The following is a 56,848-nucleotide window of genomic DNA, read 5'->3' on the forward strand; positions in this document are numbered from 1 at the left end:
TTCCAAAGATTTTCCAGCTGCTGCTCACTCTGACTCATAACACCGTCTAATACCCAGCCTTGCTCAACACAGTGCTCAAAGGTAGCTAATGCTTGTTCAGCTACTTCTTCACTCACCGCCTCAAACTCAAGCAGCGCGTAAAATGGGCATTCGGTAGCAAAAGGTGCAGGCACATCGCCACGGGCCAATACTTTATCTAAGGCTTTATCCGAGAAAAACTCAAAAGCCGTCAGATCCAACTTGCTTTGGAACGCGTGTAACACCGGCATGATCGAATCAAAGTCTGGGGCACCTAACACCATTGCGGTTAAGTTTTTTGGCGCGCGATCAAGGCGCATAGTGGCCTCGACTACAAAACCCAAGGTCCCTTCTGCACCAATAAAGAGCTGGCGTAGATCGTAGCCAGTCGCATTTTTAATTAAGTCTTTATTGAGCTCTAAAATCTCACCGCTACCGGTAACTACTTTTAAGCCTGCCACCCAATTGCGGGTCATCCCGTAACGAATAACTTTGATGCCGCCCGCATTGGTCCCAATATTGCCGCCAATCTGGCTAGAGCCCGCGGAGGCAAAGTCAACCGGATAGTACAAGCCTTGCTCCTCGGCAAATTCTTGCAGCTGCTGCGTGACAACACCAGCTTGGCATACGGCGGTACGGTCAAACTCATTAAACGACAAGATTTTATTCATATTGTCGAACGAAACCACCACCTCACCATTGGCCGCAACCGCAGCCGCTGATAACCCAGTGCGCCCACCTGAAGGGACTAAGCTAATCTGGTACTCATTCGCCCACCGTACAATGGCTTGTACTTGTTCAATGGTACGCGGAAAAACAATCGCGCTCGGCGCTGGCGCAAAGTGTTTAGTCCAGTCTTTACCATAGGCTTCAAGGGAGCTAACGTCTGTCAGCACTTTACCGTCATCAACAATTTGCTTAAGCTCTTCAATTAGGGCTGGGTCAATCATTTTGCTGTTCTCACTTTATTCATGGCTAGCCTGAACACACTTCATGTTAACAGTAGGCTGTTTTCTTTGCGGCTTATGCTAGCATATACCGCATCCCGCTAGTCGCGCTTTTCGCCGATTCCCGGGCCGGCCTTTTTGCCGATCCGGTCAGTTCTCACTGTCCGCTATCGAATTTCACTTGGGACAAGGTTTACGCAGATGAGCAAAACATCGCTTGATAAAAGCAAAATCCGCATTCTTTTATTAGAAGGCGTGCACCAGAATGCCATTGATACCTTTAATGCAGCTGGTTACGAAAACATTGAGTACATTACTGGTGCACTACCAGAAGATGAACTTAAAGAAAAAATTGCCGATGCTCACTTTTTGGGTATTCGCTCTCGCACTCAACTGACTGAAGAAGTCTTTGCTTGCGCGAAAAAATTAGTAGCCGTTGGTTGCTTCTGTATCGGTACCAACCAAGTTGACTTAAACGCAGCACGTGAGCGTGGTATTGCGGTGTTTAACGCCCCTTACTCGAACACTCGTTCGGTGGCTGAGTTAGTGTTAGCTGAAGCCATTATGCTGCTACGCGGCGTGCCTGAGAAAAGCGCAGTGTGTCACCGTGGCGGCTGGATGAAAAGTGCAGCGGGTTCTTATGAAATCCGTGGTAAAAAATTAGGGATTATTGGTTACGGCTCAATTGGTACTCAGCTCTCAGTATTAGCTGAAGCCTTAGGCATGCAAGTGTACTACTACGATGTAGTGGCTAAGCTGCCGCTAGGTAATGCCAAGCAGGTGAACGACCTCTACGAGCTACTGGCCATGAGCGATATCGTCTCCCTACACGTACCAGAACTGCCATCTACGCAGTGGATGATTGGTGAGAAAGAAATCCGCGCTATGAAAAAAGGCGGTATTTTACTCAACGCGGCGCGCGGTACAGTAGTGGTGATTGAAGCCTTAGCTGCAGCGATTAAAGATAAGCATCTAGCTGGTGCGGCAATTGACGTATTCCCAGTTGAGCCACGTGCTAACGGTGAAGAGTTTGAAAGCCCACTGCGCGGTTTTGACAACGTGATTTTAACTCCGCACGTTGGCGGCTCAACCCAAGAAGCGCAAGCTAACATCGGCCTTGAAGTTGCAGAAAAGCTGGTTAAGTATAGCGATAACGGTACTTCTGTTTCTTCAGTTAACTTCCCAGAAATGGCGCTACCTTCTCACCCAGGTAAGCACCGCATTCTGCACATTCACAAAAACATCCCTGGCATGATGAGTGCAATCAACAAAGTATTTGCTGATAACAACATCAATGTCTCCGGCCAGTTCCTACAAACCAACGACTCTGTAGGTTATGTAGTGATTGATGTAGACGCTGCAGACTCGGCAACCGTTTATGAGAAGCTCAACGAAATCGACGGCACTATGCGTTGCCGCGTACTCTTCTCTTAAGTGTGACTGGCTAGCAACTACGGTTACTAGCCAAGCCAAACAAAAAGCGCCCGTTTGATTACTCAGCGGGCGCTTTTTTATTGACTGAACAATCCAGATTAGAACGGAATATCGTCGTCAAAGTTGTCGTAGTCGGGTGCAGGTTGAGCTACTGGCGCTGGTTGCGGGGCTGGAGCTTGCTGCTGTTGCATTGGCTGGGACTGCTGAGGTGCAGGTTGTCCACCGTACTGTTGCTGCCCCATAGGTTGCTGCGGTGCTTGATTGCCATAGTTTTGCTGGCCACCGTAGTTTTGTCCCTGATTGGCTTGCCCTTGATAATTTGCACTTTGGTCGTAACCGCCACCCATTTCATTACTGCCGCGACTATCGAGCATCTGCATTTGCCCGTTAATATCGACTACGATTTCAGTGGTGTAGCGCTTAATTCCATCTTTTTCCCACTCACGGGTCTGCAGTTTACCTTCCACATACAGCTTAGAGCCTTTACGTACGTACTGACCAACCACTTCAGCCAGTCGACCAAAAAACACGATACGGTGCCATTCGGTTTTTTCTTGCTGTTGACCCGTTTGTTTATCGCGCCAGCTTTCACTGGTGGCTAAAGTAATGTTAGCGACCGCATTACCATTTGGCATATAACGCACATCTGGATCGCCGCCCACGTTACCCACTAAAATAACTTTGTTTACTCCACGAGACATATTTGCGCTCCACTTTTACTCTGAGAAAGCCACAGGTACGAGGCTTTCTAACTGTGTTCGATTAATAACTTTGGCATCAAACTTAATATAAACCGCCGCTTCTTCTGCCACTATAACAGCTTCACTGACCCCTTCTTGTGCTGTAATGCGCGCCAGCCACTCTGTTTGGGTAACGGCGTCTGGCTGAATTGCCATGCGGGTGCTGGTGACATAGGGCGGCTCTTGCATAAACCAAGCGCTAATCCACCAAATGGCTAGCAGTACCGCACAACCGGCAAACACCGCAGTTCCTTCTCCCACACTAAATAACCAACCGCCTAAAATTCCACCCAAAGCTGCGCCTAAAAACTGCGTAGTTGAGTACACGCCCATAGCGGTGCCCTTATTGCTGGCGGGCGCGATCTTACTAATTAAAGAAGGCATCGAGGCCTCAAGCAAATTAAACGCGGTAAAAAACACAATAATGCCGCCAATTAATAAGGCTAGGTTATGGGCAACGGTTAAAAAGTACAGTTCAGCTAACAGCAAAAATAAAATCGCCCCTTGTAGGGTGCGCTTCATTTTTCGTTGTTTTTCACTGTAAATGATGAAAGGAATCATACCGAAAAAGCCAACACTCATGGCAATTAAATACACCCACCAGTGCTGCTCTTTGGGAAGCGCCCCAACCGACTGCAGACTTAACGGCAAGGCAATAAAACTAGCCATTAATACGGCATGCAGGACAAAAATCCCAAGATTCATGCGTAACAATTCAGGATTAGTCACTACTTGTTTGAACTGACTGAGCGTCACACCTGACTCGCGACTAACGAGCTGACGCTTGGGTCGAGGCACTAAAAACCTGATTAAAACTATCCCTAGTACAGCCATCAGCGCAGTAAACCAGAATAAACCCGCTAGCCCCATCCAACGGGTAATGATCGGGCCAATCACCATCGCCACCGCAAAGGAAAAGCCAATGCTCACGCCGATCACGCCCATTACTTTAGTACGATGTTGCTCACGGGTTAAATCCGATAACAAGGCCATCACCGCGGCAGAAATAGCCCCAGCGCCCTGTAACACTCTGCCTGCAATTACCCCATAGATGCTATCTGACACTGCCGCTAAAATGCTGCCCAAGGCAAATAACACCAATCCAAAGTAAATCACTGGAAAACGCCCAAAGCGATCTGAAGCAATTCCGAAAGGCACTTGCAAAAAGGCTTGGGTGAGCCCATATGCTCCTATAGCTACTCCAATTAACACTGGTGTAGCGCTGGTTAAGTCTGTGCCATAGGTTGCCAGAACTGGCAACACCATAAACATACCCAGCATTCGAAAGGCATACACCAGAGACAAGCTTCCTGCTGCACGCCATTCCTGCTGATTCATTTTATCGTCGTTATTATTACGCATGCTGCCCCCTAAAAAATCACGGCTGATTCTAACAGGGCTGCGCCTTTGTCGCAGCCTTGACAAAAACCGTATAATGAATGCTTTTTAGCCCGCCGCGCGAGGCACTATTGTGAATGAGATTTTGATCCGTGGGGCTCGCACCCACAACCTGAAAAATGTTGATCTAACCCTTCCCCGCGACAAATTAATTGTCATCACGGGCTTATCGGGTTCGGGAAAATCCTCGTTAGCTTTCGACACCCTGTATGCAGAAGGCCAGCGACGCTACGTTGAATCCTTATCGGCCTATGCCCGACAATTTTTATCGATGATGGAAAAACCCGATGTCGACACCATTGAAGGATTATCGCCGGCCATTTCAATTGAGCAAAAATCCACCTCACATAACCCGCGCTCCACCGTCGGCACCATTACCGAAATTTACGACTACCTGCGTTTGCTCTATGCCCGTGCTGGTGTTCCCCATTGCCCCACCCACGGCGCACCGTTAGAAGCGCAAACTGTTAGCCAGATGGTCGACCAGGTAATGGCACTGCCTGAGGGCAGTAAATTAATGCTGTTAGCGCCGCTGATTCGTGAGCGTAAAGGCGAGCACTTAGCTGTACTAGACACTTTACGTGCCCAAGGCTTCGTCCGTGCCCGCATTGATAATGTACTGTACGAGTTAGATGATGTTCCAGCACTGGATAAGCAGAAAAAACACAGCATTGAAGTGGTGATTGATCGCTTTAAAGTGCGCGCTGATATGCAGCAACGCTTAGCCGAGTCCTTTGAGACAGCGATTAATCTAACCGATGGCTTAGCCTTAATTGCTTCAATGGACGATGATCAAGCCACCGATATGGTATTCTCTGCTCGCTTTGCTTGTCCGCACTGTGGCTACTCGATTAGCGAACTAGAGCCCAAGCTGTTTTCGTTTAATAACCCAGCCGGTGCCTGCCCAAGTTGTGATGGCTTAGGGGTCAAGCAATTTTTTGATATTAAGCGCTTAGTTAACCCTGAACTCACCTTAGGTGAGGGGGCGATTCGCGGTTGGGATCGCCGCAACGCCTATTACTTTCAGATGCTACGCTCGTTAGCCAATCACTATCACTTTGATTTAGATACTCCCTTTGGCCAATTAAATGATACGGTGCAGCAACTGATTTTGCATGGCACCGGCGAAGAGTCGATCAACTTTCTCTATCTCAATGACCGTGGCGATACCGTTAAACGCTCACACCCTTTTGAAGGGATTGTGCCCAATCTTGAGCGGCGCTATCACGAAACCGAATCCAACAGTGTTCGCGAAGACTTAGCCAAATACCTCAGTACCCAAGCCTGCCCTTCATGTAAAGGTTCACGCCTACAAGAAGCCGCGCGCAATGTGTGGGTCAGTGAAAAAACCTTACCTGAAATTACTCGGATGCCGGTGGGCGACGCCTGTGAGTATTTTGGTCAACTTACGCTGCCGGGGCGGCGCGGTGAAATCGCTGATAAAATTCTTAAAGAAATCTGCGCCCGCTTGCAGTTCTTAGTCAATGTGGGACTGGATTATCTGACCCTAGATCGCAGTGCCGACACCCTTTCTGGCGGTGAAGCGCAGCGGATTCGCTTAGCCAGCCAAATTGGCGCAGGTTTGGTTGGTGTTATGTACGTACTAGACGAGCCTTCCATTGGTTTGCATCAACGTGATAACGAACGCCTACTAGAAACCTTGATTCATTTGCGCAACTTGGGCAATACCGTGATTGTGGTCGAACACGACGAAGATGCCATTCGTTTGGCCGATTACGTGGTAGATATTGGCCCAGGCGCAGGCGTACATGGCGGCAATATTGTAGCTGAAGGTACGCCCCAGCAAGTGATGGATAACCCCCAATCACTGACTGGCCAATACTTATCTGGCAAAAAACAAATCACTTACCCAGAACAACGCACCCCCGTTGATTCCAAAAAACTGCTCAAACTATCCGGAGCCAGCGGTAACAACTTACAAAACGTTGATTTAGAAATCCCGGTCGGATTACTCACCTGTATCACAGGTGTCTCTGGCTCAGGTAAATCAACCTTGATTAATAATACTCTGTATCCAATTACCGCAACCGCCCTGAACGGCGCAACCACCTTAGAAGTAGCACCCTATGCTGAATTTACGGGCTTAGAGTTGCTGGATAAAGTGGTGGATATTGACCAAAGCCCGATTGGCCGCACGCCACGCTCTAACCCTGCCACCTACACCGGAATTTTTACACCTGTGCGCGAACTGTTCGCCGGAGTGCCTGAGTCCCGAGCGCGCGGTTATACGCCAGGGCGCTTCTCGTTTAACGTCAAAGGGGGACGCTGTGAAGCCTGTCAGGGCGATGGGGTGATTAAGGTTGAAATGCACTTCTTACCCGATATTTATGTGCCCTGTGATGTGTGTAAAGGTAAACGCTATAACCGCGAAACCTTAGATATTCGCTACAAAGGCAAAACTATCAACGAAGTGCTAAACATGACCATTGAAGAAGCCAGAGAATTTTTCGATGCCGTACCAGCTCTTGCTCGTAAGTTACAAACCCTGATCGATGTAGGCTTGTCCTATATTCGCTTAGGCCAAAGTGCTACTACACTGTCAGGCGGTGAAGCGCAGCGGGTGAAATTATCCCGTGAGCTCTCTAAGCGTGATACGGGAAAAACTCTATATATCCTTGATGAACCTACCACTGGCCTGCACTTTGCAGATATTCAGCAACTACTGGATGTACTGCATCGCCTGCGTGACCGTGGCAATACCGTGGTGGTGATTGAGCACAATCTAGATGTGATTAAAACCGCCGACTGGTTGGTGGATTTAGGCCCTGAAGGTGGCTTTAGAGGGGGACAAATTATTGCCACCGGCACCCCTGAAACGGTTGCGGCCAATCCTGCTTCGCATACCGGGCGCTTCTTAAAACCCCTGTTGTAATCCAGCCCGTATTGCCGAAAACAAAAATGCCGATGGAAATAATCCATCGGCATTTTTAATACCTAATCCGCCGATTATTTTGGCTGATGGACGCTTAGATCAATGCCCATGGCTTTGGCCACACCCTGACCATAAGCAGGATCTGCCTGCATACAGTGGCAAATATGTTTCATTTTAATTGCCTCTGGTACACCCTGCATATTGCGTGCCGTGTTTTCAAACAACACTTGTTGTTGCTCTTGGCTCATTAGGCGGAACAAATTACCTGGCTGAGTAAAGTAATCTGGCTCAGTTTCCCAGTAATCAAAACGATGGGCCATATCGCCAATGGCTAACGGAGGCTCAGAAAAGTCTGGCTGCTGTTGCCACTCGCCATAACTATTTGGCTCATAATGCAAACGACCGCCTTGGTTACCATCCACGCGCATTGCGCCGTCACGGTGGAAACTATGGTACGGGCAACGTGGCGTGTTAACCGGAATTTGCGCATGGTTCACGCCTAACCGATAACGCTGGGCATCGCCATAAGAGAACAAACGTCCTTGCAGCATACGGTCGGGTGAAAAACCAATACCGGGCACAATGTGCGCCGGGTTAAAGGCTGCTTGCTCAACATCAGCAAAATAGTTTTCAGGATTACGATTTAGCTCAAAATAGCCCACTTCAATCAGCGGATAATCGCCTTTTGGCCAAACCTTAGTCAGATCAAACGGATGATACGGTACTTTTTCTGCATCAGCTTCGGGCATAATCTGCACAAACATCGTCCAACGCGGATAATCACCACGCTCAATCGCTTCATATAGATCGCGCTGTGAGCTTTCTCGATCTTGCCCCACTAACTCGGCAGCTTCTTGATCAGTAAGGTTTTTAATCCCTTGCTGGGTACGTAAGTGGAATTTCACCCAGTAGCGCTCATTATCGGCGTTAATAAAGCTAAAGGTATGGGAGCCAAAACCATGCATATGACGATACGAAGCAGGAATACCGCGATCACTCATCACAATGGTCACTTGGTGCAAGGCCTCAGGTAAACCAGTCCAAAAATCCCAGTTATTGGTGGGGCTACGCATATTGGTGCGTGGATCACGTTTTACCGCGTGGTTTAAGTCGGGAAACTTCAGCGGATCACGGAAGAAGAATACAGGGGTGTTGTTGCCGACTAAATCCCAGTTACCTTGCTCGGTATAAAAACGCATGGCAAACCCGCGAATGTCGCGCTCAGCATCTGCTGCTCCTCGCTCTCCTGCCACGGTTGAGAAACGCACAAACATTTCTGTTTGTTTACCAATCTCAGAAAATAATGCGGCTTTAGTGTATTGGCTAATGTCGTGGGTTACGGTGAACTGGCCAAATGCACCAGAACCTTTCGCATGCATGCGGCGCTCTGGGATCACTTCGCGATCAAAGTGTGCCAACTTTTCTAAAAACCATACATCCTGCAGCAACATGGGCCCACGTGGACCTGCCGTTAAACTGTCCTGGTTGTTGGCAACCGGTGCACCAGAAATACTGGTGAGTTGAGGTTTCTTAGTGGTGGTCATATTACTGCTCTCCTAATGATTTAAGAACGCCTTTAGACTAGTGCCACAACCTACATAGCTCCAATCAATTAAAATCAACAACCTTATAGCTTAAACTAATCAGCGACCTTTACTGCCTTTGCTGCGCTCGACTGTAAATCAACCTTTAGCTCCTCGGCATACCCCAAAGGCACCTGTCGGACACAACGCGCTAAGGGTTAGCTTAACTTCGTGCTCTTGCAGCTGTGGGGCACAAAACCCTTCTTCAAATAGCTGCTTAGGAATATTGCAATTTTGCTGACAAACTTTCACCTCAGAATGAGCATCTTTAGCCTGAATAATACAAGCCTGTGGCCAAGCTAAAGCGGGCAAAATTGCTAAAACAGTGGCTATCGCCATCCAGACACGCCTCATGCAAAAATTCCCTAAGCAAACAGTTAAAGTCTAAATAGTAGCACTTGCCACCTCGGCAAAACACAGCCACCATGCTACTCATTTTACCGCTTAACTGTGCATCCTATGTTAAAACATATTCCCACGCATTTAATTACTGGCGCACTGGGCGTTGGTAAAACCACAACGCTGATTCATTTACTCAAACAACGGCCTAAGCACGAACGCTGGGCAGTGCTAATTAATGAGTTTGGGCAAATTGGTTTAGATCAAGCATTATTAAGTTCTGACGATAGCGAGATTACGCTCAGCGAAGTCGCGGGTGGCTGTGTGTGCTGCGTAAATGGAGCACCTTTTCAAGTGGCATTAACTCGCCTGTTAAAACAAGCCAAGCCCACTCGCTTATTTATTGAGCCTTCTGGACTTGGGCATCAGCCACAACTGTATCGCCAACTACAAGAAGCGCCTTGGAATGAAGTGCTGAGCTTACAACCAACAGTAATTATTGCTGCCGCGGAGGCCACACTTAGCCCGGCAACGCTAGCTGATGCTCAGCGCAGCTTATTAGAAAAAGCAAAGTTGCTACTGGTTAATAAAGCCGAGCAGTTAAATGCAACTGAGCAAGCAACCATTAAACAGCGGTTTGCTCCGCTCAACGTGCTATTTACCACTCAAGGTCAGCTCAAGCTGGAACAGCTGCCAGGTATTGAGCATACTGCAACTCTTGCTAACCTAGACAATCTGCCCGATGCAACAACAGCTGTTGTGGGTGAGGTTTGGCTCGATCCCAAGCAGCCTATTTGCTCGATTCAGGCCCAAGCAGAGGCGTGGAGCATTGGCTGGAAATGGCACAGATCTCAGCAGTTTGACTTAATGCGCTTACAGCTGCTGATCCAGCATCTACCTTTTATTCGGGCTAAAGTAGTGGTGCACACCAATGCTGGCTGGTTATCAGCTAATGCCACTACACAACAGCCGCTGCATTGGCAAAGCAGCGCTTGGCAAGAAGACTCGCGCATCGAATTAATTTTTGACCAAGCCCAAGCCAGTGATACCCTAACTCAGTATTTAACCGCTTGCCTTGTACCGCCAACGGCTAAGGAATAACCCACCATGCACCTAATACCTTGGGAATATCAATGCTCGGCAGGCTTTAAACTACGGGGTTGGCGTAGCGAGCCCAGTGGCAAACCGCTCTTACACTTTTTACATGGGAATGGTTTTTGTGGGCTGACCTATACCCCCATGCTAGAGCTTTTAAGCCAGCAATTTGACTTGTGGTTATGCGATGTACAAGGCCATGGCGACAGCGAAAGTGGCGCTAAATTTTTAGGCTGGAATAAAAATGCCGAACTAGTAACCGAGGCGTTTACCGCACTCAACCCTGCACCCAATCAGCCCGTTTATGCAGTAGGCCATAGCCTAGGCGGCGTATTAAGTAGCTTAATCATGGCAGCACAGCCTCAACTGTTTAAGCAAGCGGTATTACTTGATCCGGTATTTTTTACCCCCAATATGATCTTAGCCATGCATGGCATGCGTTGGCTCGGCTTATCAGACAAACATGAAATGGCCAAACGAGCACGGCAGCGCCGTGATAGTTGGCCTAATCGGCAGGCGGCTTTTGCTGGCCTTAGAACACGAGGCGCTTTTAAAAGCTGGCGTGATGAGGCGCTCTGGTCTTATGTCAATCATGGCTTGCATGAAGTACAAGGCGGAGTAACGCTTAAATGTCGCCCACAACGTGAGGCTGACTTTTTCGCCTCATTTCCCCGTAACTTGTGGCGCTCACTAAAGCGAGTACAAACACCCGTTAAGGTGCTCTACGCTGAGCAGACCTTTCCCTTTGTCGAGCAATCAATTAAGCGCTGGAGCAAACTTAATCCTTGCATCAGCTATCAACAAGTACCAGGGGATCACTGCTTTATGCAACAGAACCCAGCTCATACAGCTGAACTGATTAGACAATATTTCATACCAAGCTGCTCTTAAGTTATAAAAAAACCGATTTAGTCGAAACTAAATCGGTTTTAATCAGCAACTAAACTTTAGCTAACTAAGTAACATTGAAGTCTCTTATTCTGCTAAGTTTTTCGCTACAAAATCCCAGTTCACTAAGTTCCAGAACGCTTCTAGATAGTTAGGACGTGAGTTGCGGTAATCAATGTAGTAAGCGTGCTCCCACACATCACAAGTCAGCAGTGGCTTATCTTCAGTTGTTAGTGGGCAACCTGCGTTTGAGGTGCTCGCTAATGCTAAAGAACCATCAGCTTTTTTCACTAGCCACCCCCAGCCTGAACCAAAGGTACCGATGGCATTTTTAGTGAATTCTTCTTTGAATTTTTCAAACGAGCCAAATGACTTGTTGATGGCTTCTGCTAACTCACCCGTTGGCTCACCACCACCGTTCGGCGCTAAGCAGTTCCAGTAGAAGGTGTGGTTCCAAACCTGAGCTGCGTTATTGAAGATACCGCCGCTTGAAGTTTTAACAATTTCTTCTAGGCTCTTACCTTCAAAACCACTACCTGGCAGTAAGTTATTTAGGTTAACCACATAGGTATTGTGGTGTTTGCTGTAGTGATAATCTAAAGTTTCCGCAGAAATATGAGGCTCAAGCGCGTCTTTTGCATAAGGAAGTGCTGGTAATTCAAAAGCCATGATTCTCTCCAGTTTTTCATCAGGACAAGGCAAATAAGGCAAACTTACTTATAGCGTCAGCAAGTCAGGGCTTGCTGATTCGAGCTTGCCGTTGAGTTTTCATCATACCACTAGATTGATTGATGTGGCTATTTTGCTCATAGACTCGCTACTTCTAACCCTGTTCCCCAAATCAACTGCGCCGCCACAGCAAACATCATCAGCGCGACAATAAAGTCAATCACGCGCCACGTGGCAGGCCGTGCTAACCAAGGAGCTAACTTAGCTGCTAATAAGGCCAAGCTGAAAAACCATAGGCCCGAGGCTAAGGTAGCACCTAGAATATAGCCTATTGGTGATGGCTGCTGCGCACCTAAGGCACCAATCAAGAGAACGGTATCTAGATACACATGGGGATTAAGCAAAGTCACAGCTAAGGTGGTTAGCAAAGCTACTTTTAGTGACTTTGGCGCTCTGGCTTGCTGCTGCTCTAAACTTTGCTGACGCAATGCCCGCATTAATGCCTGCAAACCGTACCAGCCTAAAAATAGCACGCCACCCCAGCGCGCCACGGCCAATAATATTGGATGCGTTGCAAAAATTTGCGCTAGCCCAAATACGCCTAAGCTAATTAACACCACATCACAGAGCACGCAAACCAAGGCAATCACTAGATGATGCTCGCGCCTTAAGGCTTGGGATAAAACAAAGGCATTTTGTGTACCTATCGCCATAATCAAACCAAGGGTAACTAAAACGCCATTCATCAGGCTTTGTTGCATGTTGTTCTCATCTTTAAAACGTAAACAAAAAAGCCGCCCAAACAGGCGGCTTTACTGATAGCGCTGTCTCTTACAGACCAGACATCTTCTTGATCGCAGACATCATTTCGTCTTCAGAGCAATCATTACAGGTACCCATCGGTGGCATAGCGTTTAACCCTTTAATTGAGGTTTGTAATAACGCATCTAAACCGCCCTGTGCATCTGCACGCTCTTGCCAAGCAGCCGTTTCACCAATTTTTGGCGCACCTAAAATACCTGCACCATGGCAAGCATTACAGTGTTTGGCAATAATATCGTCTGCACTACGGCCGGCTGCACCAGCTGCCGGTGCACCACCTGCAGCAACAAGTGCTTGCTCACACTCATCACCTTTTAAGCAGACTTCACCTACTGGCTTAATACGATCAGCTACTGCTTCATCAGTGGTCGCTTGAGCACTCACAGCCCACAGAGATAAAGCAGCAACGTTTGCTACGAGTAATTTTTTCAATAAGTTCACAGTACACCCTCTTTGTGGCTTTTCACTCTCGCGGCCACGGTCAACGCGAGCGGGCCATAGTATAGCCACTAGCAAGCCAATCGGAAACAGCTAAAGTCGTGGTTTATTAGTTAATTGGTTGCAACCCCAAGCGAATAACTCATTGATTTAACAATAACTGAGTGGCACCCGCTTTAGATTGCACAGCAATTGATAACCGATGGTGTCGGCCTGTTGCGCTACCGTGTCGACACTGACCTGTTTACCCCATAACTCTACTCGACTACCAATGCCCGCCTCAGGCAAATGCGTAATATCAACGGTTAACATATCCATTGCCACTCGCCCAACTAATTGCGCAGGCTGCCCATCAACCGTAACTGGCGTTCCATTTTTAGCTTGCCGCGGATAGCCATCTGCATAGCCCATAGCGACAATCCCTAGTCGAGTAGGCGCTGAGGTTACATAATGCCCACCATAACCAACTGCCTGCCCGGCTGCTAAGGTTTGCACGCCAATAATTTTAGATTCCAGGGTCATCACAGGCTCTAAGGACTCAGTTAATCGATTAGCACTTGGAAAAGGATTAGCTCCATACAGCATGATGCCAGGACGCGTCCAGTTACCTGCCGCCGCTGAAGTACTTAACAAAGCTGCTGAGTTAGCCAAACTTAACGAGGTGTTAAGTTGCTTTTGTAGCGCTAAAATCGCCTGCAGTTGCTGCAAGGTGACTGGACACTCAGGCTCATCAGCTCGAGCAAAGTGTGTGCTTAATCCCAATAATCGCACCTGCGGCAAGGCGGCTAGTTGTTGCCAAACCGCTAACACTTGCTCAGGCTGAAAACCTAAACGATGCATTCCTGTATCCACTTTCAACCAAACGGCTACAGGCTGCTGACTGGATAAACGTGCTAAGGCTGCAATTTGCCACGCCGAATGCACCACACACACCAATTGTTGTTCGGCAATAAAAGGCAGCTCAGCTGCATCTAAAAAGCCTTCTAATAACACGATAGGCTTACGGGTTAGCCCGGCGTCAATTAAGCGAGCCGCTTCTTCGGTAAAGGCCACGGCAAAAGCATCCACTTCATCTTGTAACGCCGTGGCACAGGGAATTAAGCCATGACCATAGGCATCAGCTTTTACCACCGCCATCATCTGCTCTGGAGAATGCTGGCGCGCCAGTTTAGCGTTATGTACTAAGGCGGATAAATCAATAACTGCGCGTGCTGGACGCATGGTTGTAAAATCCTTCACTAGGGGTTAACGGTAACGAAAAATAGATAAGCCTTCAGTATCAATGGCAGGAGCGCGATTTGCCATTAAATCGGCTAAATAATGGGCAGAGCCACAGGCCATAGTCCAACCTAAGGTACCGTGCCCGGTATTAAGCAACAGATTTTTATAAGGTGTAGCGCCAATCACTGGCGTGCCATCAGGCGTTGCAGGACGCAAACCGGTCCAAAATAGCGCTTGTTGTAAATCACCAGCACCTGGGTAAAGATCATTAATCACCCAACTCATTGAGGCTTTACGCTCAGGATTTAACGCTAAATTATACCCCGATAACTCAGCAAAACCGCCGACCCGAATCCGCTGCTCAAAACGTGTAATTGCTACTTTATAAGTCTCATCAATCACCGTCGCTTCAGGCGCTTGCTCTGGCTGCACGATTGGCAAGGTTAAGGAGTAGCCTTTCAATGGATATACGGGTAGTTGAATTCCCAAAGGTTTAAGCAGTAAGGGTGAGTAACTACCTAGCGCCACCACATAACGATCAGCACTCAGCAGCTGACCATTAGCGTACACGCCTGTTACTTGCTGACCCTCTACTTGCAAGCGCTCTACCTGCTGCCCAAACTTAAACTCTACCCCCAGTTCTCGGGCGCGCTCGGTCAGCTGTTTGGTGAATAGGTTACAGTCGCCGGTTTGATCATTAGGCAAACGCAAAGCACCCGACAACTTAGTCACCGACTGCACCAGACCTGGCTCATATTGCAGAATTTGTTCTGGGCTTAACAGCTGATACGGCACGCCAAACTGCTGCAAGATCCGAATATCTGCCGCCGCCGTATCCAGTTGCTGCTGGCTGCGAAATAACTGCATGCCGCCCAACTGACGGCCTTCATAAGCCAGCCCAAGCTCGTTACGTAGCTCATCTAAGCAATCTCGACTATATTCCGCCAAGCGCACCATACGCGCTTTATTAATCTGATAGCGTCCTGCGGTGCACTGACGCAGCATTTTCGCCATCCATAGGTACTGAGCAGGCTCTTTCGTTAGTTTAATAGTCAAGGGCGCATGTTGCTGTAGCATCCACTTAATCGCTGCTAAAGGCACATGGGGCGCCGCCCAAGGTGAGGCGTAACCAGGAGAAATCTGCCCCGCATTACCAAAGCTGGTTTCCTCGGCCGTTGCGGCTTGGCGCTCAAGCACCGTCACTGCGTAGCCTTGCTTTGCCAAATAGTAGGCCGTTGTTACGCCAATGACTCCACCACCTAAGACTAGAACCCGCATTATTCACCTCACTCGTTGACTTTATTGTCGCATCTGCTTGCAGTCTTTACCTTTCATTAGTATAAAAGCTTTTTTCTAGTGCTTTTCACTATAATTAAAGCCTTTTACGGCGGTTCTATCGGGAATAATCACTATTTCCCTAGGAGATTCTCCTTGCAAGCAGCTCAGACTACAAAACGTCAATTGGATAAGATTGATCACTGCATTTTACGCATCCTGCAAGAAGAGGGACGCATCTCTTTTACTGAGTTAGGCGAACGCGTTGGCCTCTCGACCACCCCCTGCACCGAGCGAGTCCGCCGCTTAGAGCGTGAAGGCTATATTACTGGATACCATGCACGACTAAATCCACAACTGCTCAATGCAGGTCTGTTAGTCTTTGTCGAAATCAGCCTTGACTATAAGTCTGGCGATATTTTTGAAGCCTTTCGCCAAGCCGCTTTGAAACTGCCCCATGTTTTAGAATGCCACTTAGTCTCAGGCCACTTTGATTACCTGATTAAAGCGCGTATCTGCGAGATGGCTTCGTACCGCAAATTGCTAGGCGATATTTTGCTCAAACTACCTAATGTGCGTGAATCTAAAAGCTATATCGTGATGGAAGAAGTCAAAGAAAGCTTAATTCTTCCGATTCCGGAATAAACGGAATCGGCCACGCCCAACGCTGCTGCGTTAATTTAAAGCCATAAAAAAACCCGCCAATGGCGGGTTTTCTCAAAGACGCATCAATTACTTGATTTTGCCTTCTTTATAGATCACATGCTTACGCACAACTGGATCGTATTTTTTGATTTCGATCTTATCAGGAGTGGTACGCTTGTTTTTGTCTGTAGTGTAGAAGTGGCCTGTACCAGCGCTAGACACTAAACGGATTAAATCACGCATGATGTTCTCCTTAAACCTTTAGGCCACGAGCACGTAGCTCGCCCAATACTGCATCAATACCACGCTTATCAATTACGCGCATACCTTTAGCTGATACACGTAAGCGTACAAAGCGCTTCTCGGACTCAACCCAGAAACGATGGTACTGCAAGTTTGGTAAGAAACGACGACGGGTTTTGTTATTTGCGTGGGAAACTTTGTTCCCAGTAACTGGACCCTTACCAGTTACTTGACATACTTTTGCCATGCCTCAGCCCTCTGAAACCACATGCCCAACCCGGCATGGGTTGGCTGCTTAAACTCAAAAATTTAGTTAGCAAGTAGCTGAAAAACAAAGAGTTTTTCTATGCTATGCAGGCGTTTACGCCCATCTCGTTGGGTTTATTCTGGCTATTTAACCAAGGCTAATAGCAGAGCCACCCGAAAAAGAGTCACGCTTTATAGCAGAAAACAGCTGTTTTCGCAACCAAGACTCTTCAACTCACGATTTTTTGTAAACGCGTATTGTAACTTACATCCAGCCATTTTCAACCATTGATAGCGGTTCTCCCTCACCAACAATGAAATGATCCAGTACGCGCACATCAATTAAAGCAAGCGCTTCAGTTAAACGCTCAGTAAGTAACTTATCCGCCTGACTAGGCTCTGAGACACCCGAAGGGTGATTATGAGTCAAAATCAGCGCCGCTGCGTTGTTTGCTAAAGCACGTTTGACGACCTGTCTTGGGTAAACGCTGGCGCTATCGATGGTGCCATAAAATAATGGCTCAAACGCCAACACTCGATGCTTGGCATCTAAAAACAAACAAGCAAATACCTCATGGGGCTCATGTCGTAACTTGGCTTTTAAAAAATCACGCACAGCTTGTGGGCTTTCTAAGGCCGAGGCCCGCTGAATTGTTGCTTGTAGATGGCGCCGCCCCATCTCCAATACTGCCTGTAACTGCACATACTTAGCAGGTCCCAAGCCTAGATGATCAGTAAACTCTGCTAGTTCAGACTCTAATAATTGCCGCAACCCACCAAACTCATGCAATAAGTAGCGTGCAAGCTCTACCGCATCCATTCCCTTAACACCCGTACGCAGAAAAATGGCTAATAACTCAGCATCTGTAAGTGCTGCAGGGCCTAATGTGAGTAGTTTTTCCCGAGGTCGCTCAGCGACCGGCCAATGTTTAATACTCATCCTTATTTCTCCTATGGATGCATCCGCTGCGGCTGAACTAAATAGGGCTATATGGTATGTTAGCGTGATTTTATTCCTTTGCTTATCTCTCCCTAAAAACTAAAAGGCAGGCTTATGCAGCGATTGCACAATAAACGCGTACTTCTTGGCATTAGTGGCGGCATTGCTGCCTATAAAAGTGCTGAACTGGTGCGCCGTCTAAAAGATCTGGGCGCAGACGTGCAAGTGGTAATGACCCAAGCCGCGCAAGAATTTATTACCCCACTGACTTTGCAAGCCCTGTCTGGTCACCCTGTGCATACTGATTTGCTCGATCCTGCTGCTGAAGCAGCCATGGGCCATATCGAGCTTGCACGCTGGGCAGATATTGTCTTAATCGCTCCAGCTACGGCCGACCTCATCGCCCGTATTAGTCAAGGTGTCGCCAATGATCTACTCACCACCTTGGTCTTAGCCACAGACGCTAAACTTGCGTTAGCGCCAGCCATGAATCAGGCCATGTGGCGTGATAGCGCGACCCAAGCCAATATTGCCTTGCTAGCCCAACGAGGCTACTTATTATTTGGTCCTGCAGCGGGTCAGCAAGCCTGTGGCGATCTAGGTTTAGGCCGCATGGAAGAACCCGCCGCTTTAGCCCAAGCTTTAGCCGATACGTTTCAAACGCAAGCCCTCACGGGTAAGCATGTGGTGATTACTGCAGGTCCTACCCGAGAAGCCATTGATCCCGTGCGTTATATTACTAACCATAGCTCTGGCAAAATGGGCTTTGCCCTAGCCACTGCCGCAGTGGAAGCGGGTGCTAAAGTGACCTTAGTCTGCGGCCCTGTGCATCTGGCTACGCCAGACCGAGTACAGCGCATCAATGTAGAAAGCGCCCGCGATATGCTCGATGCTTGCGAGCAAAGCATGCCTTGCGATATTTTTATTGCTGCCGCGGCCGTTGCCGACTATCGCCCAGCAACCATCGCCGAACAAAAGCTAAAAAAAGACCCTCTAGCCGAAGAAGGTATGCAAATTGAGCTAGTGCGTAACCCTGATGTACTGGCCACCATTGCCAAACGAGCAGATCGTCCTTTTTGTGTGGGTTTTGCTGCCGAAACTGAGAACCTTCTGGCCTATGCTAGCAGCAAGTTACAACATAAAAACCTGGATCTAATTGTGGCTAATGATGTCGCCAATCAAAGCATCGGCTTTAATAGCGATGAGAATGCCATTACTATTATCGACCGCAACCAACAGCAGCGACACTTTGCCCAAGCTAGCAAACAGAAAATTGCTGCCCAACTGATTGATTTTATTGCTCAAAGTAGCTCAAAGGCTTAATACACTATGCTTTCTATGCAAACCAAAGTGCTCGATCCTCGCTTAGGCACTGAATACCCACTACCCGCCTATGCCACCCAAGGTTCAGCCGGCTTAGATCTACGCGCGATGCTACAGCAACCCCTCACCTTACAGCCGGGCGAAACACAGCTAATTCCAACGGGTTTGGCCATGTATATTGCCGACCCCAAGGTAGCGGCTATGGTGTTGCCGCGCTCAGGCTTAGGCCACAAGCACGGCATTGTGCTAGGCAATCTGGTGGGCTTAATTGACTCCGACTACCAAGGCGAGCTGATGGTGTCCTGCTGGAATCGTGGCACAGCCCCTTTTGTGATTGAAGTAGGCGAGCGCATCGCACAATTGGTCCTAGTGCCGGTACTACAAGCCGAACTACAGCTAGTTGATGAGTTTGTCGCCAGCGAGCGTGGCACCGGCGGCTTTGGTCATACGGGGCAAAAATAGTAGATTTCTTTATAATTAATTAGCCTTTACATACATAGAAAACCAAAAGCCTTCTAATATATGAAGTTTGTTTTACTGCAAATGTGTACATGCATTTAAATAAGCAATTATTACTACCAAGCTAAACCTAGCTATTGAGTTCACAGCGACTCCAAAACCAGCCTCTTACTGAAGCTATAGAGGATAGTTTAGGGTCCTACCCCTCTTTCACTTAACGAGGCTTTCGACTTGCTTTCAATCACCCCCCTACTGAGTGCTCCTGACGCTGCAACAGCCCAACACATTGCCGCAGAAATTTTCCGTGCCTACGATATTCGCGGTATCATTGATCAAACCATTACCACAGATACTGCCTACTGGATTGGCCGTGCAGTGGGTGCTGAAAGCCGCGCTCAAGGTGAAAATACTGTCATCATCGCCCGCGATGGCCGCTTATCTGGTCCAGCGCTCAGTACTGCGCTCAGCCAAGGCCTAACCGAGGCCGGTTGTGATGTGATTGATCTAGGTATGGTGCCCACCCCAGTGCTGTACTTTGCAACCCATACCCTAAATAGCCGTTCAGGGGTGATGATTACTGGCAGCCATAACCCGCCCGATTACAATGGCTTTAAAATAGTCATTGCCGGTGAAACCCTATCCGGTGAACGTATTACGGCACTGCATACCCGTATCCAAAATAACGACTTAACCAGCGGCAATGGTGCAGTCAGTGAATACTCGATTGAAGATCAGTACATCGACTACATTACTCAAGATATCGTGCTTTCTCGTCCAATGAATGTCGTGATTGACTGCGGTAACGGCGTCGCCGGCGTCATTGCCCAGCGCTTATTTGAAGCCATTGGCTGTACCGTTCATGCATTGTATTGCGAAGTAGATGGCACCTTCCCTAACCACCATCCCGATCCTAGCAAAGCAGAAAACTTAGTGGATTTAATTGCCGTAGTGAAAGCCAAACAGGCTGATCTAGGGATTGCTTTTGACGGTGATGGTGACCGCTTAGGCGTGGTCACTAACCTAGGGCAAATGATTTTCTCCGACCACCTGATGATGCTCTTGGCCAAAGATGTGGTATCGCGTAACCCTGGCGCTGATGTCATTTTTGACGTGAAATGCACCCGCCGTCTAGCTGCTGTGATCAGTAACTACGGTGGCCGGCCGATTATGTGGAAAACCGGGCATTCGCTGATCAAATCAAAAATGAAAGAAACTGGTGCATTACTGGCCGGTGAAATGAGTGGCCATATTTTCTTTAAAGAGCGCTGGTTCGGCTTTGATGATGGACTCTATAGCGGCGCTCGCCTGTTAGAAATTTTAAGCTTAGAAGACGCAGACAGCGCCAGCATTTTTGCAGCCTTCCCACTAAACTTAGCCACTCCAGAAATCAACCTAGAGGTTACCGAGGCGACCAAGTTTGGCATTATCGAGCGCCTGCAACAGCTGTCAGACTGGGGCGATGGTAGCATCACCGCGATTGATGGCGTGCGCGTTGATTATGCAACCGGCTGGGGGCTAATTCGCGCCTCGAATACTACTCCGGTACTGGTATTGCGCTTTGAAGGTGAAAGCGAGCAAGAGCTGCAACGAATCCAAGCGATTTTCCGCCAGCAGTTATTATCGGTAGCGCCTGATCTAAGCCTGCCTTTTTAGTTTGATTTTTTATTTGCGGAGCCCCCATGACCCTTAATCGTAGTGATGCAGCCCATGTCGCTGAAGTGCTTTCGGAAGCACTGCCATATATTCGTCGTTTTGTCGGCAAAACCTTAGTTATTAAATATGGCGGTAACGCCATGGAAAGCGAAGAGCTAAAAAATGGCTTTGCTCGCGATATCGTACTAATGAAAGCGGTTGGTATTAACCCCATTGTGGTTCACGGTGGCGGTCCACAAATCGGTGAGCTATTACAGCGTCTTAATATTGAAAGCCGCTTTATTGATGGCATGCGTGTTACCGATGAAAAAACCATGGATGTGGTAGAAATGGTGCTCGGTGGCCAGGTGAACAAAGACATTGTCAGCCTAATTAACAACCATGGTGGACGTGCAATTGGCTTAACTGGGCAAGATGCTGGTCTGATCAAAGCCCGCAAACTCACAGTCACTCGCAAAACGCCAGAAATGACTAAGCCTGAAATTATTGATATTGGTTTAGTTGGTGAAGTTGCCAGCGTCAATGCCGACCTGCTGGATATGCTGGTGCAAGGCGATTTTATTCCGGTGGTAGCACCGATTGGTGTAGGCGCCAATGGCGAATCGTTCAACATTAATGCCGACTTAGTGGCTGGCAAGGTGGCTGAAGCAGTAGGCGCTGAAAAGCTGATTTTACTAACCGATATTGCCGGACTGCTAGATAAACAAGGCAATGTCTTAACCGGACTTGATACCGCTCAAGTTGATGCCCTAATCGCCGATGGCACTATCTATGGCGGTATGCTGCCAAAAATTGGCTGCGCCCTAGATGCTGTCCAAGGCGGCGTAACGAGTGCACATATCATTGATGGCCGAGTGAAGCATGCGGTGTTACTCGAGATCTTCACTGACCATGGGGTCGGCACGCTAATCACTAATCACTAATCACTAATCACTAAGTTATGCAATTTTAAGCCAGCAACGGTTAGTGTTGCTGGCTTAAAGTTCTTTACAACTTGTTTATAATCCCACTCACAGCCCCTTGGCTCTCGCTACGCAACAATTTGAGCTTAATGCTCCCGACAATTAAGACTCGCCAAAATGATTATAATTTTTTACCAAGATTTACTCAGCATCTCGTAATCTTGAACAATGTATTGAGTCGGCATGCCTTGCCAATCCCGTGCTATATAATAGTGTCACGATAAATTTCCATTTAAAATTAATATCTCCCAACAAGCAGTTCCTCCACTCAACAACTTAAAATGCTTAATGGCCCTACTTAACTTCTAAGCCGAGGAAAGTGTGCACTTACCTTAAAAAAGGTCATTTTATATGACCGTTTTAGCTATTAAAAAATATAGCTACTATACGGATCTGAGTATCTTTTTAGTCCAACCACCTTTGGCCGAGTGTTTGCTATGCAACCTGTTGTTATTTCTATTAGCTTATTAATTATCAGCAATATTTTTATGTCCTTTGCCTGGTACGCCCATCTAAAAGAACTCAACAATAAACCATGGATTATTGCTGCGTTAATCAGCTGGGGGATCGCCCTCTTTGAATACTTATTTCAGGTCCCGGCCAACCGCATTGGTTTTAGCGTGCTCTCAGTGGCGCAGCTTAAAGTATTGCAAGAGGTAATCACGCTCAGCGTGTTTGTTCCCTTTTCGGTGCTCTACCTTAAAGAGCCCCTGAAACTCGACTATCTGTGGGCCGGCCTGTGCTTAGTAGGTGCGGTGTACTTTATGTTTCGCAGCAAACTCGGCTAGCCTTCATTCGGCTCTGTGCAGTTTTTCCCACACCTCATAACAATAGGCTGGGCTTTGCGCAAGCGCTGGTTGGGGGTTTTGCTGCACCCGCTGCCAGCTGTGATCAAGTACCGGGAAAAACGCATCGCCCTCCAAAGTTAGCGCAATACGGGTTAAATACACCCGATCAGCTAAGGGCAAAGCTAAGCGATACAGTTGCTCACCACCAATAACCATAAGCTCTTCGGCGTCATTCTCTATCGCCCAAGCTTGGGCACGCGCTAAAGCTTGAGTTAAATCATTAACCACTTCGGCGCCCTCTAAGACTAAATCGGTTTGCCGAGTCACTACGATATTTAAACGCCCCGGCAAAGGACGCCCCAAAGAATCCCAGGTTTTTCGCCCCATGATGATAGGCTTGCCCATGGTGGTTGCTTTAAAATATTGCAATTCATTGGGCAAATGCCAAGGCATTTGGTTATCTCGCCCAATTACGTTATTTTCAGTGGCTGCTACAATAAGACTCACTGGCTTCTGAAGTTGACGCATCATGCTGAGGACTCCAAGTCAGGCTCAAAAAACCATCATAAATGACTCACAGCTCGATAGGGAAATTCGTTAAATACGATGAGTAATTCCACGTTAAATTTATTGTCCGTCAAACCGAGCACTGAGCAACTTTATCAGCAATGGCTGAGTGAAGCCGTACGCTTGCGTGAAGAGCAAAGCGGTGCCCTAGAAGATAGCCAAGCCGTGCGCTTAGCTTTACAGCAACCGGCTGATTTAGCCGCTCGCCTGCAAGCTCGTGCTTTATTTTTAGCTAAGCGCGATGGCTTAGAGGCAGCCTTAGTGCAGTGGTTAAAAGGCATTAAGCTCACCCGCCTGTTATTCATACTGTTAGCCGTGCTGCTAGGAATTGGTTTAAGTAAAGCTGCCTTGCTTAATCAAACCGGCACGGTCAATGTATTTTTAGCCTGTTTAGCACTGCTCGGCGCACATTGCTTGAGTTTAACGGTTTGGCTAATCAGCCTGCTCAACCCTTACCGTAGCCCTAGCGCCTCAAGCATTACCCAAGCCGCGCTCTGGCTGAGTGAGCTCTTTGCCCGCCGTGCCAAGCAGGCACAGCTATTACCTGCGTTGATCATACTGTTACAGCGGCAAAAAGCATTAGTTTGGTTGTCTGCTAAATACTTACACCTCTGGTGGCTGTTAGTTCTGCTTAGTTGTCTGGCTAGTTTTTTACTGATGCTCAGCACTCAGCGTTATGGTTTTGCCTGGGAATCAACCATAGTCAACAGCCACGCCTTTAGTGGCTTTATTCAATTTATCGGCTGGCTGCCCCATAGCTTAGGTTTTCCACAGCCAAGTACCGAGCTCATTCAGCGCAGCGGTGAACTGGCCTCTTTTGTTGAAGCCGATCGACACACTTGGGCCTATTGGTTAGTTGGCTTAGTCGTTGTTTATGGCATTGTACCGCGCGCAGTACTCAGTCTCGTCAGCCACTATTTAGCTACCAATCGACTCAAGCAGTTAACCATTGATCCTCATTTACCGATCTGGCTAGAGCTGCACGAGCGATTAATGCCACGCCAAACCCAGGTGGTTGATGCAGCACCCGACACGATACATTTGCAGCCAGTCCATGCTCAACCGCAGTTTGAGTTAAATGCTACTCGTTCGGCACTGACCAGCCTTGAGATTAATCCTAAACGGCCATGGCCACCTAGCGTTACCGTACCTTATTTAGGCGCACTGGATAGCCGAGCACAGCGCCATTTGATTCTTGATCAGCTCAGTCAACAGCCACTGCAACGGTTATTAGTCGCCTGCGATCCTAGTAGCTCTATTGATCGTGGCACGCTCAATTTACTGGCTGATTTAACCCAGTTTTGTAGTGAGCTAAAAGTTTGGCTGCTGCCAGCGACCGAGCAGATTCACTATGACCCTGCACGGCTAGAAGACTGGAGTAAACGGCTAACCCAGCAGCAAATTGCCTTTACCAGCGCCCAAGATGCCCTGCAGTGGCTGGAGACTCCCCATGCATAAACCCTTATCTGTTGCTGTGGTGGGCCATACTAATGTGGGTAAAACCTCTTTAATGCGCACCCTAACCCGCAATAGCCATTTTGGTGAGGTTTCACCCCAAGCCACCACCACCAAACATGTGGAAGCCGCCCATTTAAAAGCCGGTGGCCAAACGCTGTTAACCTTGTTTGATACACCAGGCTTAGAAGATGCGGTGGGATTATTTGATTACTTAGAGCAGTTAAACGGCCGCTATACCGAACGCCAAGCCGGTCCAGAGTCATTAACTGTATTTCTTCAAAGCAGCGAAGCTAAGCAACGCTTTGAGCAAGAAGCCAAAGTATTAAAGCAGTTGCTCGCCTCTGATGCCGCGCTATATGTAATTGACGCTCGAGAAACTTTTTTTGATAAATATCGCGATGAAATCAGTATTTTAAATCGCGCAGGTAAACCATTAATCCCGGTGCTCAACTACATTCATGCTAAGGATCAACAGGTTGCAGATTGGCTAGCAGGCCTCGCCAAAATTGGCCTACATAGCGTGGTGCAATTTGATACGGTGGCACCGCCAATTGAGGGCAGTCAGCAACTGTTTCAGACCTTAAGTTTAATGCTGCCCCAGCATCAAACGGCGTTAGCTCAACTCAGCGCCGATCAACAACAGCAAGCGCAGCTACGCAAACAGGCCGCCTTTGAGCTAATCGCTGATTTACTATTAGATGTTGCCGCTTTTAGACGCCAAATTGATAGTAGCCAACAGCAATTAGAGTTACAAAAACACCAACAGACTACGCGTACACGGGAACAAAAAACCGTCGATCAACTGCTTAAGCTCTATGCTTTTGATAAAGACAGCGCTGCTGAATTTGACTTACCCATGACCGAAGGTCGCTGGGAGCATGATATTTTTAGCAGCGAAACCTTGAAACAAGTCGGTGTTAAAGCCACCAGTGGCGCACTTAAAGGAGCCGCCACTGGTGCTGTATTTGATTTAGCCACCGCTGGCTTTTCGCTAGGGGCAGGCACTGCTGTGGGCGCGGCGATTGGTGGCTTAGGTGAAGTATTTTTAAAATTTGGCCGGCAATTAAAAAGCAGCCTCACTGGAGAGGCTAGCCTAACCGTAGATGACAGTATTCTGCGCTTACTCAGCTTACGCCAATTGCAACTTCTTAATGCCTTGGAGCAACGGGGTCACGCAGCGCAAGATAAAATCTTGCTCAGCCTTGAGCAAACCCAGCAGTGGCAAGAGCAAGCACTACCTGAAGTGCTGGATAAAGCCCGTAGCCACCCCCGCTGGTCGAGTATGAATCCTGAATACCGCGCGGCCAGTAGTGAACGCCAAGCAGCAAAACAGGCGCTGACTCAACTTTTAGCCCACACATAAAAACGGATGCCGCGGCATCCGTTAAATTAATTGCCCTAGCTGCGGTTAACTTAATCGTCAGCGTCGGCCATTTGCGTTTGCAAGTAGTTTTGGATACCGACTTTTTCAATCAGCCCTAACTGAGTTTCTAGCTGATCAATATGCTCTTCTTCATCGTCTAGAATTTTACGGAAGATGTCACGGGTAACGTAGTCTTTAACTGTTTCACAGTGGGCAATGGCCTCTAGTAAATCAGCTCGGGCCTGGTGCTCAAGGGCTAGGTCACACTCCAGCATTTCCTGAGTGTCTTCACCAATGCGCAACTTACCTAAGTCTTGCAGATTAGGCAGGCCTTCTAGAAACAAAATACGCTCAATTAACGTATCAGCATGCTTCATTTCTTCAATGGATTCGTCATATTCAAACTTGGCCAAAGCTTCAAAGCCCCAGTCTTTGAACATACGCGAGTGCAAAAAGTACTGGTTAATCGCCACCAGCTCATTGCCCAGCACTTTATTGAGATGAACTATTACTTGTGCGTCGCCTTTCATGTCTTGCTCCTAATCAGCCACCGGTTTCGCCAATCATAACAGACCGAATCAACAACACTAAGGGGGAATTTTAACTCAAGGTCGCAGCGCTCACTTAAGCTTAAGCGCTGGCTTAAATGGCGTAAGCTAAGTCTTGGTTAGCCAAGCTCATTGCCGATAACACCGCTTGCTTAGTAATCTGCTTAGCTTCACAGGCACACTTGCCACATTGCATGGCACAGCCGGTTTGCTCACGTACTTCTTTCCAGCTCCGTGCGCCGTCGCTGACAACCTGATTAATCTTACGATCAGTCACGCCTTTACATAGACACACATACATAGCTAGCCCTCGAACTACCTGAATTAAACAATGACGCAAATGTAAATGATTCGCATATGTCTTTCAAGTCATTAACTGAATATATTTTGCTAGGCTAACGGTAAGGCAAAAAAAAGCCCGAGAATGCTCGGGCTTTTGAGTACAGCTTGAATTAACGCGCCGGACGATGGATATAAATATCCAGTTGATCAATCACGGTTTTGAGTGAGTCATTGCGCGCATTAATTTCTGCCACATAGATTTCTTGATCAGCTAATTGAATCAGTAAATCTTGTTTTTTAACCGCTGGCTTTTTCTTAGGCGCCGCTTGCAGCGTAGGATCTTCAGCATAAATATCAACTTTTGATTTTTTACCTTTTACCTGCTGATCAAAGCGACCATCAGCGACTAAATCGCCTTTGACCGTAATTTTAGTGGTGTAAGCCACGCCGCCCACATCAGCCACTAAATGACCTTTAAGATCACTATTAAAGGTAATGTCTTGGCCTGAGTCGTTTTTGATAATCAAGTAGCCATCTTGATAACTCACATTAAAGGCTTCTTGAATCGACCCTTTAAACGAGTTGTAGGTACTACCCGAGTAAAATACCGACAGCGGATACAAAATAACGCCAAGGAAAATCAACGCCATTAACGCTTTTTGCGTAGCTTTTACCCAAAAATGCGACTTCGGCAGTTCAGCACCTTCAGTTGCGGCCACTTTAGCCTGCTGTTTTAAAGCGAGCTTTTTCAGCCCATAAACAATTGCGGCTAAAAATAAAAGTACCAAAAGACCTTGGAAGAACCCAAAAACAGGGTAGCCTCCCGAGACCATGTAATTAATATCTTTGATCATAGAACACCGTGTTATTTGTTAGACATCGAGTTCCTGCTATCGATGTAATAATAAGTCCGTTGTACCAAACGTGCTTCAAGATAAGGCCTGCGACCTATCTAAACCTAGGAAGTCTAAACCAGATACAAGTGGGTTAAAAGTGAGATTTATTTCCACTTATGGCCAAATCCGCTAAACCTCTTGGTTTTAGCCATAAGCTCACTTCTGTTTACCTCAACTATCGCTTTAATTAACGTAAAGACAAGATAGTCCAGCCGCGCTCTTGGGCAATGGCCCGCAGTGTATCATCTGGATCGACTGCCACTGGGTAGGAAACCTCTTCTAGCAAAGGCAAATCATTGTGCGAGTCGCTATAGAAGTAACTGCCCTCAAGGCTAGCTGCTTTATGCTGGGCTAACCACTCGTTTAATCGAACCACCTTGCCTGCATGATAGCTAGGCTGGCCAACCACCTGACCAGTATAACGACCATTTTCCATGCCGCATTCAGTAGCAATCAGGTAATCCACACCCAAACGCTTAGCAATCGGCCCAGTAATAAAGCGGTTAGTCGCGGTAATAATCAGCAAGGTGTAACCTTCCGAGCGACGCTTTTCTAACAGCGCTTCACCTTTAGCTAAAATAATTGGCTCAATGCAGTCACGCATAAACTCAGCGTGCCATTGAGCTAATTGCGCTGGCTCTGCTTTGGCTAAAATTTCTTGGCTAAAATTTTGATACGCCAAAATATCTAACCGTCCAGCCAAGTAATCTTCATAAAAAGCATCATTACGCGCCTTATATTGCTCAGCATCTAAAATTCCACGCTGACAGAGGTACTCGCCCCATAAGTGATCACTGTCACCACCGAGCAAAGTGTTGTCTAAATCAAAAATAGCCAAACGCACGTTTCTGTTCCTACTGATCTACACAAAATTAGGCAGCAGCATAACGATTTTTTAGACTAAAGCCTATTGTCTAGGCTCAAGTGAATCGCTAATTGCTCAAGCGGGGTGCTTTGTGGAACAATGAATTCATTATTTTTTACTGGGTATGCTGACATGATAGACGCAGATGGCTTTCGCCCCAACGTCGGCATCATCCTTGCTAACGACCAAGGCCAAGTCCTTTGGGCACGCCGTGTTAATCAAACCACTTGGCAGTTTCCCCAAGGTGGAATCAATCCCAATGAAGATGCAGAAGATGCCCTGTATCGCGAACTTTACGAAGAGATTGGTCTACAGCGAGAGGATGTCGAAATTCTAGCCTGCACCCGTGGCTGGCTTCGTTATCGGTTACCACAACGCCTAATTCGCACACACAGTTATCCGGTGTGTATTGGCCAAAAACAAAAGTGGTTTTTATTGCGCTTAAAAAGTGCTGAAGAACGGGTACGCATGGATACCACAGAAAAACCTGAATTCGATGGTTGGCGTTGGGTCAGTTACTGGTATCCTTTAGGTCAAGTGGTTACTTTTAAACGCGATGTCTATCGCCGAGCATTAAAGGAATTGGCCCCGCGCCTTACGGTGCGCGACTAACTAAAGATTACCGTGCCAGAATCGATCCCAACCAATAGCGTGCTGCGCACGCTCAGCCATATCTCCCAAGCGGTGAATGGCGCCAAAGATTTGCCTGCCTCCTTAGCCATTATTGTGAGCCAAGTGCGGCAAGCAATGCGCAGCCATGTGTGCTCGGTCTACCTAAAAGACCCGCACAGCCATCGCTATGTGCTGATGGCCACCGAGGGCTTAAATAAGCGCTCGATTGGTAAAGTCAGCATGGCGGCTAATGAAGGCTTGGTTGGTTTAGTTGGCAGCCGGGCTGAAACCATTAGCTTGGAAGATGCCACCAGTCACCCACGTTTTCGCTATTTTGCCGAAACCGGTGAAGAACGTTACTCCTCCTTTTTAGGCACCCCCATTATTCACCACCGCAAAGTGCTGGGGGTGTTGGTGGTGCAGCAAAAAGAACGGCGACAGTTTGATGAGGCCGACGAAGCTTTTTTAGTCACCATGAGCGCCCAACTTTCAGGGGTGATCGCCCACGCCGAAGCCACTGGCTCGATTCGTGGCCTTAATAAGCGCGGCAAAGGGGTACAGGTTGCTCGCTTTAGAGGAGTGCCTGGGGCGCCTGGGGCAGCCATTGGTAAGGCGGTAGTGGTGCTGCCTATCGCTAATCTAGATGTGGTGCCCGATAAGCCCAGCCATAATATTGAGGCTCAGCTCAAACTGTTTAATCGCGCCTTAGATGCAGTTCGCGAAGATATTAAAGTGCTAGCTAAGCGCCTTAACAGTCAACTACGCCCTCAAGAACAAGCGCTGTTTGATGTGTATCTGATGATGCTCGATCAAGGCGCATTACCAAGCGACGTAGTACGCGTGATCCAATCAGGCCAATGGGCCCAAGGGGCATTACGGCAAGTGGTGCAACAGCATGTGCAGCGCTTTGAGAAAATGGAAGATGCCTACCTCAAAGAGCGCGCCCAAGACATTAAAGATTTAGGCAATCGCTTACTGGCCTATTTACAAGAAGTTGAACACGAGCCGATTAATTACCCCGAAAACACCATTCTCATCAGTGAAGAATTGTCGCCAGCAATGCTTGGGGAAGTACCCGCTGGTAAATTAGCCGGGCTGATTTCGGTGCAAGGTTCGCGCAACTCCCATGTTGCTATTTTAGCCCGGGCGATGGGGATACCGACGGTAGTGGCCGCCGGTGATTTACCCTATTCGCGCCTGAATGGGATTGAAATCATTATTGATGGTTACCACGGCGATATTTTCACCAACCCAACACGGCTGCTGCGTGAGCAATACACCGAGATGATTGCCGAAGAGCAGCAACTCGATCAAGAACTAGACAACCTACGACATCTACCCTGCGCTACCTTGGATAATGTACGGATTCCGCTATGGGCGAATACCGGACTCATTGCCGATGTGCAACGGGCACAAAACCGCGGCGCCGAAGGTGTAGGCCTGTATCGCTCAGAAGTGGCCTTTATGGGTGCAACCCGCTTTCCTAGCGAAAGCGAGCAAATTGCTTTGTACCGGGAGCACTTACAAGCCTTTGCCCCACAACCGGTCACCATGCGCACCTTAGATATTGGCGGCGATAAACCCCTTAGTTATTTTCCGATTAAAGAGAAAAACCCCTACTTAGGCTGGCGTGGAATTCGGGTCACCTTGGATCACCCGGAAATTTTCCTGGTTCAATTGCGCTCCATGATGGAGGCCAGCGTTGGGCTCAATAACTTACGCATTTTACTGCCCATGATTTCCGGCATCGCTGAGCTTAAAGAAGCGATTCACTTTGTGCACCGCGCTTGGGTGGAGCTACGTAACGAAGGCTTGGACGTAAAGCGTCCGGCCATTGGGGTGATGATCGAGGTGCCAGCCGCAGTCTATCAAGCCTATGATATTGCCCAGCTGGTGGATTTTTTATCGGTTGGCTCCAATGATTTAACCCAATATTTACTGGCAGTAGATCGTAACAATGCGCGGGTTGCCTCGCTGTACGATTATTTTCACCCCGCAGTATTAACTGCCTTACAGCATGTAGTGGAAGCGGCCCACCGCTTAGGTAAGCCCGTTAGTATCTGCGGTGAAATGGCCGGTGATCCGGTTGCTGCAGTGCTACTGCTAGCCATGGGCTTTGATAATTTATCGATGAACGCTACCCAGCTGCCAAAGGTCAAGTCGCTACTCAGGCAAATTACTGCCTGCCAAGCCAAGCAACTACTCAATGAAGCGATGCAACTTGATGAGGGGGCGGCCATTCATCATCTGTTAAAATCAGCGCTAAAAAATATGGGGATTAATCCTCGGCTTAATATCGCGCTCACCTAAGCGCTGTATTACTCGTCAGGCTAAAAATCACCCCATAATTGCTGCGCCACACTCAAAGCGACCACTGGCGCGGTTTCGGTTCTTAGCACCCTTGGCCCTAAACGTGCAGGTAAAAAGCCAGCACCAGCGGCTTGCGCTACTTCTGCTTCTGTTAAGCCTCCTTCTGGCCCAATCAAAAAAGCTAAGCTATTTGGCGGTTGATGCGCGGTTAACGGCTGCGCCACAGGATGCAGTACCAGTTTTAAATCGGCTTGCAGCGCTTGCATCCACTCGGCAATCGCTTGCGGTGGATGAATTACAGGAATCGTTGAACGCCCACATTGCTCGCAGGCACTAATGGCAATTTGTCGCCAATGCGCTAAACGCTTTTCTGCCCGCTCATCATTTAGCCGCACTTCACAGCGCTCGGTAAATAAAGGGGTAATTTCAGTGACACCCAATTCGGTTGCCTTTTGAATCGCCCAGTCCATGCGCTCACCGCGGGATAATCCCTGACCTAAATGAATCGCTAAGGATGAGTCCGGCAAACCGGCCACTTGCTCAGTCAGTTCTACACTGACTACCTTTTTGCTAATCGCGGTAATTTCGCTGAGGTACTCATGACCGCTGCCATCAAATAGTTGAATCTGTGCCCCCACCGCTAAACGCAGCACCCGACTTAAATAATGGGAGGTCGCTTCTGGTAAATGAACGGTGCCTAACGCCAACTCAGCGTCTACATAAAATCGCGGTAAACTCATCAAACTGTCTCTGATTCCAATTAAGCAGCGGGGTATTTTCTGCAATTCTTGCCTGCATTACTAGCCACTAATGGGCTAGCAGTTGCTTTAGCTGCTGATCGGTTAAAAAATCGGTATCTATTTTTAGTGCACCACCAGTGGCTAGCGGACTAAATAAAAAGGTGTTACCCGCACTAGAGAACGCATAAAAACCAGGCTGTTGACCTAACTTAAACGGCAAGCTCGGATGCGCTTTAAAGGTGGCACTAAAACTTTTATGAACAGCCTGACACCCCTCAGATAGTAGCTCTGGCTGGTTGAACTGGTTTAATAGCGTTGCCAATTTACAGGCTGGATCTAGCTCGGGCTCTTTGCTAAAAGCCAAATACTGTTTGCCCTTAGCTGTGCTGTACTTCAACAGCAACAGATCAGCATGCGGTTGCGCCACAAACAGTGGATTAAGCGGCGCATTAAATCGATAGTGCTGAAAAACCACCTGCAAACTGGTTACCGGTTCAGCCTGCACGCTCATCACTAACGTGAGTGCCAGTCCCCCTAAAAATAGGCCTAATTTTCCCATGCTTTTCTCTGTGCAAAAATTGGCGGTATTAGCCGCTTACCTGATTGACGTAAAGGTTAACTTAAGGGATGGTAAAGCCCTGTAGATTATTTTTTCTTACGCCCGCTTTGGAGCCTCTAATGACAACAAAAGCCACCTTCCACTGGGATGATCCATTACTGCTTAATCAACAGCTTAGCGAGCAAGAGCGCATGGTACAGCGCACCGCCGAGCAATTCGCCCAACAACACTTAGCTCCCCGAGTGTTACAAGCCTTTCGTGAAGAATACACTGATCCCGCTATTTTCCGTGAACTCGGTGAAGCCGGTTTACTCGGCGCTATGCTACCTGAAGCTTACGGCGGCAGCGGCATGAACTACGTGAGCTACGGCTTAATTGCCCGTGAGGTTGAACGCGTAGATTCTGGTTACCGTTCGATGATGAGTGTACAGGCCTCCTTAGTCATTTTGCCCATTTACACCTTTGCCACTGAAGCGGCTAAACAAAAATACTTACCCAAGCTCGCCAGCGGTGAATACATCGGCTGCTTTGGCTTAACCGAACCCGATCACGGCTCAGACCCAGGCTCTATGGTCACCACTGCGAAAAAAGTCGAGGGCGGCTATCGCTTAACGGGCGCTAAAATGTGGATCACCAACAGCCCGATTGCCGATGTGTTTGTAGTCTGGGCCAAAGATGAAGCGGGTAAAATTCGTGGCTTTATTTTAGATAAAGGCGCCGAAGGGTTATCCGCCCCAGTCATTCAGGGCAAAGTTGGCTTACGCGCCTCCATCACTGGCGAGATTGTGATGGATAATGTGTTTGTTCCAGAAGAAAACGCCTTCCCTGAGGTACGTGGCTTACGCGGGCCCTTCACCTGTTTAGACTCTGCCCGTTACGGCATCAGCTGGGGCGCAATGGGCGCCGCCGAAGACTGCTGGCACATGGCGCGTCAATACACCCTAGATCGCAGCCAATACGGCAAACCGTTAGCCGCCAATCAGCTAGTGCAGAAAAAACTCGCCGATATGCAAACCGAAATCACCTTGGCTCTACAAGGTTGCTTACGTTTAGGACGCATGAAAGATGAAGGCAGCGCCGCGGTGGAAATCACCTCGATCATGAAGCGTAATAGCTGTGGTAAAGCCCTAGATATTGCCCGCGTTGCTAGGGATATGCTGGGTGGTAATGGCATCAGCGACGAATACCGCATCGCCCGCCACCTAGTAAACCTGGAGGTGGTTAATACCTACGAAGGCACCCACGACATCCACGCCCTTATCCTTGGTCGCGCCCAAACCGGATTACAGGCGTTTTTTTAACCCCTCCCCCCTTCGCGAGACGTTAACTCAGCCCAAACTTTAATTAACGTCTCGCGAAAGCATAGACCTTGACGAAGAAACTGCGTATTATAGCCGCCGCTGCACCCGTAGCTCAGTTGGATAGAGTGTCGCCCTCCGAAGGCGAAGGTCACAGGTTCAATTCCTGTCGGGTGCGCCATTTCCCTTTAAAATCAGCATGTTACAGTTGCTGTTTTTTCCTAAATTGAGACCATCTGCAAACCTACAAAAAGCAGAGGTCATTTTTAAATGATCCATAGAGCAGATGTGATGACATCAGCCTGCAATGGTCGCAAAAAAGCTGTTTTACTATTGAGACCAAACAGAGACCAGCTTGTTTTTGCCCCCAAAAATTCAGCTTTAGAAATGACTGCCGCCTTAGAGACCGATAAAGACCAACAAACACCATGCGCCAAAATTGACTTACTGCTCTTTACCGACAGCGCGATGGCTAGATGTTTGCAGGATGTGTTAGCTAAATAGCCCGAAGTTATTTCCCTAGCTTCGAGCTATTTCAATCACTCTACCTGAATCTCTACAAGCACATCAGTAGCCCATTTCTGCTCTGAGTTCTGCACTTCTGCCGTATCAATAATCTTGGCCATGTGCATCACTTGGTTCTCCGTTGACTGTTCAAAGTCGAACCATATATCCCTATGGGATCCAAAACGTAATCTCCAATAAGAGACACCTTGGTCAAACCTGACTTTCAGAGTTTTACCACTTTCAAGTTATTCTGTTTTTTCCTGTTACTCTGCTTCAAAAAATTCCGCATCTCTTTCAACACCGCCCTTTTAACCCCCGCCAATTGTTGCCAGCGGCTGTGTAGCTTTAATGCGGTGCTGAAGTAATACAGCGTTGGGTTGTTGATGACTTTTTCATAGTCCGCTGCAGTGATGGTTAGCCAGATACCGCCGGCATAGTAGTAATGCGCGGCTTGGTAACGAATGGCGTAAGCGCGGTAAGGCGTATTGGCGCACTCGCTAGATGAGCGTCCAAGGCGCTGGGCAGATAATCCAATCAGTAAAGGCGTTATTTGCACTGGGTGAGGCTGGGCGAGCAAAGTAAAGCTTGCTGCTGCCTCGATCAATTGAGAGTCCCCGACTAGCGCTTGCAACTCAGATAGCGGCTGTAAGCCTTGCTGTAACTGCCAGAGGGTTGCCCAGTAATTAGCCCTTGTCTAATCTTGCAATGCTTGGTGCTGCGCGGTGCTTAGTTCCAGCACCTGATCCTGCGCCAGCCAATAAAACTGGCTACCAGTCCAGACCTCAAACGCACAGTAGTTTTGCCATAGCGTCCCCGCTACTAACGACTGCTGGGCGGCGTAGATGGCTGGTACGACTGGCGAGCGCCAGTCAATCGACATTGGTGAAATACGTACAATGGGAGTAGAAATCAAACGCATGGTTTTTCCTCTTTAGCTATTTTGACCGTTGTCGGGGGATAGCAATCAGGTACAAATCACCCCAGTCTAAATAACGGCAGACCACGCCTAGCTTGTGCATTAATTTTGGGCACAAAAAAGCCCCCATGTAATAACACGAGGGCCGACGGTATTCCCATGGAATTGTTTCTATAGAAACCACATTCGCTACAGCGAACCACCTTACCTGGGTAGGCAGGTTGGTATGGGCGTCGGCCCAACTCTTAATGCGCGGGCTAAATTAAGCGCTTTTACGCCTGCTGTCAACTACAGGGCTCGCCGCTGCAGCTGAATCTGCACTGCGAATGCCTGTTAGCAGCAAACTGCCATTATGCGGATCTTGCATAATGTGGCAATGCACACCATACAGCTGCTCAATTAAAGCCGAGGTAATCACTTCAGCAGGCTTACCTTGCGCCATAATTTGTCCATGCTTTAACGCCACAATATGGTCGGCATAACGACAGGCAGAAACCATATCGTGCACCACCATCACAATGGTTTTACCCGCCTTAGCCAACTGCTGAATAATTTCAAACACTTCAATTTGATGGCCTAAATCTAAGGCTGAAGTCGGCTCATCTAACAGCAATAAGGGCGTACTTTGGGCCACTGTCATTGCCAGCCAAGCGCGCTGGCGCTGACCACCTGAAATGGCATTGAGAGGCTGATCGGCTAAGGTTTGCAGATTCGTTAAACGTAGCGCATCTTGCACCACCGCTTCGTCCTCTGCACTCCATGACTGTAAAAAACCTTGGTGCGGCTGACGGCCAAAACGGATCAGCTCTAATACGGTTAAACCATCCGGGGCTTGGGCTTCTTGAGGCAGTAGTGCCAACTGCTGCGCCACTTTGCGGGTCGCGATGCGCTGAATCGACTGCCCATTAAGCAACACATGCCCGGCTTTAGGCGCTAAAACGCGGGCTAAGCCAGACAGTAAAGTAGATTTACCACAGCCATTCGGCCCAATAATCGCGGTAATTTGCTGTTGCGGTAAGCTCAGCGACAACTGCTGAATAATTTGCTGATCGCCATAACTAAGGCTCAACTGCTCAGCACACAACTCAACCTCAGCAGCTGCTTGACCTAAACTAGAGTTAAAAAAATTCATAACGTACGTGGCTGCGTTTTACGCAACAAAATCCAAAGTAAATACGGACCGCCAACAATGGCAGTAATTAAGCCGACTGGTACCTCAATGGGGCTAAACCCATGCTGCCCGACTAAATCGGCGAGCAGCATCAAGCCACTGCCAATCACCGCCGATAATAAAACCGGTACCCGATGCGCAGCACTGAGATTACGAGCAGCCTCAGGAGCCGCAAGCGCAATAATACCTACCGGCCCCACCAAAGCGATCGAAAAGCCCGTAAGTAAGACTGTCACCATCAAGGTTAACCAGCGCGTGCGTTTGACTGCAGTGCCTAACCCAATGGCAATGGCTTCTGAGAGCCGCATGGTATTTAAACTGCGCGCCAGATATAGCGCCGCCGGTAGCCCCAACACTAAGGCATAGGCTAGCCAATAAATGGCTTGTTCGGGTCGTCCATTAAGGCTACCCACCGTCCACGGAAAGGCGCTATTAGCACTGTCCATATCGGTCCGCGCCAGCATAAAATTAGTGAGCGCGCCAAATACCGCTCCTACGCCAATTCCCATCACAATAAAGCGATAACCCCGCGCTCCAGCGCCCGCACTTAAGCCAAAAGCTAAAGCGGCTGCCGTTGCGGCCCCGGTTAAGGCTAATACCGGCGCAGCTAAACTAATGGGCACGGCAACAATCGATGCCACTGCAAAAGCGGTGGCGCCATTATCTAAACCAATAATATTGGGGGTAGCCAACCGATTACGGGCTAAGGTTTGCAGTAAACAACCGGCCGTGGCTAATGCTGCGCCACTTAACAGCGCGGCGATAATCCGTGGCAAACGCAACTCTTGGACTAAAAACACGCTAACCGCATCGCCGTGGCCAAACATAGCTAAAATGCCCTGCCATAGCGATAAATCAGCCTCACCTATCACTAACGCAAAGCTAATTAAGCCCAATAAAATCACCAACACACTCAGCCATTGCAGTAGCGCTGATCTTGTTAATTGCTTGTTCATAACCATCACGGCACTACAACGTAGGTAAACGGCGCTGGCGCACCACTAAAATTAAAATCGGTGCACCAACAAAGGCGCTAATCACGCCAACGGGCAACTCATAGGGCGGCACTAGTAAGCGCGACAAAATATCTGCCGCTAGCAGCACCACTGGACCAAGCACAAGTGAGGTAACAAATACCCGACGAATATCAGGCCCGACGCAGGCTCTGGCAATAAAAGGCACGACCAAACCAATAAAAGCGATGGGACCTGCGGCGGCGGTGGCCGCACCCACTAAAATCGCCACCGCCAATAACGCCAATAACTGCAGCACTAAAGGTTTATGCCCCAGTCCTTGGGCGATACGCTCACCTAAGGCCAAAGCCGATAAAGCGCGCAAATTCAGCGCCACTAAGCACAATCCGGCTAAAATTAAACTGCCGCTGACCCAGATCGCTTCTGTGGGACGCCCAGCCAGTGCACCAATCAGCCAAAAGCGCATTTCATCGGCCGTACGCTGATCTTGCAGTAATATCACGCTAGTAATCGCCATCAATAAGCTAGAAAACGCCGCACCGGCTAGGATTAACCGCACTGGATCGCCTTTCACGCCTTGAATTTGAGTGGCCGCTAATACCAATAAACAGCCAACTAAGGCGCCGGCAATCGCCACCCACACATTCACAGTAGCAGCACTGGCGCCCCAATAAATTGCCATCACCACGGCAAACGCGGCGCCCGCACTCACGCCCAACAATCCTGGTTCAGCTAGGGTATTACGGGTAACGGTTTGCAGCACCGCGCCCGCTACGGCCAAGGCACTCCCCACCACCAGCGCCAAGCCTAAGCGCGGTAAGCGCAGCTCAAACACCACAAACTGCGCCTCACTCAGCGCCTGAGTGGGCGTCATTATGGCCCGCAGGCTTTGACTGATACTGACTGGGCCAGCGCCTAACAATAAGCTCAGCCCAGCCAAAACTAGGAGCAATAATCCAGCTCCTAATACAGTGAATCGCAGCTGATGTTGCTGGCGCGTTTTAGTGCTCGGCATGGTCAGCCAAGCGCTGTAAATCCTGTAACACTACCTGCGCCGCTAAAGGGCCCGAGCCACTGCTCCAGACTTGGCCATCCACCGCTAACAGATGATTATTTTTAACTGCAGTTAAACGCTGAAAAGCAGGCTGTTGCTTGGCTTGCTCAAGCGCCTGTTGCCCTTCGGCATTTAAAGTCGCTAGAAAAATCCAATCGCCATCGGCTTGCGTTAGATTTTCTAAACTTAAGGTGTCGCTATGGGGCTTATCGGTAATGCGATCAGCCAGCGCAATAGTATGTAAGCCCGCCTCACGTAACATTTGGCCTGCAAATAACTGGCTCGACATAATAATCGGGCCCTGTGGATTCCAGCGCAAAACCGATACCTTAAGCGGTGCGGCGTGCTGTTGACGATAGCTTTGCAGAGCGGCAGCAATTTTATTTAATTGCAAATCCAGCTCGGCCTCTTGATCTAAAGCCTGAGCATAAACCCGCGATAAATCTTGCCATGGCGTGTCTAGCGAGGAACCTTTAGGCTGAATGGTCGGCGCAATTTTGGCGAGCTTGTCATAAAACACTGCCGAAAAATTCGCTGGGGCCAAAATCAAATCTGGCTTTAAGCGTAAGATGGCCTCTAGGTTCGGCTCACGGACACTGCCAACAATGGCAATTTTATCCTGTAGATGCTCGGTTAAATAAGGGGCTACCTCGGTACCACCACGGGTAGCTAAGGTGCCCACTGGTTGAATGCCCACGCTCAGCGCCACATCCAGCGCCGTTTCATCCAACGTGACCACCCGCTGCGGCTGCCCCTCTAGGGTGATTGGGCCATTGGCTGTATCCAGTGTTCGCGGCGCTGCCGTTACCTGTAAAACTGTTCCTAACAGCGCTAACGCTAAAGTAAATTGCGCTACACCGCGTTGAATTGATAACACCACCTGTGCCTCCCAAATAGTCTAAATCAGACCGATATTGATAATCGTTATCAATAAAGCCTAAAACTATCGTTTGCTGGGTGCAAGGTTTGTTTTAATTTTTTTCTTAAAAACAGCAATTCAAGGAGGGTCACAGACTACAATTACTGGTATTACCCGTAAGACACCGACAAAGCTATTAATTAGCCACTTGCCGATGCCTTAAGGGTACTAGGATTAGTTTCGAGCAATACGCCCTGCCATTGGTGAGGAAGGACTGGCTAACTCGCGGCGTGGCATCCGGCCTGCTAAATAGGCTTCCCGGCCTGATTGCACAGCCAATTGCATAGCACGCGCCATGGCGATCGGATCAGCAGCATGAGCAATCGCTGAGTTCATCAATACCGCATCACAGCCTAGCTCCATAGCCATAGCCGCTTCATATGCAGTACCAATTCCTGCATCAATCAAGACCGGAACATTAGCCCGCTCAATAATCAAACGGATATTATGTGGATTTTGAATACCGCAACCTGAACCAATCAACGAGCCTAATGGCATCACCGCACAACAGCCTATCTTTTCTAGCTCCAGCGCCACGACTGGATCATCGCTGGTATACACCATGACATCAAAGCCTTCTTTAATTAGCTCTTCTGCCGCTTTTAAGGTTTCAACGACGTTGGGATATAAGGTGTTATCGTCAGCCAATACTTCAAGTTTAACTAGGTTATGCCCATCCAATAATTCGCGAGCTAATTTGCAAGTGCGTACTGCCGAGCGCGCATCGTAGCAACCGGCCGTATTCGGCAAAAAGGTGTAGCGATCGGGCGGCAAGGCATCCATTAAGTCTTGATCAGCTGCTTTACTGCCAAACTGGGTGCGACGTACTGCAAAGGTCACTACTTCAGTACCACTGGCGGCTAAAGCCCGCACCGTTTCGTCATAGTCTTTATAGCGACCAGTACCCACCATTAAACGCGAGTTAAACTGTCTTCCAGCAATGATCAAGGGTTTGTCTAAAGATTGCGTCGTCATGGGTGTTGTTCTCATTTTAGATTGAACCCCACTGCACTCAGTGGGGAGTGGTTATTGCTTGACGGATAGCCTCATCCCCCACCAATTGCATGCACAATCTCAATTCGATCTTGTGCTTGTAACTGGTAAGTTGCATGCTCACTACGCGATAACACTTCCTCGTTTACTTCTACCGCTACCCGTTTATCTTGCAGTCCTTTGGCTTGGAGTAAGGCTAATACCGTACAACCCGGATCTAGCACTTTTGGCTGACCATTGATTAGTACCTTCATTACAGCCCTCCTAAGCCAAAATAAATACAAGCTAGAACAAATAGCAATAACAAAATAGTCTCGGCAACCATTAAAATCACAGGTTTCCAACCGACTACGGCTAATTTTTGGAACGAGGTTTTAATCCCTAATCCTGCAATCGCAGTCACTAAACACCAACGTGATAAGTCAGTAGCTGCTTCAGCAACACCTAGCGGAATCCAGCCCATGCTGTTGATTAACACAATCACTACAAAGGCTACTAAGAAACTTGGCAGGGCCGGCACCTTACCTTGCCCCTCACTCGCCTGTGCCCGTTGCTTGCGATAGAGATACATAAATACCATTACCGCAGGCACTAACATTGCTACTCGCAGCAATTTAACAAAGGTTGCCACATCGCCTGCCGACTCAGAAATGATGTAACCTGCCCCTACGACTTGAGCTACATCATGAATGGTGCCACCTAAAAAGATCCCCGCTTCTGTATCCGTTAAACCAATCCAACTGACCAACAAGGGGTAGGTGATCATGGCTACGGTTGATAAGGTGGTTACCCCCACCACCGTTAAAATAGTATTACGCTCTTGGTTCTCGTTACGCGGCATCACTGCTGATAAAGCTAATGCAGCGGAAGCACCACAGATCGCAACGGAACCTCCTGTGAGCAACCCCAAATCCTTACTCACACCCAGCATACGAGCCAACACCACGCCCATTGAGATAGTAAAGATCACCCCGCTAATCACAATAATAATTGGCCCAACCCCTAAGGTTGCAACCTGCTCTAAAGTAATTCGCACCCCTAACAAGGCCACCCCAAGCCGTAGAATAGTCCGTGAGGAAAACTCAACACCGGCTAAACAACGTCCCTCTTCAGAGAGAAAGTGCAAGGTCATCCCAAACAACAATGCATACAGTAAGGTAGGACCACCGTAGTGGTCCGCGATAAAGGTGGTTGCCATGGCAATGGTGGCGCAGATAATAATCCCGGGCATCACCTTGCGCGCGGTTTCCAACAAAACCGTTGGAGCGTATTTAGACTGTTCAGCAATTGACATATTTTTATCCTTAAGGCCGTGCAACCGGCACTACAACAACAGGAACTTTGGCTCGCTTAATAACGCCTTTGGTGACCTTGCCAGCATAGGTAGCTAAATAGCTGCGCTTATTAGCGGCCATTACAATCAGGTCAAATTTGTTGGCATTAGCAAAATGTGCAATGACTGAAGCGGGATAGCCTTCTAACACTGACAAGGTCACTTCTCGTCCTTTCATTGCTTCAAATAAGGCGGGAAATCTGCCCCAAAACGCTTCAATCTCTGCTTCTAATTCAGCCCGTGATTTTTCAATCCGGCTGTCCATTAACGAGCCCAGCACTTCTCGATCACGGATGTTTACTTTGAGGGTATTCATCACATCATCGGCAAGGGATTTAACAACATATAAAATATGTAATGTGGCGCCAGTTGCTAGGGCAAGATTGATACTTTCCTCGATTACATTGTCGCAATTACCACGCATGCCTAAGCTGCATAAAATACGCTTAATTGGTTTGGCCATTGTGCTCTCCTCAGTGACCCAGTCCCCACCGGGTCACTCATAGTGTTAAAAATTATTGGCTTAGTAGCCCATTACCGAAGGCAACCACAGCGATAACTGTGGGAAGTAAGCAATGACAAACACCGCGGTAATTGAAGCCGCTGCGAAAGGCAGTGCTTTGACTGAGATATCTTCAATTGAGGCGCCACCAATACCCGAGGCAACAAATAAGTTTTCCCCTAATGGTGGTGTTTGGAAGCCAATAGCTAAGGCGCAGACCACGACAATCCCCACATGCACAGGATCCATTCCAACCATATACATAATGGGCAGCAGTACCGGCGTCAGAATCATGATGGCGGCGAGGGTTTCCATAAACATGCCAACAAACAGTAAGAAGCCAATCACCATGGCCCAAATAGCATAGGTATTAGTGGTTAGGCTTAGCATCGCCTCAGCAATATGTGCTGGAACTTTATTTTCGACTAATAAGCGACCAAATACAGTGGCAGTAAATAAAATCAACAGCACACGACCAGTAATCCACGTGGTTGTTTCTAAGGTACGTAGTGCAGACTTGAGCAGTAACTCTTTGTGGATAAAAATCCCCACAATTAAGGTATACACAATGGCAACGACTGCAGACTCTGTCGGAGTAAATAGCCCAGAATAAATCCCCCCCAGAATAATGATCGGTGCCAGCATCGACCAAAAACCTTTGCGTAGCGCTGTCCAGATGGCAGAGTAAGACCAGTTATCACTCAAGCCTCGGTAACCACGCTTACGTGAAATAACGTAGTTAATGATGAGTAAGAAACTGGCCATCACAATGCCTGGAATAACGCCTGCTATAAACAGTTTAGGAATAGACAGGGTTTGGAAAGAACCATGCAAGGCAATAGCTTCAGCTGGTGGCTGTAAACCCATGCCGGTAATGCCAAAAATCACCATCGGGATAGAAGGTGGAATCACTACTCCCAACCCACCCGACGAGGCGGTAATCGCTGAGGCATAGCTTCGGTTATAGCCGCGATTAGTCATGGCCGGAATCATCAGCATTCCTACCGCCGCAGTAGTGGCAGGGCCAGAACCAGAAATAGCACCAAAAAACATACAGGCAAAGACAGTGGCCGCACCTAAGCCACCCGTCATCGGACCGGCAAAGGCTTCAGCAATATCGACCAAGCGTTTAGAAATACCTGCTGCCTCCATTAACGCCCCCGCTAAAATAAACGCAGGCAACGCCATCAATGGGAACGAGCCCACAGAAGTAAAGGCCATCTGAACAAAAGCCAGTGGATTTTCACCCAAGGCCAAATAAGCGGCTAAGGCAGCTACCGCGAGTGACACGGCGATGGGCGCACCCAACACCAAGAGTAAAAAGAACGCGCCAAACAAGACGCTGATCAGTGTGGTTTCCATGATTATTTTTCCCCGATGACCTGGTGTTGTTGTTCTTGATCTTCGCCTTTCATCAGGCTGTCGAGTGCTTTTGCTTCAGGGTCAATAAGCTCTACTTTTTTCACAAAACGCAGATAATTATTTTGGATAATCCGCAGGGTCATAGCGGTAAAGGCTATCGGCAAAATAAAGTAGAAATACTTCATGGGAATTCCCATCGTCTGGGACTTCCAAAACAGATTCATTTTGTTAAAAACGAAGTCGTAACTTAAGTAAACGAAGAAGGCGTTAAAGCCAATCCAGACGATATCGGTCAAGACCGCACAGAAGGTCCCCACCCATCGCGGCAACCACTTAAACTGAAACAGTACGCGGTTATGGGCTGACATTTTGGTGGCATAAACAGCGCCTAAATAGGCAAACCACACAAATGCATAGGTCGCTAATTCATCCCCCCAAGGAATGGAGTAGCTAAATAAGTTTCTCAGTATGATCTGCAGAAACAGCAACACGACAAAGGTTACCAAGAGCAACTGACACAGCACGCTCTCAAAATTATCAATTAATTTGAATAGAAAGTTTTTCATCAACATCACCTGACAAGAAAGACTCCACAACCAACAGCCCCCCGCACGACACAGGCGGACTGTTGATACAACATGAAACGCGTCTAGTTACTTCTCAGGGGCAGGGTCACGGCCTAGCGTACTTAACACACGGTCAAGTTTGTCTTTACCACCAATGCTTTTATAAAATTTCGGCCAGATTTTAGTGGCTTGAGCAATCCACTCACTCTCATTATCTTTGGGCTGCACAATGGTCATGCCACGCTCTTCAACCAGGCTCTTTTTAATCGCCTGCTCTTTGGCTTGTAAATAAGCATAACTGTGTTCAGTTGCTGCTTTACCTGCCTCGATTACCGTTGTTTGCATCTCAGGGCTTAAGCTTTGAAAAACACCTTCACCCATAACCAATGGCTCTAATGAAAACACATAGCAGCTATCTGTGATGTACTTTTGCACTTCATAGAATTTCATCGCGTCTATCGTGATGTAAGGATTATCTTGGCCATGTACTACCCCCTGCTGTAAGGCGGTAAAGGTTTCCGACCAGGCCATCGGCGTTGGGTTAACACCCCATGCTTGATAAGAGCCGATCATAATTCCATTCTTGGGCACACGAATCACTAATCCCTTAAGATCAGCTGGCGACTCAACCGCGCGTACTGAGTTGGTCAAACGCCGGCACCCTGAATAGGCCCAACCTAAAATTCGTACACCTGCATCACGGATAGTGTCATCAGCCAGTTGCTTACCAATTTCACCTTGGGTGAGCAATTTGGCATCTTCGGCACCATGAATCACATAAGGCAGTGTCAAAACACCGACATTGGGTGAAAAGGGCGTGATGTTATTAACTGCCAGAATAGAGAAATCCAGCAAACCCATGCTGGCATTATTAATAGTGTCTTCTTCACTGCCTAACTGGCCGTTAGGAAATAAATTAATTTTGTATTTGCCGTCCGTACGCTTTTCAATTTCCTCAGCAAAGCTTTTACCTAATTCATACTGAGTTCCACCGGCTGCATCACCAATGGCCATTTTCCAAGTTGCAGCTAGGCTGTTAGCACTAAAAGCTACGCACGCAGCGGATATAACAACAGAAAGTGCTCGTTTGTAAGTTCGCATATTGGTTATCCTATTTTTGTTATTGTTTTGTAGGGGTTTAGCAGCAATCAATCGCCTGCTTTTGCCCTAGCACTAAGTGCTTGTTATTGCTAATACGGCATTTATTGTTACTTACGCCTCTTTTTTACCCACTCTGCTACGCATTCAATAGAGCCAACTACTGACCTTGTGTTGGGCCAGTATTGTTAGGCAATTGCTGAAGCTTCCTACTACCTACTGACTAAGCGAGCCAACCGCTAACTATGCCATACTCTGGTGCCTCAAATTTCTCCAAAGCCGTTCAGAGTTTTTTGTCCCATGCTACTTTTTCATCTAGATTCAAAACTGCCAGAAACCTTGCAGCGACAGCTCTACAAGAAAATTGCTAATGCAATTTTGGATGGTCAAATTCCTTTAGATAAAGCCTTGCCTTCAAGCCGCAAACTGGCCAGTGAGTTAAATGTTGCACGCAACACTGTGGTTTTGGTGTATGAGCAATTATTAGATGACGGTTACCTGCTAGCCAAAAGTCGTAGCGGTTTTTTTGTCAATGCCGACATTTTACAAGGCCATGCACAACAACAATCAGGCGCCAAAAACACACAGGGACAGCCGATCGCTTGGGAAAACTTGCTGAGTATTCGCCCTTCCTTGCAACACAACATTCGTAAACCCAAAGATTGGTACAACTACGAATTTCCTTTTTTATATGGCCAACTGGATCCAACCCTATTTCCCACGCAACACTGGCGCGAATGCAGCCGTGATGCGATGAATGTGCAAAACATTCGCAGCTGGTCAATTGATCACTTTGATGAGGATGATCCATTACTGGTGGAGCAAATCCGCACACGCTTATTACCCCGACGCGGTGTCTGGGCTAAAGCTGAGCAAATTTTAATTACTGTCGGCACGCAACAAGCGTTATGGATGACCGCGCAATTATTACTTAAACCTAATCGACGTTTTGGCATGGAAAATCCAGGCTACGTTGACATGTACAATATTGCGCGCTTATTTACTGACAATATTCAATTACTAACGGTAGATGAACAAGGCATGCAGCCAGAGTTAATCGCTGCAGATTGTCAGCTAGTCTATGTCACACCAAGTCATCAAAGCCCGACCAATGTCACTATGCCGCTCAAGCGTCGCCGGCAATTATTGGAACTGGCTGAAAAAAACAATTTTCTGATTATTGAAGATGACTACAACAGCGAAACCAACTATGAAAGCAACCCGACTCCGGCGCTAAAAAGCTTAGATCAGAATGATCGGGTCATTTATATGGGCAGTCTTTCTAAGACCCTGGCCCCAGGCTTAAGGCTAGGCTACATGGTGGCCCATCCCACCTTGATTCAAGAAATTCGCGCGATGAGACGCTTAATGCTACGCCATCCTCCAGCCAATAATCAGCGCACCTTAGCGCTGTTTATTGAGCGCGGTTACCACGACGTGCTGTTACGTCATGTCCATCGAGTCTTAAAAGAACGCTGGAAGTGCATGAGTGAGGCGCTACAACGCCATCTGCCACAATTTAGTACAGCTTCCAATGTCGGGGGAACGAGCTTTTGGTTAAAAGCACCCGAAGGCTTAGATTTTCGCAAACTTCAGGCCTTAGCCCGTAAACACAGCATTTTGATTGAGTGTGGTGATATTCATCACTTTGCTCAAGGCGAGCATGAGTATCTACGGCTAGGATTTACCGCGATTCCAGCAGAAAAAATTGAGCCAGGCTTAACATGCTTGGCTCAATTAATTCCTTTAGCGATGACTAAACGTCAGTCCTAGGGTTAGGGGCGTTCGTCTTTTAGATGATACCAACGATAGAGAAAACTCTGCCCCATTCGTCTAAAAGGCGCAAACATTTGTGACTCAACCATCTCTTTTACATTAGGGAAAGGTAATTTCGAGTTAAAAATAGGCAAACTCATATCAATTCTATCGCCTGCAATTAACTGCGCTAAGCGCTTACCCGCCTGAGCTGAATACATAACGCCATTACCACCATAACCTAGGGCGTAATAAATCGTCTGCTTAGGATCTGGCTGGAAGATACGCGGCATCATATCGTGACTGACATCCACCCAACCCCACCACGAGTAATCAATCTCAACCCCTTGCAACGCAGGAAATTTACGATGCAAATCGTTAATCAGCATGTTTTTGTATTTGGCTTGCGGCGCATCTAACCCAGTAATTGCACTGCGGCTACCAATTTGCAAACGATTATCTGGCAGTAACCGATAATAGTGCCGCAAAATGCGAGTATCGGTAATAACCTGACGAGTACGCATATTACAGGCTTCAATTTCAGCGTCCGTCAGCACCCGTGTGACCACAGAGTTGGATAACACCGGCAACAAACGATTCTTCAATTGGCTGTGTAACCCTTGCGAAGTATAGCCGCCCGTCGCCATTCCTACTGAACGCGCCTTCACTACGCCACCTGGGGTTTTTAAGTAATGTATACCATCGCGGGTTTCCCAGCCCTGCACTGGACTAGCTGGGTGAATTTTCACTCCTAGTGCCCGCGCTTTACGATGATAACCAAAAGCTAATTTACCAGCGTGAATTCCAATACCTTCTGGCTCATGCATCGCCCCTGCTGCTTCCTGATCACCTATCCAGTCTCGTTTAACAGTGTCAGCATCTAGGATCTGCGCATCATAATTGAAGGTTTCGCGCAGCAGTTTTGCCTCTTTCTCAAGAATTGGCATTTGTCGATCACGGTGGGCCACATATAAGTGCCCACCCGGCTGCGGTTCGCAATCAATATCTTTAATTAACTGCTTAAAGGTTTCCATGCCATCTAAGCATTCTTGGTGCAGTTTATGCGCAATATCTAAACCATAGCGATCAATCCACTGCGAGCGTTTGAGTCGTCCGGTGGCACATTGCGCTTGCCCGCCATTACGTGTAGAACAACCCCAGCTTACACGGTTGGCCTCTAATACCGTGGCTTTAATACCATAATTTTCAGCCAAGAAAATTGCCGCAGTTAAGCCAGTAAAGCCGGATCCTACAATCACTACATCGGCTTCTAGGTCGCCTTGCACAGGGCCATCATCCGCAGGTGGCTCACCTGCAGTACCAATCCAGTAGGTCGGCGCATAGTCGCGGCCACGGCCGGGCGTTTTGCTAGTCAGGGGATCATAAGCCGGATCATACGGCTGCATCGGAGCGGTACTACGTTGCTCCGCAGCTTGCTCCCTTTGCTTATTTAGTTCTACAGTCATGACGGTTTCCTCGTGATCGTTACTATTAACTTCTGCTTTAGCAATCAGGCATTAATAGGCGGACGATTCTTACGAAACGCATTTTTAATCGCGATTTTTCCATCACGGAAAGTCAAGACATCAATCATGCGTGCTTCAGTACGTAAACCATCAAGCGTGGTGCCCTTATACGTGGTTTCCATAAAGCCTTTATCACCAATTACGTAGTACTCACCATCCACCCAGCACGCGTCGGGTGCATTTTTCCATGCATTGGATAAGCCCACACGCACGGCTTCCGGTCCAACAAAGCTGGTGCCCTGTAACTCACTGCCCGCCACGCCGTTAAATACGCAGTCATCGGTCATCATTTCGAGTAAGGCATCAATATCATGGCGGTTAAGGGCATCGCCGAAGGCTTTTAAGAACGCAACATCTGGTTGGCTCATAGTGAACTCCACTTATTTAATCAGTTTGTAATTATTATTCACGCCCAATCGCTGGAAACGTGTGCAGTGCAGTCTACGACAAGCTATTGAGCTGGCATTAGCGCCAGTTATCAGTGTTTGTTTGGGCCAGTATTTTGCATTTTATGCCGTATAAGACAGCCACAAACAACAACTTATTCTATTTTATGAAACACAAGGTTCCGCTTTTAATAAAATTAAAGATAGGTTAAGCTCAAATTCTAATAAAAACCAATTCTGCCCACCGAGGAGCAAACATGTCAGATTTATTAAGTAGCAAACCAGATACCCTACGTTCGGCACGTGAACTCTTCGGCATTGATAGCGACTTAATGGTCCCCGTCTTTAGCGAGCCTAATGAGTATGTGCCTGAAATTGATCCGGCCTATCGCTTTAATCCAGATGTTACCTTAGCTATTTTGGCGGGCTTTACACGCAATCGTCGGGTCATGGTGCAAGGACTACATGGCACCGGCAAATCAACCCATATTGAGCAAATTGCCGCCCGTCTTAATTGGCCTTGCTTACGGGTCAACTTAGACGGCCATATCAGCCGCCTAGACTTAGTTGGCAAAGATGCCATTGTGGTCAGAGAGGGAGTACAGGTCACCGAGTTCCAAGAAGGTATAGTGCCTTGGTCGTTACAGCGTCCTATAGCTTTAATTTTTGACGAGTACGATGCCGGCCGGCCTGACGTTATGTTTGTGATCCAGCGAATTTTAGAGCGCGATGGACACTTTTCGCTGCTTGATCAAAATAAAGTTATCCATCCTCACCCCTATTTCCGCCTGTTCGCCACCGCTAACACCGTTGGCTTAGGCAACCTATCTGGGATGTACCAAGGCACTCAAGTACTCAACCATGCACAAATTGACCGCTGGAATATTGTGGCCAAGCTAGATTATTTAAAACCAGAGGAAGAGGCAGCCATTGTGTTAGCCCGAGTGCCTGAAAAAAACACTGAGCAAGGTCGCAAATTGATTGATGCGATGGTGAGCGTAGCCGCTTTAACCCGCAAAGGCTTTGCTGTAGGCGATATTTCAACCTTAATGTCTCCCCGCACGGTGATCACCTGGGCTGAAAACTGCGAAATTTTTCATGATCCAGCGCTTGCCTTCCGCCTCTCTTTTTTAAACAAATGTGATGATAGTGAACGACAAATTGTCGCCGAATATTATCAACGCGCCTTTAATCAAGAACTTGATGAATCCTACGCCAGTGAGCAACTTGCACCATGACCCACACCAGCGCCCAACAACAAGCTCGGCGCCAACAGCAGGTCGAAGCGCTGTGTGCTGCCAGCATCCGTGCCATTAGTGGCTTACCTGAACTTAATTTTCGGGGCAAAGTACTGCATCTAGGTGAAGTACGATTGCCCTTGCATGCTCCCCATCATCGGATCGATACAGCAATATCAGCCTTTGATGACTGCCGCGCAGCAGCCGATGCTCTGGCGGTACGCTTACTGTTCACCGATGAGGCATTACATCGCCAACACTGCCCTAGCCCGCCGATTGCCCGACTGGTCTTTGAACTACTTGAACAATTACGCGTAGAAACCTTGGTACCAGAATCATTAACTGGAATCGCCAGTAATCTTAAGCAGCGCTTTATCCGCTGGTCGCAAGATTTTCACCGTTCTGGACATACCGAAGGCAGCACCGGAATTTTGCTATATACCGTCGCGCAAATGTGTTGGGCGAGACTCAATGCATGGCAAGTATTAGAAGAAACCGAAGACTTTATTGAAAGTACTCGTTTCTCTTTGGCGGCATTGATTGGTACCGCCTTAGCGGGTTTACGCCGCACTCGCCAGCAACAGGCTGACTTTATTCCCCACGCTCTGGCCATTGCCGAGCTTGTTAATCAGCTAATTGAAGCCCAGCGAGCAGCCCACGCTGCAGAAGACGCAGAAGCCAATGAAGAAGAGCAAGCTACGCAAAAAGGCTTTGCTTTACTACTTGATTTTGATCAAGGCGATGATGACGAAGGCTTTGCCAACGCCCGTAGCGGCACCAGTAAAGCCTTTGCTGAAAGCCAGCAGGGCTACGCGGTATTTACCACAGCCTATGACCGTGAATTGCATGCAGCTCAGTTAATGCGTCCCGCACTGCTTGATGAATATCGCGATCGCTTAGACCGAGGCATTGCCGAGCAAAATATCAATGTCCCACGCCTAGCGCGTCAATTAAGTGCTGTGCTAGCTAACCCACAGCGTGATGACTGGCTCTATGGTGAAGAAGAAGGTCGCATTGATGGGCGCCGCTTAGCACAATTAGTTAGCTCGCCTACTGAGCGCCGCCTATTTTATCAAGAACGTTATCAGCCAGTCGCTGACTGTGTGGTGAGCATCTTGCTTGATTGCTCTGGCTCTATGCGCCATCAAATTGAACCCGTGGCGATGCTTGCCGACTGCCTAATTCGCGCCTTAGATATGATTGGTGCTAGCAGTGAACTCTTAGGGTTTACTACCAATGCGTGGAATGGCGGTAAAGCGCATAAAGACTGGTTACGCCAAGGACGTCCTGTGTATCCAGGACGGTTGAATGAAGTCTGTCACTTTATTTTTAAAGAGGCAGACCGTGGTTGGCGCCGATCCCGCCGAGAAATTGCGGCCTTACTCAAGGGCGATTTATTTCGTGAAGGGATCGATGGAGAAGCCGTAGACTGGGCCTGTAATCGACTCTTGGCGCGCAGTGAAAACCGAAAAATCCTCATCGTGATTTCTGACGGTAGTCCAGCCGACAGTGCGACCAATCTCACTAACGATGCTTATTATTTAGATAATCATCTTAAAGAGGTACTTGCGCGCCGTGAACGACAGGCAGAAGTCGATATTTTAGGATTAGGTGTAGGCTTGGATTTGAGCCCATTTTATAGACACTGTATTGCTACCGATATGTCGCAAGTTTTAGATAACCACCTATTCGATGAAATTGTGCAGTTAATTAACCACCGTAAACGACGTTAAGCACCCGCAAATTTCCCCCTCGGTTGACCCAACCTAGCAATACCAGGAGCGTCTGTATGGCAAAAACCCACGTAGTCCACCAATTTGGCATGGGCACTTCCATTCGTAGTAGCAACTATACCGAAGCTTGTGCACGGGGCATTCGTGATGCGTTATGGCATAACTCACTGAATGTTGCCGAAGCTTTTGGTTTTCCACGTGAAGCCATGTTAATTGACGTTGAAATTGGCGTACAGCAACCCGAGCAGGTTGATGTAAGTGCCTTAGTCAAAATTTTCCCTTACGGCCAGCCTAGCATTCGCGTGGTTAAAGGCGGACTCGATATTGAAAAGCCCGATGGCAGCAGCAAAAGTGTAATCGCTAATGTGGCATTAATTGTGTCATTTGATATGGAGCCTGCATAATGAGCGAACAACGTATTATTTTAGAGATGGGCAGCAGTAACTCACTGTATGCACAAGACTATACCAAGGCGGCCTGCCGCGCAGTGCAAGATGCTTTACGGCATTCCTCTTTAGTACTTTTTTCTTCTCTAGGTTACGATCATCGTCAAATGCGCGTAGAGGTAACAATTGGGGTACAGCAACCTGAGCAAGTTGATACCCAAGTCGTGGCGGCAGAACTGCCCCGCGGCCGAGCAGAAGTTAAAGTCGTGCATGGTGGTTTAAACGTGCATGATCCAGCCAGTAATCATACCCATGTCATAGCCACTGCCGCAGTAGCTGCCTTTCTACCAATTCAGAGCGCAGCTTGGCGTTTATCTGAATCGGTTAATTAAGCCACGCGCTTGCGTGATCTCAGCGGTGTTTGTTCAAGATAAACACCGCTGCCAGTATTTAACTATCAAGCATCTGCTGGCTAACGCCAGCTATGATCAACGACAGTCCAATTAACAATAAAACTAAGCACACCAAGCGGCGCATCGCCTGTACCGAGAGTGGAGGTGCCCACCTTCGCCCTAGCCAAGTACCAATCACCACAGCAGGCAATGCCCAAGCAGTTAACAACACAATGTCAGTAGTCATCTGCCCTGTACTAATGACTAATCCAGTACGAGCGCCCGAAGCCAAACCAAATAACAGCAGTAATGTATGACGGATACAATTAATTGCTAATGGCTGCCGATAATAATGATAAATCAATGGCGGGCCGGCAATTTCAAATAATCCACCAAACAAACCCGAGACGCTGCCAAAGAGCGTAAAACTGCGCGGACTTGATATTTTTTGCTGATAGCGCGGCTTAATCAGTAAAGCCAAACCACCATAGACAATAACTACCCCTAGCAACATTTGCATCGCCACCGAAGCACTTACACTGAGGTAATTCAGCAGCCATACCCCAAGCACTAAACTTGGCAGTAGACCAAGCAATACTGCTAATACCGTTGGCCAATTCACGAAATGCAGACGCCCGGGCAAGGCAATGGCACAGTTGACTAAAGTCATTAGGCTGATAACTGCTACCACTGACGTCATCGGCAAAACCCCCATGCCTCCTACCAACCCCATCACTAACATGCCTAAGCCAAAACCCGTCACTGTTTGAAAATACCCAGCGAAGCCTGCAATCAGCAAAAAGACCCAAGGGACTTCAAAACTAACATTGATCAATTTGTTTCACCTTTACTCGGGGACAGCCCAGCTCTTAATAGCTTAACGACAACCCAATTAAAAACCCCCAGCATAGCTGGGGGTTTTAAGGATCAGTGTCACATGTTATTGCAAGACTGGCTTAAACGTAGTCTTTGTATTTTTCCAGCAAACGCACAGGTTTTTTCAGCGCATCGCGGCGGAATGGATCGCCTAGCTCACGCGTACACATTACCTCGATAATTGTGGTTTTACCCTCATTCATTTGCATGTTGATCGCTTTTTTCAACGCTGGTCCAACGTCTTCTAAGCGGTCAATTGTCATACCTTCGGCTCCCATCGAACGTGCGATTTCGGCAAAGCTTTGGTTTTCTAGCTCACCGGCAACAAAGCGGCGGTTATAGAACTCGACTTGGTTTTTCTTCTCAGCACCCCACTGACGGTTATGGAATACCACTACCGTAACTGGAATATCGTGACGCACTGCAGTCATGGTTTCCATTAAGCTCATACCCCAAGCACCATCACCTGTGTAAGCAATCGCAGGGCGATCAGGTGCTGCTACTTTCGCTCCCATAATCGTTGGGAAGGCATAACCACAGTTACCAAAACTCATAGGAGCAAAGAAACTACGTGGCTTTTCAAAGCGTAAGTAACTATGGGCAACGGCGTTAATATTACCGATATCGGTAGATACCATGACGTTTTCTGGCATCGCTTTTTCTAACTCGCGCAATACTTGACGTGGGTGCAAGTAGGAACCGCCAGAGAACGGTGTCTCATTTTTCGCTTCTTCGATTGCATCCAAGCTAAATGGATCCGTTTCATGGGTCCACTCATCTAATTCTTTCTCCCATGCCGCTTTCTCGCTAGCGATTAACTCGGCACGCTCTTCACGGTTAGCATCACAGGCTAGTTCACGACCTTTTAGGCGATCAACCAGTGCTACTGCAGCTTCTTTGGCATCACCACACACACCCACTGCAATTTTCTTCACCAGACCCAGCATTTTATGGTCAGCATCGATCTGAATAATCTTCGCATCTTTCGGCCAATAGTCCATGCCGTGCTGCGGTAGAGTACCGAATGGACCAAGACGTGTTCCTAAAGCCAAGACTACGTCTGCTTTAGCCATTAACTTCATACCTGCTTTAGAACCTTGGTAACCTAGTGGACCTGCCCATAAGGGGTGACTTGCAGGGAATGAGTCGTTATGTTGGTAGCTGTTCACTACGGGTGCACCAAGGCGCTCAGCTAGTGCTTTACACTCATCCACACCATCAGCCATCACCACACCACCCCCTGAAATAATGACAGGGAAACGTGCATTGGCTAACAACTCAGCTGCTTCATCCAAACTTTTAGTACCACCAGGACCACGATCTAAACGCGCTGGTTTTGGAATCTCAGCTTCAATTTCGCCATAGAAGTAGTCACGTGGAATGTTCAACTGAGTCGGACCAATTTCTGACATTGCGCGATCAAAGCAACGGCCAGTGAATTCAGCAATACGTGCTGGATGCGTCACATGACCTTGATACTTTACAAACTCTTGGAACATCGGCAGCTGATTACACTCTTGGAATCCACCTAAACCAATACCCGTTGTGCCCGTTTCTGGAGTAATAATTACTACTGGACTATGGGCCCAGAAAGCCGCAGCAATACCCGTCACACTGTTAGAAATACCTGGACCATTTTGGCCAATTAATACGCCGTGACGGCCTGAAACACGCGCATAACCATCCGCCATGTGGGCTGAGCCTTGCTCATGAACTACGGGAATTAAGCGGATACCTGCTGGTGCGAAAATATCCATCGCATCCATGAAAGCCGACCCCATAATACCGAACATTTCGGTCACGCCATTAGCCACCAGCGTTTCAACAAAAGCCTCTGAAGGCGTCATTTTTTGTTTGCCTTCAACTACTTGCCGTGTATCAGTTGCCTGACGAACATTTGAATTGTTTTTATTATTGCTCATGCGTTAACTCCAAGATAGCCACTGGGTTTATCGTAAGAAAATTCACTTTATCGCTCATTTCATTCCGAAAAACGGAACATGTATGCAATCTAGCCTGAACCGTAACGTCAGTCAACCGTAATTCTATAAAACAATACAAATTGCATTATTTTTTGAAATAAAACATAATTCTAAGCATTACGAGGACATCACTATGAGCAGTATAAAATCTGGTGAAAACCGCTTGGATGGTGGTACACCAACCCAGCGTTTATTAGCCTTATTAGAAGTTATTTCAGAAAAAGATCAATTTGTGACATTACAAGGACTGGTTGAAGAAACAGGCATCCCCAAACCCACTATGCATCGCATGCTGCAACAGCTAGAAAGCTCTGGCATGCTGCAGCGTGAAGCCGATGGCAGGCACTATAGCCGTGCCGTGCGCTTACGCCGCCTAGCAGAAAACTTACTTCTCAATGACACCATTGGTGGTGCACGACATGCCATTCTTAAGTCGTTAGTCGAAGAAATTGGTGAAACATGCAATATCACCGCGTTATCTGGCGGCGAAGTACTGTATCTGGATCGGGTAGAAACCCCTGCACCCTTACGTTTTTACTTACATCCAGGTTCTCGGGTCCCTGTGCACTGTTCTGCAAGTGGCAAACTCTTTTTAGCGCAAATGGCACCCGCCCAGCGTCGCCGTTTACTGGCCGATATTCCATTAAAGCAGTTTACTTACA

58 protein-coding genes, 1 tRNA gene, 1 pseudogene and 1 riboswitch (2 of these 61 cut by a window edge) are annotated in these 56,848 nt (G+C 48.0%); of the genes and pseudogenes, 23 read left to right on the forward strand and 37 right to left on the reverse strand.

The genetic code is table 11. From position 1 onward, the window contains the following. Positions 1-968 carry the 5' portion of an FAD-binding oxidoreductase gene (locus AKN87_RS07520; protein ID WP_053100558.1) on the reverse strand. It extends 436 nt beyond the left edge of the window, so only the first 968 of its 1,404 coding nucleotides appear in the window; the start codon lies at positions 966-968; its stop codon lies off the left edge, out of view. A gap of 198 nt (positions 969-1,166) precedes the next feature. On the opposite strand from AKN87_RS07520, the gene serA reads away from it, so the two are divergent. Further along, a complete protein-coding gene (gene serA / locus AKN87_RS07525; protein ID WP_053103013.1) occupies positions 1,167-2,399 on the forward strand; it encodes a phosphoglycerate dehydrogenase in 1,233 nt (410 codons plus the stop codon). Positions 2,400-2,497: 98 nt separating this feature from the next. Here the strand turns inward: serA and ssb are convergent, their stop codons facing one another. Together ssb and AKN87_RS07535 are read right to left on the reverse strand one after the other, a co-directional pair. Continuing rightward, complete coding sequence (gene ssb, locus AKN87_RS07530; RefSeq protein WP_053103014.1) at positions 2,498-3,100, reverse strand: single-stranded DNA-binding protein; 603 nt, start codon at positions 3,098-3,100, stop codon at positions 2,498-2,500. A 15-nt stretch (positions 3,101-3,115) separates the two neighbouring features. Then, a complete protein-coding gene (locus tag AKN87_RS07535) occupies positions 3,116-4,501 on the reverse strand; it encodes an MFS transporter (protein ID WP_053103015.1) in 1,386 nt (461 codons plus the stop codon). A 109-nt stretch (positions 4,502-4,610) separates the two neighbouring features. Here AKN87_RS07535 and uvrA point away from each other — a divergent pair, with 109 nt between their 5' ends. Further along, complete coding sequence (gene uvrA / locus AKN87_RS07540) at positions 4,611-7,430, forward strand: excinuclease ABC subunit UvrA (RefSeq protein WP_053103016.1); 2,820 nt, start codon at positions 4,611-4,613, stop codon at positions 7,428-7,430. Between the two features lie 74 nt (positions 7,431-7,504). Here the strand turns inward: uvrA and AKN87_RS07545 are convergent, their stop codons facing one another. Both AKN87_RS07545 and AKN87_RS07550 read right to left on the reverse strand, forming a co-directional pair. After that, on the reverse strand, positions 7,505-8,974 hold the full coding sequence (locus tag AKN87_RS07545) for a catalase (RefSeq protein ID WP_053103017.1): 1,470 nt from the start codon (positions 8,972-8,974) through the stop codon (positions 7,505-7,507). Positions 8,975-9,112: 138 nt separating this feature from the next. After that, positions 9,113-9,352 (reverse strand): hypothetical protein, encoded by a 240-nt coding sequence (locus AKN87_RS07550; RefSeq protein WP_053103018.1) that lies wholly within the window; start codon positions 9,350-9,352, stop codon positions 9,113-9,115. A gap of 120 nt (positions 9,353-9,472) precedes the next feature. Between AKN87_RS07550 and AKN87_RS07555 the strand changes: the two genes are divergently transcribed. Both AKN87_RS07555 and AKN87_RS07560 read left to right on the forward strand, forming a co-directional pair. After that, positions 9,473-10,453, forward strand: coding sequence for a CobW family GTP-binding protein (locus AKN87_RS07555; protein WP_053103019.1), 981 nt, complete (start codon positions 9,473-9,475; stop codon positions 10,451-10,453). A 6-nt stretch (positions 10,454-10,459) separates the two neighbouring features. Beyond that, complete coding sequence (locus AKN87_RS07560; protein WP_053103020.1) at positions 10,460-11,338, forward strand: alpha/beta fold hydrolase; 879 nt, start codon at positions 10,460-10,462, stop codon at positions 11,336-11,338. Between the two features lie 84 nt (positions 11,339-11,422). Here AKN87_RS07560 and sodB read toward each other — a convergent pair whose 3' ends face one another. From sodB to AKN87_RS07585, 5 genes are all read right to left on the reverse strand, one after another. Continuing rightward, a complete protein-coding gene (gene sodB / locus AKN87_RS07565) occupies positions 11,423-12,004 on the reverse strand; it encodes a superoxide dismutase [Fe] (RefSeq protein WP_053100566.1) in 582 nt (193 codons plus the stop codon). Positions 12,005-12,141: 137 nt separating this feature from the next. Then, positions 12,142-12,765 carry a LysE/ArgO family amino acid transporter gene (locus AKN87_RS07570; protein WP_053103021.1) on the reverse strand — a complete coding sequence of 208 codons (624 nt, stop codon included), beginning with the start codon at positions 12,763-12,765 and terminating at the stop codon, positions 12,142-12,144. 70 nt (positions 12,766-12,835) lie between these two features. Continuing rightward, the gene (locus AKN87_RS07575; protein WP_053103022.1) at positions 12,836-13,267 is read right to left on the reverse strand and encodes a c-type cytochrome; all 432 of its coding nucleotides are present in this window, start codon (positions 13,265-13,267) and stop codon (positions 12,836-12,838) included. 147 nt (positions 13,268-13,414) lie between these two features. Continuing rightward, positions 13,415-14,485: an alanine racemase gene (gene alr / locus AKN87_RS07580; RefSeq protein WP_053103023.1), complete on the reverse strand. Its 1,071-nt coding sequence runs from the start codon at positions 14,483-14,485 to the stop codon at positions 13,415-13,417. Positions 14,486-14,509: 24 nt separating this feature from the next. After that, the gene (locus AKN87_RS07585; protein WP_053103024.1) at positions 14,510-15,763 is read right to left on the reverse strand and encodes a D-amino acid dehydrogenase; all 1,254 of its coding nucleotides are present in this window, start codon (positions 15,761-15,763) and stop codon (positions 14,510-14,512) included. A gap of 153 nt (positions 15,764-15,916) precedes the next feature. Between AKN87_RS07585 and AKN87_RS07590 the strand changes: the two genes are divergently transcribed. Then, positions 15,917-16,405 carry a winged helix-turn-helix transcriptional regulator gene (locus AKN87_RS07590; protein ID WP_053100571.1) on the forward strand — a complete coding sequence of 163 codons (489 nt, stop codon included), beginning with the start codon at positions 15,917-15,919 and terminating at the stop codon, positions 16,403-16,405. Positions 16,406-16,492: 87 nt separating this feature from the next. On the opposite strand, the gene rpmG is transcribed toward AKN87_RS07590, so the two are convergent. The 3 genes from rpmG to radC all read right to left on the reverse strand — a co-directional run bounded on the left by rpmG (position 16,493) and on the right by radC (position 17,834). Continuing rightward, positions 16,493-16,648, reverse strand: coding sequence for a 50S ribosomal protein L33 (gene rpmG, locus AKN87_RS07595; RefSeq protein ID WP_053100572.1), 156 nt, complete (start codon positions 16,646-16,648; stop codon positions 16,493-16,495). Between the two features lie 10 nt (positions 16,649-16,658). Beyond that, entirely contained in the window at positions 16,659-16,895 is a 237-nt protein-coding gene (rpmB, locus tag AKN87_RS07600) for a 50S ribosomal protein L28 (RefSeq protein WP_053100573.1), read from the reverse strand. 264 nt (positions 16,896-17,159) lie between these two features. Continuing rightward, positions 17,160-17,834, reverse strand: a complete 675-nt coding sequence (gene radC / locus AKN87_RS07605) for a RadC family protein (RefSeq protein WP_053103025.1) — start codon at positions 17,832-17,834, stop codon at positions 17,160-17,162. 114 nt (positions 17,835-17,948) lie between these two features. Here radC and coaBC point away from each other — a divergent pair, with 114 nt between their 5' ends. The 5 genes and pseudogenes from coaBC to AKN87_RS07630 all read left to right on the forward strand — a co-directional run bounded on the left by coaBC (position 17,949) and on the right by AKN87_RS07630 (position 23,019). Then, the gene (coaBC, locus tag AKN87_RS07610; RefSeq protein WP_053103026.1) at positions 17,949-19,157 is read left to right on the forward strand and encodes a bifunctional phosphopantothenoylcysteine decarboxylase/phosphopantothenate--cysteine ligase CoaBC; all 1,209 of its coding nucleotides are present in this window, start codon (positions 17,949-17,951) and stop codon (positions 19,155-19,157) included. 6 nt (positions 19,158-19,163) lie between these two features. Then, a complete protein-coding gene (gene dut / locus AKN87_RS07615; RefSeq protein WP_053103027.1) occupies positions 19,164-19,619 on the forward strand; it encodes a dUTP diphosphatase in 456 nt (151 codons plus the stop codon). 252 nt (positions 19,620-19,871) lie between these two features. Continuing rightward, positions 19,872-21,269: pseudogene (locus AKN87_RS07620) on the forward strand (phosphomannomutase/phosphoglucomutase); the annotation flags it as partial. A 26-nt stretch (positions 21,270-21,295) separates the two neighbouring features. Next, positions 21,296-22,192 (forward strand): acetylglutamate kinase, encoded by an 897-nt coding sequence (gene argB / locus AKN87_RS07625; RefSeq protein ID WP_053103028.1) that lies wholly within the window; start codon positions 21,296-21,298, stop codon positions 22,190-22,192. A gap of 476 nt (positions 22,193-22,668) precedes the next feature. Then, complete coding sequence (locus tag AKN87_RS07630) at positions 22,669-23,019, forward strand: DMT family protein (RefSeq protein ID WP_053100578.1); 351 nt, start codon at positions 22,669-22,671, stop codon at positions 23,017-23,019. Between the two features lie 3 nt (positions 23,020-23,022). Here the strand turns inward: AKN87_RS07630 and AKN87_RS07635 are convergent, their stop codons facing one another. Next, positions 23,023-23,550 carry a dihydrofolate reductase gene (locus AKN87_RS07635; protein WP_053103029.1) on the reverse strand — a complete coding sequence of 176 codons (528 nt, stop codon included), beginning with the start codon at positions 23,548-23,550 and terminating at the stop codon, positions 23,023-23,025. Between the two features lie 75 nt (positions 23,551-23,625). Here AKN87_RS07635 and AKN87_RS07640 point away from each other — a divergent pair, with 75 nt between their 5' ends. Beyond that, entirely contained in the window at positions 23,626-25,044 is a 1,419-nt protein-coding gene (locus AKN87_RS07640) for a DUF2868 domain-containing protein (protein WP_053103030.1), read from the forward strand. After that, on the forward strand, positions 25,037-26,407 hold the full coding sequence (locus AKN87_RS07645) for a DUF3482 domain-containing protein (protein WP_053103031.1): 1,371 nt from the start codon (positions 25,037-25,039) through the stop codon (positions 26,405-26,407). Before AKN87_RS07640 ends, AKN87_RS07645 begins: the two co-directional genes overlap by 8 nt. Before the next feature lie 50 nt (positions 26,408-26,457). Here the strand turns inward: AKN87_RS07645 and bfr are convergent, their stop codons facing one another. The 4 genes from bfr to AKN87_RS07665 all read right to left on the reverse strand — a co-directional run bounded on the left by bfr (position 26,458) and on the right by AKN87_RS07665 (position 28,977). After that, on the reverse strand, positions 26,458-26,937 hold the full coding sequence (gene bfr / locus AKN87_RS07650) for a bacterioferritin (protein ID WP_053100582.1): 480 nt from the start codon (positions 26,935-26,937) through the stop codon (positions 26,458-26,460). A gap of 112 nt (positions 26,938-27,049) precedes the next feature. Next, positions 27,050-27,256, reverse strand: a complete 207-nt coding sequence (locus AKN87_RS07655) for a (2Fe-2S)-binding protein (RefSeq protein WP_053100583.1) — start codon at positions 27,254-27,256, stop codon at positions 27,050-27,052. A gap of 151 nt (positions 27,257-27,407) precedes the next feature. Continuing rightward, a complete protein-coding gene (locus tag AKN87_RS07660) occupies positions 27,408-28,091 on the reverse strand; it encodes a hypothetical protein (RefSeq protein ID WP_053100584.1) in 684 nt (227 codons plus the stop codon). Positions 28,092-28,320: 229 nt separating this feature from the next. Beyond that, a complete protein-coding gene (locus AKN87_RS07665) occupies positions 28,321-28,977 on the reverse strand; it encodes a histidinol-phosphatase (RefSeq protein WP_053100585.1) in 657 nt (218 codons plus the stop codon). A gap of 153 nt (positions 28,978-29,130) precedes the next feature. Here AKN87_RS07665 and AKN87_RS07670 point away from each other — a divergent pair, with 153 nt between their 5' ends. Together AKN87_RS07670 and ptsP are read left to right on the forward strand one after the other, a co-directional pair. Beyond that, positions 29,131-29,610, forward strand: a complete 480-nt coding sequence (locus AKN87_RS07670; protein ID WP_053101915.1) for an RNA pyrophosphohydrolase — start codon at positions 29,131-29,133, stop codon at positions 29,608-29,610. A gap of 39 nt (positions 29,611-29,649) precedes the next feature. Further along, positions 29,650-31,920 (forward strand): phosphoenolpyruvate--protein phosphotransferase, encoded by a 2,271-nt coding sequence (ptsP, locus tag AKN87_RS07675; protein WP_053103651.1) that lies wholly within the window; start codon positions 29,650-29,652, stop codon positions 31,918-31,920. Between the two features lie 20 nt (positions 31,921-31,940). Here the strand turns inward: ptsP and AKN87_RS07680 are convergent, their stop codons facing one another. Both AKN87_RS07680 and AKN87_RS07685 read right to left on the reverse strand, forming a co-directional pair. Further along, on the reverse strand, positions 31,941-32,660 hold the full coding sequence (locus AKN87_RS07680; RefSeq protein ID WP_053103032.1) for a 16S rRNA (uracil(1498)-N(3))-methyltransferase: 720 nt from the start codon (positions 32,658-32,660) through the stop codon (positions 31,941-31,943). Between the two features lie 67 nt (positions 32,661-32,727). Beyond that, complete coding sequence (locus AKN87_RS07685) at positions 32,728-33,219, reverse strand: hypothetical protein (RefSeq protein WP_053103033.1); 492 nt, start codon at positions 33,217-33,219, stop codon at positions 32,728-32,730. 119 nt (positions 33,220-33,338) lie between these two features. Here AKN87_RS07685 and AKN87_RS07690 point away from each other — a divergent pair, with 119 nt between their 5' ends. The 3 genes from AKN87_RS07690 (at position 33,339) to AKN87_RS07700 (ending at position 35,021) form a co-directional block, all read left to right on the forward strand. Continuing rightward, complete coding sequence (locus AKN87_RS07690) at positions 33,339-34,520, forward strand: acyl-CoA dehydrogenase (RefSeq protein WP_053103034.1); 1,182 nt, start codon at positions 33,339-33,341, stop codon at positions 34,518-34,520. A 101-nt stretch (positions 34,521-34,621) separates the two neighbouring features. After that, positions 34,622-34,698 (forward strand) — tRNA-Arg (locus AKN87_RS07695). Positions 34,699-34,805: 107 nt separating this feature from the next. Then, on the forward strand, positions 34,806-35,021 hold the full coding sequence (locus AKN87_RS07700; RefSeq protein ID WP_148561496.1) for a hypothetical protein: 216 nt from the start codon (positions 34,806-34,808) through the stop codon (positions 35,019-35,021). A 226-nt stretch (positions 35,022-35,247) separates the two neighbouring features. On the opposite strand, the gene AKN87_RS07705 is transcribed toward AKN87_RS07700, so the two are convergent. The 13 genes from AKN87_RS07705 to AKN87_RS07765 form a co-directional block, all read right to left on the reverse strand. Beyond that, positions 35,248-35,628 (reverse strand): hypothetical protein, encoded by a 381-nt coding sequence (locus AKN87_RS07705; RefSeq protein ID WP_053109687.1) that lies wholly within the window; start codon positions 35,626-35,628, stop codon positions 35,248-35,250. A gap of 90 nt (positions 35,629-35,718) precedes the next feature. Next, positions 35,719-35,943, reverse strand: a complete 225-nt coding sequence (locus AKN87_RS07710) for a hypothetical protein (RefSeq protein ID WP_053103037.1) — start codon at positions 35,941-35,943, stop codon at positions 35,719-35,721. Positions 35,944-36,091: 148 nt separating this feature from the next. Further along, positions 36,092-36,197: riboswitch (SAM-I-IV-variant riboswitch) on the reverse strand. 5 nt (positions 36,198-36,202) lie between these two features. Beyond that, complete coding sequence (locus AKN87_RS07715; RefSeq protein ID WP_053103038.1) at positions 36,203-37,072, reverse strand: ABC transporter ATP-binding protein; 870 nt, start codon at positions 37,070-37,072, stop codon at positions 36,203-36,205. Further along, positions 37,069-38,067 (reverse strand): FecCD family ABC transporter permease, encoded by a 999-nt coding sequence (locus AKN87_RS07720; RefSeq protein ID WP_231692529.1) that lies wholly within the window; start codon positions 38,065-38,067, stop codon positions 37,069-37,071. The genes AKN87_RS07715 and AKN87_RS07720 overlap by 4 nt, the downstream gene beginning before the upstream one ends. Before the next feature lie 13 nt (positions 38,068-38,080). After that, positions 38,081-39,100 (reverse strand): FecCD family ABC transporter permease, encoded by a 1,020-nt coding sequence (locus AKN87_RS07725; RefSeq protein WP_053103040.1) that lies wholly within the window; start codon positions 39,098-39,100, stop codon positions 38,081-38,083. Beyond that, positions 39,087-40,019 (reverse strand): ABC transporter substrate-binding protein, encoded by a 933-nt coding sequence (locus tag AKN87_RS07730; RefSeq protein ID WP_158487667.1) that lies wholly within the window; start codon positions 40,017-40,019, stop codon positions 39,087-39,089. Before AKN87_RS07730 ends, AKN87_RS07725 begins: the two co-directional genes overlap by 14 nt. 213 nt (positions 40,020-40,232) lie before the next feature. Further along, positions 40,233-41,033: a thiazole synthase gene (locus AKN87_RS07735; protein WP_053103042.1), complete on the reverse strand. Its 801-nt coding sequence runs from the start codon at positions 41,031-41,033 to the stop codon at positions 40,233-40,235. 71 nt (positions 41,034-41,104) lie between these two features. Beyond that, complete coding sequence (gene thiS / locus AKN87_RS07740; protein ID WP_053103043.1) at positions 41,105-41,305, reverse strand: sulfur carrier protein ThiS; 201 nt, start codon at positions 41,303-41,305, stop codon at positions 41,105-41,107. Continuing rightward, the gene (locus tag AKN87_RS07745) at positions 41,305-42,345 is read right to left on the reverse strand and encodes a YeiH family protein (RefSeq protein WP_053103044.1); all 1,041 of its coding nucleotides are present in this window, start codon (positions 42,343-42,345) and stop codon (positions 41,305-41,307) included. Before AKN87_RS07745 ends, thiS begins: the two co-directional genes overlap by 1 nt. 10 nt (positions 42,346-42,355) lie before the next feature. Beyond that, the gene (locus AKN87_RS07750) at positions 42,356-42,847 is read right to left on the reverse strand and encodes a universal stress protein (protein ID WP_053103045.1); all 492 of its coding nucleotides are present in this window, start codon (positions 42,845-42,847) and stop codon (positions 42,356-42,358) included. A gap of 60 nt (positions 42,848-42,907) precedes the next feature. Continuing rightward, complete coding sequence (locus tag AKN87_RS07755) at positions 42,908-44,248, reverse strand: TRAP transporter large permease (protein ID WP_053103046.1); 1,341 nt, start codon at positions 44,246-44,248, stop codon at positions 42,908-42,910. Between the two features lie 2 nt (positions 44,249-44,250). Further along, positions 44,251-44,814 (reverse strand): TRAP transporter small permease, encoded by a 564-nt coding sequence (locus tag AKN87_RS07760; protein ID WP_199533063.1) that lies wholly within the window; start codon positions 44,812-44,814, stop codon positions 44,251-44,253. Between the two features lie 87 nt (positions 44,815-44,901). Then, positions 44,902-45,915 (reverse strand): TRAP transporter substrate-binding protein, encoded by a 1,014-nt coding sequence (locus AKN87_RS07765; protein WP_053103048.1) that lies wholly within the window; start codon positions 45,913-45,915, stop codon positions 44,902-44,904. A 297-nt stretch (positions 45,916-46,212) separates the two neighbouring features. Between AKN87_RS07765 and pdxR the strand changes: the two genes are divergently transcribed. Next, positions 46,213-47,685 (forward strand): MocR-like pyridoxine biosynthesis transcription factor PdxR, encoded by a 1,473-nt coding sequence (pdxR, locus tag AKN87_RS07770; protein WP_053103049.1) that lies wholly within the window; start codon positions 46,213-46,215, stop codon positions 47,683-47,685. 2 nt (positions 47,686-47,687) lie between these two features. Here the strand turns inward: pdxR and AKN87_RS07775 are convergent, their stop codons facing one another. Both AKN87_RS07775 and AKN87_RS07780 read right to left on the reverse strand, forming a co-directional pair. After that, entirely contained in the window at positions 47,688-49,133 is a 1,446-nt protein-coding gene (locus AKN87_RS07775; protein ID WP_053103050.1) for an NAD(P)/FAD-dependent oxidoreductase, read from the reverse strand. 44 nt (positions 49,134-49,177) lie between these two features. Beyond that, entirely contained in the window at positions 49,178-49,561 is a 384-nt protein-coding gene (locus tag AKN87_RS07780) for a nuclear transport factor 2 family protein (protein WP_053103051.1), read from the reverse strand. 275 nt (positions 49,562-49,836) lie between these two features. On the opposite strand from AKN87_RS07780, the gene AKN87_RS07785 reads away from it, so the two are divergent. From AKN87_RS07785 to AKN87_RS07800, 4 genes are read left to right on the forward strand one after another with little or no spacing between them, the layout of a single operon-like run. After that, positions 49,837-50,817, forward strand: a complete 981-nt coding sequence (locus AKN87_RS07785) for an AAA family ATPase (RefSeq protein WP_053103052.1) — start codon at positions 49,837-49,839, stop codon at positions 50,815-50,817. Beyond that, entirely contained in the window at positions 50,814-52,550 is a 1,737-nt protein-coding gene (locus AKN87_RS07790; RefSeq protein WP_053103053.1) for a cobaltochelatase CobT-related protein, read from the forward strand. The genes AKN87_RS07785 and AKN87_RS07790 overlap by 4 nt, the downstream gene beginning before the upstream one ends. A 56-nt stretch (positions 52,551-52,606) precedes the next feature. After that, positions 52,607-52,954, forward strand: coding sequence for a Lin0512 family protein (locus AKN87_RS07795; protein WP_053103054.1), 348 nt, complete (start codon positions 52,607-52,609; stop codon positions 52,952-52,954). Further along, complete coding sequence (locus tag AKN87_RS07800; RefSeq protein ID WP_053103055.1) at positions 52,954-53,328, forward strand: Lin0512 family protein; 375 nt, start codon at positions 52,954-52,956, stop codon at positions 53,326-53,328. Before AKN87_RS07795 ends, AKN87_RS07800 begins: the two co-directional genes overlap by 1 nt. 58 nt (positions 53,329-53,386) lie before the next feature. On the opposite strand, the gene AKN87_RS07805 is transcribed toward AKN87_RS07800, so the two are convergent. Together AKN87_RS07805 and xsc are read right to left on the reverse strand one after the other, a co-directional pair. Further along, complete coding sequence (locus AKN87_RS07805; protein ID WP_080995535.1) at positions 53,387-54,163, reverse strand: sulfite exporter TauE/SafE family protein; 777 nt, start codon at positions 54,161-54,163, stop codon at positions 53,387-53,389. Between the two features lie 121 nt (positions 54,164-54,284). After that, positions 54,285-56,126: a sulfoacetaldehyde acetyltransferase gene (gene xsc, locus AKN87_RS07810; protein ID WP_053103056.1), complete on the reverse strand. Its 1,842-nt coding sequence runs from the start codon at positions 56,124-56,126 to the stop codon at positions 54,285-54,287. 193 nt (positions 56,127-56,319) lie between these two features. On the opposite strand from xsc, the gene AKN87_RS07815 reads away from it, so the two are divergent. After that, positions 56,320-56,848, forward strand: the 5' portion of a protein-coding gene (locus tag AKN87_RS07815; protein WP_053103057.1) for an IclR family transcriptional regulator. 272 nt of this gene lie beyond the right edge of the window; the window shows 529 of its 801 coding nt (coding positions 1-529); it begins with the start codon at positions 56,320-56,322; its stop codon lies beyond the right edge, outside the window.

It is taken from the genome of Thiopseudomonas alkaliphila (assembly GCF_001267175.1).
Classification (GTDB): Bacteria; Pseudomonadota; Gammaproteobacteria; order Pseudomonadales; family Pseudomonadaceae; genus Oblitimonas; species Oblitimonas alkaliphila.

Bases quoted from the DNA above. Each gene is read 5' to 3' on its own strand.
- serA (WP_053103013.1), top strand. From the start codon at position 1,167: ATGAGCAAAACATCGCTTGATAAAAGCAAAATCCGCATTCTTTTATTA.
- ssb (WP_053103014.1), bottom strand. From the start codon at position 3,100: ATGTCTCGTGGAGTAAACAAAGTTATTTTAGTGGGTAACGTGGGCGGC.
- AKN87_RS07535 (WP_053103015.1), bottom strand. From the start codon at position 4,501: ATGCGTAATAATAACGACGATAAAATGAATCAGCAGGAATGGCGTGCA.
- AKN87_RS07545 (WP_053103017.1), bottom strand. From the start codon at position 8,974: ATGACCACCACTAAGAAACCTCAACTCACCAGTATTTCTGGTGCACCG.
- AKN87_RS07550 (WP_053103018.1), bottom strand. From the start codon at position 9,352: ATGGCGATAGCCACTGTTTTAGCAATTTTGCCCGCTTTAGCTTGGCCA.
- AKN87_RS07555 (WP_053103019.1), top strand. From the start codon at position 9,473: ATGTTAAAACATATTCCCACGCATTTAATTACTGGCGCACTGGGCGTT.
- AKN87_RS07560 (WP_053103020.1), top strand. From the start codon at position 10,460: ATGCACCTAATACCTTGGGAATATCAATGCTCGGCAGGCTTTAAACTA.
- sodB (WP_053100566.1), bottom strand. From the start codon at position 12,004: ATGGCTTTTGAATTACCAGCACTTCCTTATGCAAAAGACGCGCTTGAG.
- AKN87_RS07570 (WP_053103021.1), bottom strand. From the start codon at position 12,765: ATGCAACAAAGCCTGATGAATGGCGTTTTAGTTACCCTTGGTTTGATT.
- alr (WP_053103023.1), bottom strand. From the start codon at position 14,485: ATGCGTCCAGCACGCGCAGTTATTGATTTATCCGCCTTAGTACATAAC.
- AKN87_RS07585 (WP_053103024.1), bottom strand. From the start codon at position 15,763: ATGCGGGTTCTAGTCTTAGGTGGTGGAGTCATTGGCGTAACAACGGCC.
- rpmG (WP_053100572.1), bottom strand. From the start codon at position 16,648: ATGCGTGATTTAATCCGTTTAGTGTCTAGCGCTGGTACAGGCCACTTC.
- rpmB (WP_053100573.1), bottom strand. From the start codon at position 16,895: ATGGCAAAAGTATGTCAAGTAACTGGTAAGGGTCCAGTTACTGGGAAC.
- radC (WP_053103025.1), bottom strand. From the start codon at position 17,834: ATGAGTATTAAACATTGGCCGGTCGCTGAGCGACCTCGGGAAAAACTA.
- coaBC (WP_053103026.1), top strand. From the start codon at position 17,949: ATGCAGCGATTGCACAATAAACGCGTACTTCTTGGCATTAGTGGCGGC.
- dut (WP_053103027.1), top strand. From the start codon at position 19,164: ATGCTTTCTATGCAAACCAAAGTGCTCGATCCTCGCTTAGGCACTGAA.
- argB (WP_053103028.1), top strand. From the start codon at position 21,296: ATGACCCTTAATCGTAGTGATGCAGCCCATGTCGCTGAAGTGCTTTCG.
- AKN87_RS07630 (WP_053100578.1), top strand. From the start codon at position 22,669: ATGCAACCTGTTGTTATTTCTATTAGCTTATTAATTATCAGCAATATT.
- AKN87_RS07635 (WP_053103029.1), bottom strand. From the start codon at position 23,550: ATGATGCGTCAACTTCAGAAGCCAGTGAGTCTTATTGTAGCAGCCACT.
- AKN87_RS07640 (WP_053103030.1), top strand. From the start codon at position 23,626: ATGAGTAATTCCACGTTAAATTTATTGTCCGTCAAACCGAGCACTGAG.
- AKN87_RS07645 (WP_053103031.1), top strand. From the start codon at position 25,037: ATGCATAAACCCTTATCTGTTGCTGTGGTGGGCCATACTAATGTGGGT.
- bfr (WP_053100582.1), bottom strand. From the start codon at position 26,937: ATGAAAGGCGACGCACAAGTAATAGTTCATCTCAATAAAGTGCTGGGC.
- AKN87_RS07655 (WP_053100583.1), bottom strand. From the start codon at position 27,256: ATGTATGTGTGTCTATGTAAAGGCGTGACTGATCGTAAGATTAATCAG.
- AKN87_RS07660 (WP_053100584.1), bottom strand. From the start codon at position 28,091: ATGATCAAAGATATTAATTACATGGTCTCGGGAGGCTACCCTGTTTTT.
- AKN87_RS07670 (WP_053101915.1), top strand. From the start codon at position 29,131: ATGATAGACGCAGATGGCTTTCGCCCCAACGTCGGCATCATCCTTGCT.
- AKN87_RS07680 (WP_053103032.1), bottom strand. From the start codon at position 32,660: ATGAGTTTACCGCGATTTTATGTAGACGCTGAGTTGGCGTTAGGCACC.
- AKN87_RS07685 (WP_053103033.1), bottom strand. From the start codon at position 33,219: ATGGGAAAATTAGGCCTATTTTTAGGGGGACTGGCACTCACGTTAGTG.
- AKN87_RS07690 (WP_053103034.1), top strand. From the start codon at position 33,339: ATGACAACAAAAGCCACCTTCCACTGGGATGATCCATTACTGCTTAAT.
- AKN87_RS07710 (WP_053103037.1), bottom strand. From the start codon at position 35,943: ATGCGTTTGATTTCTACTCCCATTGTACGTATTTCACCAATGTCGATT.
- AKN87_RS07715 (WP_053103038.1), bottom strand. From the start codon at position 37,072: ATGAATTTTTTTAACTCTAGTTTAGGTCAAGCAGCTGCTGAGGTTGAG.
- AKN87_RS07720 (WP_231692529.1), bottom strand. From the start codon at position 38,067: ATGAACAAGCAATTAACAAGATCAGCGCTACTGCAATGGCTGAGTGTG.
- AKN87_RS07725 (WP_053103040.1), bottom strand. From the start codon at position 39,100: ATGCCGAGCACTAAAACGCGCCAGCAACATCAGCTGCGATTCACTGTA.
- AKN87_RS07735 (WP_053103042.1), bottom strand. From the start codon at position 41,033: ATGACGACGCAATCTTTAGACAAACCCTTGATCATTGCTGGAAGACAG.
- thiS (WP_053103043.1), bottom strand. From the start codon at position 41,305: ATGAAGGTACTAATCAATGGTCAGCCAAAAGTGCTAGATCCGGGTTGT.
- AKN87_RS07745 (WP_053103044.1), bottom strand. From the start codon at position 42,345: ATGTCAATTGCTGAACAGTCTAAATACGCTCCAACGGTTTTGTTGGAA.
- AKN87_RS07750 (WP_053103045.1), bottom strand. From the start codon at position 42,847: ATGGCCAAACCAATTAAGCGTATTTTATGCAGCTTAGGCATGCGTGGT.
- AKN87_RS07755 (WP_053103046.1), bottom strand. From the start codon at position 44,248: ATGGAAACCACACTGATCAGCGTCTTGTTTGGCGCGTTCTTTTTACTC.
- AKN87_RS07760 (WP_199533063.1), bottom strand. From the start codon at position 44,814: ATGAAAAACTTTCTATTCAAATTAATTGATAATTTTGAGAGCGTGCTG.
- AKN87_RS07765 (WP_053103048.1), bottom strand. From the start codon at position 45,915: ATGCGAACTTACAAACGAGCACTTTCTGTTGTTATATCCGCTGCGTGC.
- pdxR (WP_053103049.1), top strand. From the start codon at position 46,213: ATGCTACTTTTTCATCTAGATTCAAAACTGCCAGAAACCTTGCAGCGA.
- AKN87_RS07775 (WP_053103050.1), bottom strand. From the start codon at position 49,133: ATGACTGTAGAACTAAATAAGCAAAGGGAGCAAGCTGCGGAGCAACGT.
- AKN87_RS07780 (WP_053103051.1), bottom strand. From the start codon at position 49,561: ATGAGCCAACCAGATGTTGCGTTCTTAAAAGCCTTCGGCGATGCCCTT.
- AKN87_RS07785 (WP_053103052.1), top strand. From the start codon at position 49,837: ATGTCAGATTTATTAAGTAGCAAACCAGATACCCTACGTTCGGCACGT.
- AKN87_RS07790 (WP_053103053.1), top strand. From the start codon at position 50,814: ATGACCCACACCAGCGCCCAACAACAAGCTCGGCGCCAACAGCAGGTC.
- AKN87_RS07795 (WP_053103054.1), top strand. From the start codon at position 52,607: ATGGCAAAAACCCACGTAGTCCACCAATTTGGCATGGGCACTTCCATT.
- AKN87_RS07800 (WP_053103055.1), top strand. From the start codon at position 52,954: ATGAGCGAACAACGTATTATTTTAGAGATGGGCAGCAGTAACTCACTG.
- xsc (WP_053103056.1), bottom strand. From the start codon at position 56,126: ATGAGCAATAATAAAAACAATTCAAATGTTCGTCAGGCAACTGATACA.